The following is a 53,987-nucleotide window of genomic DNA, read 5'->3' as shown; positions in this document are numbered from 1 at the left end:
ACCCTCGAGTCGGGCGTCGACATCTTCAAGTCGAATATTCACCCCTCCGAGGTGAGTATTCACTCCTTCGAGGCCGGTGCCCATCTCCCCGAGTCGTGTGTTCACTCCACCGAGATGGATGTCTACTTCGCCGAGTCTGGTGCCCATGCCGTTGAGTCGGGTATCGACGTCTTCGATTCGGGTGTCTACCCCTGCGAGGTGGGTGTCTACTCCTTCGAGACGGGCGCCTACTTCTCCGAGATGTGTGCCAATTCCCTCGAGTCGGGTGTCGACCTCTCCGAGCCGACCGTTCACCCCATCGAGTCGGGTATCCAATCCGCTGAGCCGTGAGTCGACCCCTTCGAGTCGGGTGCCGAGGCAGTCGAGTCGCGAGTCCATCCCTTCGATCTGGGTGCCGAACCCGTCGAGCCGTGAGTCCATCCCTTCGATCCGGGCACCGACGCCGTCGAGCCGCGAGCCCATCCCTTCGATCCGGGCGTCCATACTGTCGAGCCTGGAGTCCGTACCGTTGAGCCTGGCCGCAAGCTGATCCAGCTGATGCGCATGCTGCCGGTGCGCCGCCAGCAGCAGCCCGAACTGCCGCCCGGACGTCTTCGCCAACCGCCGGAGCCGCATATCGATACTTCTGGACGCACAATCGACCCTGTCGACCTTGCCATCGAGATCACCGACCCGCTCGTCGAGGCCGCCGACCCGCTGGCCGAGTTGGCCGACTTGCTCGCCGAGTCCACCGACCTGCCCGTCGAGTCCACCGACCTGCTCGCCGAGTCCGCCGACTTGTTGGCCGAGTCCGCCTACCTGTTCGCCGAGTTGACCGACCCGCCCGTCGAGTCGACCGACTTGTTGGCCGAGTCCGTCCACCTGTTCGCCGAGTTGGCCGACTAGTTGGCCGAGTCCGCCTACCTGTTCGCCGAGTTGGCCGACTTGTTCGCCGAGCCCGCCGACCTGCTCGTCGAGTCCGCCGACCTGTTCGCCGAGTCGACCGACTTGTTGGCCGAGTCCGCCCACCTGTTCGCCGAGTTCACCGACTTGTTTGTCGAGACGACCGAAGCCTTCGCCGACGTTGCGGCCGAGCTGACGGACCTCTTCACCCAGTTCCTTTACCCGCGCGTTGGTCTCATCCGAAAGTTCGTACAAACCATCGACGTCGCCGCGCAACTGACTCGTGACGCGGTCGTTGTGCTCTGAATTCCCCATGGCCGCAACGGTAATGGCGCCGACGAGCAATATCGACCGGGTTATGCGAATTGTGGATGACTCGCTGACCTGTGGATATCCCGCGTGTCAGATCGATCGTTCACTCGGCGCGGCCGGCATTGGGCGGCGCGATGATCTGCTGCGCCCGCCTGTCGAGCCGCCCCTTGCGCGCCGCCAACCGTTGGTATTCGGTCTCGAGAAATCGGTCTTTGTCATCGAGCCGCGCCAACTCATCGGCCAGCGCACGCATCTGTGGCGCGAACATCGCGGTGCGTCGTCGGGAGGCGCTGGTTCGATCCTGCAGCCGTCTGTATTCGAGCGTGACTTCCGCGCCGCGGCCCAGCAGCTTTTCGATGCGGTAAGCCATCAGATTCAAATGCTCGTCGATCAGTTTCGAGTCGGCTTCGACCGCTGCCGTCAGCAGCTGGAATTGCTCGACCGGGCAGTCGGCTTGCCGCTGTGTGGCGGTGATCGTCGCCAGCCTGCGGCCGATCCGCCGCTGTGGTCCACGAAGCCGCAGTGCCACCATGCCCGCCGCCCGGATTGCCGCGTCGTACTGCGCGCTGACGGTGTCCGCGCGGCCATGCAGCGTGCCGATATCCCCACGCAGGCGTGCGACCGTTAGTTCGAACTCCTGAATTCCCATGCGCGGCAAGGTACTCGACGGTGCGGAACGAAACGCCGAACAAACGCGACACTCGGACGACTCGCCAGCCGTGAGCGGAATCCCGCGTGTCAGACCGCGCGGAGGCGGGTGCGGCTGCGTAGACGTGTTCGGCGATAAGGGTGGCGATGCGGTCGGGGGCCTCCAGCATCGGGATGTGGCCTACGCCGTTGATGAGGATGCGGTCGGCGGAGTCGGGGAGTTCGCGCAGGTAGCGGCGGGCGAAGGCGCGGTTGGGGATGATGCGGTCGAATTCGCACAGCAGCAGGCGGACCGGGGTGGTCAGGGTGGACAGGTCGCCGACGCCTTGGGCGCGGAAACTGCCGAGGATGAACGGCAGCATGGCCGGGCAGTGCATGGTCGCGGTGATCATCGCGGCGACCTCGCGGCGCGGCACGGCTCGGGCGTTCTTGCTCAGCGCGAGCAGGGCGAAACGCTGAGCCAGGTAGTTGTCGGCCACGAAATCGCCGAGCCGCTTGCCGATTTCGATGATCGGCACGAGAGACAGGAACTTCAGGCCGACCCGCAGCTGGTTGATCGACGGGAAGGTCCAGCCGCCCGCGGGCGCGATCATCGTCAGCGTGCGCGCCCGGCCGCGCCTGGCCAATTCGACGCCGATCCAGCCGCCCAGCGAATTCCCCGCGATATGGCAGGTGCGCCAACCCATTTCGTCGAGCTGGTCCTCGATCCGGTCGGCCAGCGTCTCGATGTCGACCGACCACCGGTCCACCGGTTCGCCACCCCAGTGCCCGGCCAGCGCGGGCGCGTACACCTCGCAGTGCGAGGCCAGCCGCAGCGCCGACTGCTCCCAGCAGTGCGGCGAGAGCATGAATCCGTGCAAGAGGAGAAGCGGATCGCCCGATCCCACATGAAGTGCCTTGATGGGTTTCGGCCTGGCGGGAACCCGTTCGGCGGCGGCGGGGGACTTGGACTTCATCGTCTGCACCCTTCCTGGACGGCGATGTCCGGGGCGATTCATCTGACCAGCATTGTACGGTCGTCAGGTGCCGCAAATCATCTCGACAGTGAACGTGAACGGTGTCCGAGCTGCCACGGGCAAGACCGGTAAGGGAATGCTCGAGTGGCTCGCGGTCACCGAGGCCGATGTCATCTGCATTCAGGAGACCCGGGCCACCGACGAGCAAACCCGGACGGCGCTGGCTCCGGCCCTCGACGCGGGCTGGCATCTGGCGCATGCCGAACCGGGGCTGAAGGGCCGGGCCGGCGTCGGGATCCTGTCGAGGCGGGAGCCGCGCGCGATCCGGATCGGTTTCGGCAGTGCCGAATTCGACGGCGCGGCCCGCTATGTCGAGGCCGAATTCGACGATGTCACCGTCGCCAGCGTGTACGTGCACACCGGCGAGGCGGATACCCCGATGCAGGACGAGAAGTACCGGTTCCTGCACCAGCTCGGCGCCCATTTGAAAGCGCAGACGCGGGACTTCGTGATCTGCGGCGACTGGAATGTCGCGCACACCGAACTCGATATCAAGAACTGGAAGGGCAATCTGAAGAACGCCGGATTCCTGCCCGGCGAGCGGGCCTGGGTGGACGACATCCTGGCCGCCGGCTACGTCGACGTGGTGCGCAGGCTGCATCCCGGCGTGGCAGGCCCGTACAGCTGGTGGTCGTATCGCGGCCGCGCGTACGACAACGACGCGGGCTGGCGCATCGATTACCAGCTGGCCCGCGGCGATATCGCGGGCCGGGCCAAGCAGGCGGTGGTGGAGCGGGCGGCGACGTATGCGCTGCGCTGGTCGGACCATGCCCCGGTGACGGTGCAGTACCGATGAGCCCCAAGCTGATTCGGGTGCTCGCGGTGGTGGGCACGGTGGCGGTCGTCGCTCTGCTCGCGGTGCTCGCGCTGCGCGGCAACGGCGGCAGCAACGATCCGGTGGCCGCCTCGCTGACCAAGTCGGCGCGGGCCACCACCACTCAGGCCAGGCCGGTGGAGGCTAGTCCGCCCGCGACGCGCGCGCCGGGCGTTCCCGACCGCGCGTACGCGACCCTGCGCGAGATAGATGCGGGCCGCTGGCCGGATTCGGCGAACGCGCCCGGCACCAAGGGCGGCGATCCGTGGATGAACCGGGCGGGCACACTGCCCGCGAAGGACACCGCGGGCAAGGCGATCACCTACCGGGAGTGGGATGTGAACCCGAAGCAGCGCGGGCAGACCCGCGATGCCGAACGCATCGTCACCGGCAGCGACGGCTCCGCCTGGTATACCGGTGATCACTACCAAACCTTCACGAGGATGCGCTGATGCCGATCTCGCTGTCCCGGTTCCTCGCTCGCTCCGTTGATACGAAAGCTACTGCCGGCGAGCTTAATTCGCCGCCGGTGCTGGGGGCGCTGGTGGTCGGCGCCGCCGAGCTCGGCGCCGTTCGCTTCGGCGTGCCGCAGGACTACCTCGTCCGCGAATTGCGTGCCGCCAAGATGACCACCGTCGCAGGTGTTTTCGACGAGTTCGCCGCCGCCTTCCAATTCCCGTACTACTTCGGCGCCAACAAGGACGCGTTCGACGAATGCCTGCGCGACCTCGACGAATTCGTCGGGACCGCCGCCGGATACGTTGCGGTGGTCCGGGATTCGGCCCGCCTACTTGCCGACGCGCCCGGCGAGCGCGGCTGGTTCGTCGGCGCTATGCGCGACTGCGCCGACTACTGGGCCGCGAAAGGTATCGCGTTTCGCGTTGTGCTGCAGGGTGAATCGCCGCTGGCGGACGTGCGGCTGACCAACTAGGCACGGTGCGGTCCGGGATGCCCGTTCGTCAGGTATTCCACGAAAGCCTGATTGTGCAGCGCCCATTCGGACCGCCGACGGCGCACCAGCTCGATCGCGTCGGCCACCGGATATCCGAGCCGCCCCAGCGCGCCCGCGACGACGAGCCCGGACCGGTTGTAGCCGTATTCGCAGCGGACCAGCACGCGTCGACCGGAATCGACCGCCCCTGCGGTCAATTCGGCGAGACGGAAGACCTCGTCCAGTTGTCCGGGCAGCAGCGGACGGTCCGGGATGTTCAGGTAGTGGTGTTCGACATCGGTCCCCGGACCGTGCCCCTCGCGTTGGAAAAGGCTGACCACCACCTCGAATTCGGCGCGCACCACCACCGGAACGCCGCCGCGGACCCAGTGGCCGCCCATGGACAGCCCCCCGACGATCTCGTTCCATGGTTCGTCCGCCATCGGTGCGGGCCCGATTCTGGTCACCATATGTGCACCCACCTCCGCCGACGAGTCTACGGCGCACCGGGATCGGCTGGCTGGTTCGCGAGATCCGCTGCGCGACTTGCTTTTACTCGCGCCGGATGCGCTCCGCGAGATCCTCGCCGAGCAGCACGAAGACGTCGGTGGTGTGCTCGATCAGCTCGTCACGCGACAGCGGCAGGTCGTTGCGCAGCCATGCGGTGAGGGTGTGCACCAACCCGCCGACCAGGTAGGTGGCGCGAAAGTCGATGACGGGATCGGGTTCCGGATCGGAGATCTCGTAGAAATCGATGCCCTCCGCCGCCACCATCTTGGCGAACATCAGGACCGTCTGATCGGTGCGGGCCCGCAGTTCGGGCGTCGACATCCCGGCGATGAGCGCGACCTTGGCCTTGCGCGGATCGTCGGTGAGCAGGTGGACGGCCGCGGCGATCACCGCATGCGCCTTGGCCCTGGTCTCCGCCGGCGCGTCGCGCAGTGCCGCGATGATGGCGGTCGCGAGTTCCTCGACGATCCGGTCGATGAGCCCGGACAGTACGGCCTCACGGCTGTCGAAGCTCTCGTAGTAGTAGCGCTCGTTGAGTCCGGCCTGCGCGCACAGGCCGGAGACGGTCAGCTTGGCGAGACCCTGTGTGCCAATGATTTCCAGCGCGGCATCCAGTAGTGCACTTCGCCGTTGCGCGCGGCGCTCGGCCGCGGAAACCCCACCGTACGTCCTCTGGCCCGTCACAAGTCGATTCTGGCACGGACACAATTCTGGCAGAGCCTATTGCCAGAATTGCCGAAGTGCGGGACGCTGATACCGGATGGTCTCGACGAGGAGGCGACAATGAGCGATTCCGGGTATTTCGCCGACAACTCCATGGCGCGGCGGGTGATGCGCAAGCGCGCCGTCGGACTCACCTACGGACAGCGAGCGCTGGTGATCGGCGCGGTCAATCCGCTGCTCTACGTCGGGACGGCGGAGAACACCGAGCACCGGACCACGCCGTACACCCGCCTGGCGCTCACCGGCCATCTCTTCGAGGCCGTCTTCCTCGGCACCAAGGAGGAGGCCGACCGGGCGCTCGCCTTCACCCATTCGAAGCACGCCAAGGTGCGCGGCACCCTCCCGGAGGACGCCGGGGCGCACCATCCCGCGGGCACCGCCTACTCCGCGCACGACCCGCACCTCATGTACATGACCATGGCCTTCACCTTCGACTCGGCCGAGGTCATGTACGACCTGCTGGTCCGCAGGCTCACCTCGGGCGAGCGCGAAGGTCTCTACCAGGACTATGTCCGCTGGGCCGAACTGTTCGGCATGCCGCGCACCGCGGCCCCGGCGACCTACCGCGAATTCCGGCGCGATTTCGACGCCTATCTGGCCTCGGACGAGCTCTTCCTCACCGAGGAGGCCCGCCTGGTCGGCTCCTATCTCGCCGGTCAGGTGGTGCCGTACCGCCAGAAGATGCCGGTACATCAGGTCGCTTCGGCCGTTTATCTCTTGGTGCAGGGCAGCCTCCCGTCGCGTATCCGCCGCATGTACGGCATCCGCTGGGGCGCCACCGAACAGCTCGCCTTCAAATCGCTGGCCCAGGGCATCCGCACCGCGCATATCGCGCCGCCGCTGGTGCCTCGGGTATGGCGGGACGCACTGGCCGGGCCGAGTGCGCCGATCTACAAACTGGTGTCGCGCGGCGAACACAAGCTCGTCAAGGCCGGTCGTCCGAGCATGCCCGGCGTCGACCCGCGCAACTGGGTGCAGCGGAATTCCGCTTGAGCCGCCGTGCGAAGATGCGGGTATGTCCAGTCCTGCAGCATCCCCGGGCACCGCTGAACGCAAACAGCGGGTGCTGTCCGGGATCCAGCCCACCGGCGTCTCCTTCCATCTCGGGAATTACCTTGGGGCGCTGCAGTATTGGGTCACCATGCAGGACGAGTACGACGCCCTCTACTTCATCCCGAACCTGCACGCGATCACCGTCCCGCAGGATCCGAAGGATCTGCTCAGGCGGACCAGGGCCGCGGCCGCCCAGCTGCTCGCCATCGGTATCGACCCGAAGAAGTCGACGCTGTTCGTGCAGAGCCAGGTGCCCGAGCACGCCGAGCTGGCCTGGGTGTTGAGCTGCATCACCGGTTTCGGTGAGGCGAGCCGGATGACGCAGTTCAAGGACAAGTCGGTCAAGCAGGGCGCCGAGAACGCGACGGTCGGCCTGTTCACCTACCCGGTGCTGATGGCCGCCGACATCCTGCTGTACCAGGCGCATCAGGTTCCGGTCGGCGAGGATCAGCGTCAGCACCTGGAGCTGACCCGAAATCTGGCCCAGCGCTTCAACACTCGCTTCAAGAAGACCTTCGTCGTTCCGGAGGCGCATATCGTCAAGGGCACCGCGAAGATCTACGACCTACAGGATCCGACCGCCAAGATGAGCAAATCCGCGTCCACCGACGCGGGCCTGATCAACCTGCTCGACGATCCGAAGGTGAGCGCCAAGAAGATTCGCTCCGCCGTCACCGACACCGAGCGCGAGATCCGCTACGACCCGGAGCAGAAGCCGGGCGTCAGCAATCTGCTGGTGATCCTCAGCTCGCTCACCGGTGCCCCGATCGTCACGCTGGAGCAGGATTTCGCGGGCAAGGGTTACGGCGACCTGAAATCCGATGTCGCCGACGCGCTGGTCGAATTTGTCACCCCGCTGCGGGCGAAGGTGGAAGAGTATTTGTCGGATCAGGGCGAACTCGACCGCATCCTCGCCGCCGGGGCCGAGCGGGCGCGCGAGATCGCGGGCAACACCCTCGCACGGGTTTACGAACGGGTCGGTCTACTGACGCGGTAAGCCACCGGGGTCGGCAGGAGGCGAAGCCGACGGGGTGGGTGAGCGTTAGTTGGCCTGGGCCGGTCGGCGCCTGCGAGGCTCTGCAGAGGGGCGAACAGGTGCAGCTGATTGACAATGTCAAGGCCAAGATCGAGCGGTGGATCCAGGCGCATCCGTGGCTGGATCACCTCGTCCGCGCGGGTGGGCGCTATCAGCGTCAGCGCGGGGACTATTACGCGGCGGGAATCACGTATTTCACTGTGCTGTCGCTGTTTCCACTGCTGATGGTGGGTTTCTCGATCGCGGGATTCGTGCTGTCGCACAATCCGGATCTGCTGCGGCAGATGCAGCACAAGGTCATCGACAATATCCCCGGTTCGCTGGGCGGTCAGCTCAACGACCTGATCAATCAGGCCGTCGCGTCGCGCACCAGCGTCGGGGTGATCGGTCTGCTCGGCGGGGTCTACGCCGGGCTCGGTTGGATGGCCAACCTGCGGGCCGCGCTCACCGAGCAGTGGGAACAGAAGACGCCGGAACGCAATTGGTTCCTCGGCAAACTGTCCGACCTCGGCGCGCTGATCGGGCTCGGGCTGGCGTTGACGCTGTCGCTGGGGCTGTCCGCGGTGGCGTCGAGCACCTTGGGTGCGCGCCTGCTGATTTCGGCGGGGCTCTCGCATGCTCCGGGCGCCAGGCTGCTGCTGGTGCTGCTGTCGACTCTGCTTGCGCTGCTGTCGAGTTGGGCGGTGTTCGCCTGGATCATCGCCCGGCTGCCCCGCGAACCGGTCACCCTGGCCAGCGCCGCCAAGGCGGCGTTGATCGCGGCGGTGATCTTCGAGATCTTCAAGCAGATCGCGTCGTTCTATCTGCAGATCGTGCTGCGCAGCCCGGCGGGGGCCGCCTTCGGTTCGATCATCGGGTTGATGGTGTTCAGCTACATCACTTACCGGATCATCCTTTTCGCCACCGCATGGGCCGCCACCGCCGCGGAGAACATACGCGAGGCCGATATCCCGCCGCCGGGCGCGGCGATCATCCGGCCGCGGGTGAGCGTGCGCGATTTGTCGATGGGTGCGGGCGCGGCCTTCTTCGGCGCGGGCGCGCTCGCGACGTTCGTGCTCACGTTTTTCCGGCGGCGGTGAGGTAATCCGTTATCGCCGTTGGCGATTCACCTGACGTGCGCCGAGCAGGAACACCAGCACCAGGACGATGCCGCCGATGATCAGCAGGGTGCGGATGCCGCTGTGGTTGCCGTGTTCGGCCGGTTGCCGGTCGGCCTGGTCGTCGCTTCTCGCCGGCGGGGAGGCAAGCGGCACACCGGTTTCGGCCGCCTGCGCACTGGTGTCGGGAAGTTTGCCGACCGAGGCGTCCTTGGGTAGCGCGAAGCCGTAGTCGAGCAGTCGCGCCGCCTGCTCCCACGGGCGCAGCGGCTGCACATCGGCCTTCAGCAGCGTCACCGCGAGCCTGCGGCCGTTGCGCTGCGCGCCCGCGACGAAGGTCTGGCGCGCGTCGTCGGTGTAGCCGGTTTTGCCGCCGAGCGCGCCGTCGTATTCGTAGAGCAGACGGTTGTCGTTGGCGATGGCGAATCCGGGATGGTCCTTGTCGTCCGGATTCTTCGGATCCTTGGGATATCCGGGAAAGTCGGCCTGCTCGGTGTGGACGATCTGGGCGAACAGCGGGATGGTCATGGCCTCGCGGAACAGCACCGACAGGTCGTACGCCGAGGTGCTCATCCCGGGGCCGTCGAGGCCGGACGGGGTGGCCGCGCGGGTGTCCAACGCGCGCAACGATTTCGCCAGCGCGTTCATCTTCCCGACGGTCGCCGCGTCGCCGCCGAGCTGGGTCGCGATGGCATGTGCGGCGTCATTGCCCGAGCACATGATCAGCGCCTGCATCAGTTGCCGATTGGTGTACCGGCCGCCGGGGCCGATGCCGACCCGGGTGCCGTCGGCGTTCGCGTCCTCCTGGGTGCCGGTGACCACCTTGTCGAGGTCGAGGTTGCGCAGCGCGACCGTGGCGAGCAGCACCTTGATGGTGCTCGCGGGCCGGTAGCGGCCGTGCGGATCCTTGGCGGCGAGCACCTGTCCGGTGTCCAGGTCCGAAACCACCCACGCGGTCGCCGAAATGTCCTGCGGCACCGGCGGTGCGCTCGCCGGTACGACGAGGCCGCATTCGCCCATCCTGGTGCCGCCGATCGGCGGCGACGGGATCGACAGCGGTCTGGGCGCGGACTGCCCGGGCGTCGGGACCTCCGATTCGTCGATCGGTGACGGCGGCGCCGACTTCTGCGGGCAGCTGTCGGTATTCGGGGTGGTGAACGGCGTCGTCGTGGTCGGCGGCGCGGCGAATACCGGCGGTGCGGCGAGCGTCAGCGCGGCGCAGGCGCAGACGGCGGCTAGGAGGCGTGGATCCCGGGTTTTCATCGCGGTCGAGCGTAATCGGCACGGGCGGTTGTGGCCGGTCGACAGACGGTGTCTGCCCAACCCCAGAGCGGTGTTGACACCATCTACCTAATGAGAGAAGCTCTCAAATAGTAGAAACTCTCACTTTAAGGAGAGGTCATGAAATTGGATTCGACTCGCCGCTGGCTGGCGCTGGGCGCGCTGGCGGTGGCCATGCTGACCATCGGACTCGACGTCACGGTCCTGACCGTCGCCCTGCCGACCCTGGCCGCGGACCTGCACGCGGGTACCGGTGCGCTGCAGTGGTTCAGCTCGGCGTACACCCTCGCGCTCGCGGCGCTGATGCTGCCCTTCGGCGCGCTCGGCGACCGCTATGGACGGAAGAAGGTGCTGCTCGCCGCGCTGCTGCTGTTCGGCGTCGCCTCGGCGGCCTGCACCTTCGCCACCTCGCCCGGCCAACTGATCGCGGGGCGCACGGTACTCGGCGTGGCGGCGGCGGCCATGATTCCGCTTTCGCTGGCGGTGTTGCCCGTGCTGTTCCCGGGCCAGGAGGAGCGGCAGCGCGCGGTGACCATCTGGATCACGGCCACCTCGGTGGGAATTCCACTCGGGCCATTGGTCGGTGGCTGGCTGCTGCGGCACTTCTGGTGGGGCTCAGCGTTTTTGATCAACGTGCCGATGGTGATCATCGGTGCGCTCGCGGTCGCCGCGCTCGTCCCCGAGTCGCGCAGCGCGAACCGGCTCCCCATCGACCTGTTCGGCGTGCTGCTGTCCGCACTCGGAATGTTCGGTCTCACATACGGTTTCATTCGCATCGGCGAGCACGGCTGGGGTGACCCGATGTCATGGGTGATCGTCGCGGCGGGCGTCGTCTGCTCGATCATCTTCATCTGGTGGCAGCGCAGGATCGATCATCCCCTCATCGACCTCGGACTGTTCGCCGTCTCCGGATTCCGTTGGGGCACGGTATTTCTCATCGTGATCAACTTCGCGATGTTCGGCATGTTCTTCACGGTGCCGCAGTACTTCCAGGCGGTGCTCGGCGTTGATCCGTTCGGCAGCGGTTTGCGATTGCTGCCGCTGATCGGCGGCCTCCTCGTCGGCAGCCGGTTCGTGAACGGGCTACTGTCCGCGCTGGGGGTGCGGACAGTGGAGATCATCGGCTTCGCACTGCTGGCCGCCGGACTCGGGATCGGCGCGCTCACAACGGTCGACAGCGGCTACGGCTACACGGCGCTGTGGATCACCGTGCTCGGCATCGGCATGGGCTTCGTGATGCCCGCGGCGAACGGCCAGGCGTTGGGTGTGCTCACCGCCGAGCGGTCCGGCAGCGGTTCGGCGCTGCTGCAGGCGTTGCGGCAGGCGGGCGGCACGATCGGCGTCGCGGTGCTCGGCACCGTGCTCGCCAACCAGTACCGCGCCGAACTCGGCCCGCTCGACCGGGAGCCGATCTCCGATGGGGTGACCGCCGGCGTCGCCGTCGCGCGCAAGCTCGGCAATGCCGATGCGCTCCGGCAGGTGCAGTCGGCGTTCCTCGGCGGCATGGGCGCGATGCTGTGGGTTTGCGCGGCCATCTGCGTCATCGCGATTCCGCTCGTCTGGTTCGTGCTGCCCGGGCGATCGGCCGACGCGGCGCATGCGCAAGCCGCCTCGACCGAATCCATTCCGGATGAGCCAGAATCAACACATGTCGGTTGAGCTGTCGGGCGACAGGCCGCCCGTTTCAGGCCTGCGCGAGCGGAAGAAGGAACGGACCCGCCGGACGATTCGCCAGGAGGCGTTCCGGCTGTTCCGTGAGCAGGGCTACGCCGAAACCACCGTCGAGCAGATCGCGGCGGCGGCGGAGGTCTCGCCCAGCACCTTCTTCCGCTATTTCCCGTCCAAACAGGAGCTCGCCCTTGCCGACGACCTCGACCCGGTGATGTTCGCGGCGATCGACAACCAACCGGCGGATCTGCCGGTGCTGGAAATGATCCGGCGCGCGACCATCGAGGCGTTCGACTCGTTGACCCCGGAGGAACTCGCCTTCGAAACCGAGCGGATCAACCTGATCTATTCGGTGCCGGAGCTGCGCGGCGCGATGGCGCAGGAGTTGGAACGCAATATCGAGATAACCGCCGGAATCGCGGCACAGCGCAGCGGCAGGTCCGTCGACGATTTGGAGGTGCGGGTCTTCGCGGGCGCTTTGGTCGGCGCGATGTTCGCGCTGATCCAGAAGGAGCCGTTCAGCCAGGACCAGATCCTGCGGGTCGTCGAATTCCTGTCCGCCGGGCTACCGCTCAGTGGGATCGAAACCCACTGAGCGGTAAGGGGTTTACTGCGCCTTGGTGACCGGGCAGCCGTGCGCGAGCGGGCCGAGCAGCTTGTTGTTGTCGTAGAAGTGCTCCAGCTCGAGGATGCGCAGGTCGTCGCTCACCCTGGCGATGGTGACGCCGAACATCTCGATCTGCTCACCGGTGGGCTGGTGGCCCTTGTACTCGCCCTCGTACCGTCCCCAGTGCCGCCAGCGGAAGGTGACGGCGGGCGGGCCGGACAGCACCTCGAGCACCTCCCAGAAGAATCCGCCGGGGAAGGCGGTGTGGAAGGTGTGGTGCGAGGACTCGAAGGTCTCCTGGGCGACGTCGTAGAACGGGTTGTCGCCGATCAGGATGTTGTAGCTGCCGATGCGGGCGAATTCCTCGGCGTCCTGCCACGGGCCGCCGTTGACCCGGCCGCGGTAGTGCTCGGCCACCAGCGAGACCCAGGTCGCCGGGTCGTGCTTGTGTGAGACCTCCATTTCGAAGACCCGGACCAGGTCCTCGACGATGGCCTCCAGCGAGCCCGCCGCGTGCGAGGTGGTGCGTTCACGCGGCACCACCTCGTTGGTCAGGTGGTAGTCGGGTGCGCCGTTGCGCCAATCCTCGGCCGGGGTGGCCGCGACCACCGCGTCGCGACCCTGCAGCCACAGCGGTGTTTCGTCGGCCGTCTTGGAATCCGTTGCGTCAACTGTCATTTCGGGACTGGTCCCTTCGTCGAGATCGAACCCGACGAACCTAGCAGTCTGTGTCCGGATTGTCTCGGCAAGGTCTCACATGTGAAACGTCAATGAACAATGTTGCGCCGCAATAGACTTCGTACATAACCGAAATGCGCTGGGTAGAAGCCTATTTCACGATCTCGGCGGGTGGTCTGGCGTGAACGGGGCTTTCGGTGCTTCGATCTATCCATGAGCGGCAACACCGAATCCGCGCGCATCGTCAGCACCAGCCGGGAGATCGCGGCCCCGGCCGACCGCATCTTCGAACTGATCGCCGACCCGGCACGCCAGCCCGAATGGGACGGCAACGACAACCTCGACCACGCGGCGCCCGACCAGCGCGTCCACGCGGTGGGCGACGTCTTCGTCATGACACTCACCAAGAAGGACACCGTCCGGGAGAACCACATCGTCGAATTCGAAGAGGGCCGCCGCATCGCCTGGCTGCCATCCGAACCCGGCAAGCAGCCGCCCGGCCACCTCTGGCGCTGGACCCTCGAACCCCTCGACCCGAACACCACCCGGGTCACCCACACCTACGACTGGACCAACCTCACCGACGAAAGTCGTTACCCCCGCGCCCAAGCCACCACCCCCGCCAAACTCCAGTCCTCCCTCGACCGCCTCGCCGCCCTCGCCGAGAAGAGTTGATCGGCTCGGTCCCGCGCGACCGATAACCGCTTGGATGGAACCGTGAGCCGGATCCGTGCGTCAGAGATAGAGATGTACAGGTACGAGTGAGGGGTTAGCCACGGTGAATTCATCCGAATACGACCAGCTGCGTGCGCGTACCGACGCGCTACAGGGGCAGGTCGATACGATGCTCGACGCCTACCAGCGGCAGATTCGCGACATCGCCGACGCGCGGGACAACCTGGCGGTGGTCCGGGTCGACGGCTGGTCGGCCGACAACCTGATTCGGGTGACGGCCAATTCGGCCGGAGTGCCGGTCGAGGTCTGGGTGGATCCCGCGGCGTTCAAACGAACCACTCCGGAGAAGCTGGGCCCATCGATCGCCGAGGCCGCGCAGAACGCGGCGCGGGCCGCGAAGGCTCGGGTCGCCGCCGAACTGGCGCCGATCACCGAGATCGGCGCCCAATTCGAGGGGATCGACGGTGTGGTCGGCCACCTCCCGGACTTCGATGCCGTCGTAGGCGACATCCTGCCGCCGCCCCCGGCCGCCGAACCCCCGGCGCCGGCCGCCGCGAAACCGAAGCCCGTCGACCAAGACGACGACGGTCCGCACTGGAAGGGCTGGTGAGCCGGGATGACCAGCGACAAGTTCCGGCTCGACATCCAGGAGTTCCAGGCTCAGGCACCGAAATTCGCCGAGCTGGCGCAGGACATGGAGTCCGCGCTCAGCGAATTGCGCGGTGCGCTGGAGGGCGACAACGGCAAATGGGGCGGTGACGACCTCGGCAGCGCCTTCGCGCAGAACTACGTGAGCAAGGCCGATGAGGCCATGAAGACGATCGAGAGCGCGGTAAAGCTCTTCGAGCACCTCGGCTCGAGCACGACCAAGGTGACCAAGACGGTTCAGGAGCTCGACTCGAAATTCAAGAGCGCGATCGAAAAAGGGAAGTCCGAACTCGACGGCGGGAAGAAGGCGTAACCGGTGGGGTTGGAAATTCCCGACGCGCTCAAGCCCGTCGCGCAGTTGGTCGCGTGCAAATGGCCGGAGGCGGACGAGACGGCGCTGCTTCGAATGGCCGATCGCTGGGACAGCGCGGGCAACGCCATCACAAAGGTGCACGACAGCGGCGACAAGGTCGCCAACCTCGCCCTCGCACACCTGGAGGGCCGCACCCACGATCAGCTGCAGGAGTTCTGGAAGCAGGCCAGCTCCGATCTGTCCGAGCTGGCCACCTTCTGTCATCGATTGGCGCTGGCGTGCCGAATAATGGCCGCGCTGATTTTGGCCGTCAAGCTCTATATCATTGCGGCGCTTGTGGAATTGGCGGTCCAGATCGCCATCGCGGCCGCGACCGCCATCGAGACGCTCGGCGCGAGCGCGGCCGAGGCGGCTGTCGCCGAGGTCGCCACCCGGGTCGCGATCCGGCAGGCGCTGCAGCAGACCCTGAAGCGGATCGCCAAGGAAACCGCGGTCACCGCGGCAAAGGGTTTCCTGATCGGCTCGGGTAAGGAGCTCGCCTGGGAGGAGGCCGAGACCAAGCTCGGGCTGCGCGACGGTATCGACTGGAACAAGGTGACACAGGCCGGCGAGCACAATGCGGTTTCGAAGGTCACCACCCAGTTGACCACCAAGGCGTTGAAGCTCGGCGGATACGACCCGGCCGACAAGAAGGTGGAAAAGGCGATCAAGCAGACCGCGTCCAAGACCGCGGATTCGCTCACCGGCGGTGTCGACTCCGATGGGAAGCGCGCGATCAAGGACGCGGGCAAGGTCGTGCTCAACGAGGGCAAGGAACTGTTCGGCCACGACAAGTCGCAAACCCACGAGCCGTCGAAGACCGATCCGGATCTGGTCCCGGATGCCCGCCCGCGTCCTAGCAGCCTGGACCTCGACACGCATGCCTATACCGACGCTCCGCGGGAATCGAGCCTCGATCTCCCGTAATCGGCCGGATCGATTGCCGGGCAACGCATTCCGTCGATGCCCGGCAAGCATGGCGGTTACCGTGTGGATTTCTATCGGTGTGGGGTGAACGGTGGGCGAGTGGCATGGCATGTCCGCCAGCGAGATTCGGGAGCGCGTCGTCGCGGGGGAGTGGACTCCGCGCGAGGTCTGCGAGATGGCGTTGGGGGCGGCGGCCGAAATCGGTGGTGCGCTGGGGGCGTTCATCACCATCACGCCGGAGGTCGCATATCGCCATGCCGCCAATGCGTTGCGGCAATTGGAGCGGGGGGATCCCGGTCCGCTGTGCGGGGTGCCGATCGGGGTCAAGGATGTCTTCGACGTCGCGGGCGTGCCTACGACGACGGGGTCGCTGGCGCGCCGCGAATCCGTTGCGGCGCAGGATGCGTCGTGCGTCTCACGGCTGGTGGCGGCCGGTGCGATGGTGATCGGCAAGACGAATCTGCCGGAGTTCGCCATGCTGCCGCGAACCGTGAACCGGCTGGGTGGCGAATGCGTCAATCCCGTTGACGTAACGCGTATTTCCGGTGGCTCCAGCGGCGGGTCGGCGGCGGCGGTCGCGGCCGGTATCGTGCCGATCGCGCTCGGTACCGATGCGGGCGGTTCGACACGGATCCCGGCGGCGCTGTGCGGAACGGTCGGCGTGCATTCGACCCCGGGCGCGATCGACGGCAATGGAACCTACCGCAGCAGTGCGCTTTTGACATCGATCGGCCCGATTGCCCGCACTGTCGGCGATGCCGCGCTGGTGCTGGATCTACTCGGCGAGCAGGCGGATTACCGCTCAGCCGCGCTGCGCGGTCGCTGGGTCGGCCGATCCGGCCTGGACTCGAACGCCGACCCGAGGGTGCTCGCGGCGGTGCGCGGCATCTGTGATCGATTGGGCGACAAGGGCATCGATATCGCCGACAGTGCTGCGAGCCTGTCCGCCGAGCGCTACATCGACTCCTTCCATGTCGTGCTGAACGGTGACCGCTACCGCCAGCTGCATCGGTTCATCGACGACCCGGCCGCGCACGCCCTGCTGACCGGCTACGCCCGCCGCGTTCTGGCCGAGGGCGCCCGCGTCACCGATGCCGAATACGCGACGGCCGTCACCACCCGCCGAGACGCGGCGGCCCACCTCGAAACCCTGCTCGCCGGAACGGATTTCCTGATCACACCGACAGTATCGGTGACCGCCCCGCGCGCCGCGGACCCGCTCGATCACGCGGGTCTCATCGCCTTCACCTATCTGGTGAACTACACCGGATACGCCGCCGTCAGCGTGCCGTGCGGCATCGTCGACGGCCTGCCGATCGGCATTCAGCTCATCGGTCGCCCCGGCGCCGAGCCGACTTTGTTGGACGCGGCCCGCCGGATCGAGTGCGTGAACGCCGAATAGGCGTTGTCGGCGAAGCCGTCTTCGAGCCCCCGCCCGGCCGGGCTTCTAGCATTCGTGCATGGGCGCGTTGAGCATTTGGCACATCCTGATCCTGCTCGTCCCGATCGTGTTGATCGGTGGCGTGGTCGCGATAGTCCTCGTGGTCGCGAAATCCGGGAAGCCTCGTCCGCCCGCGTTCCCGCCGGGTTGGTATCCCGATCTCACCGGCGCGCCGATCCAGCGTTACTGGGACGGCACGAAATGGACCGCGCAGCAACCACTTCCGTAGGTCGGTGTTTCCGGTCACCGGCGATACTGGCCGGGCCCATGATTTTGCGGCGGGTACGACTGACCCTGGCGCGGATACCCGGGTGTGGGAACGGGATTCGATTGCCCCGGCGGGAAAGGCGCTGCGGGCGGATACGGTTGGGCGGCATACGGCTGTTCCTGCGGATACGGTTGCGCGGCATAGTAATTCGCCGCCTGTGCCGCACGCAACGCCAGCACATCCCGCCGCCGCACCACCGTCAGATACCAGAAATCATGGTTGGTGTTCTCGTCGAACACCCAGTCGGTGAACCAATCCCACAACTTTTCGAATACGCCGCCGATCCATCGGCGTGCCAGATTCCCGAACGTCGGCCACGATCCGTCACTGCGACGGATCACGACCAGCCCGAACAGCGCCTTGCCGAGGGTCGCGTGGGCGATCCCCTGGATCACCGTCATGTGGACGAACGTCACCACGACGAAGGTGCCGAGCGCCGCCGCGAACAACGTGATGAACTGCTTCGGCGTGTGGTGCCCGTGCGTGGCCGCGAACAGTAACGCGAACGGCGGTAGAACGTGCACCGCCACATCGACACAGGCCGCCAGGAACTTGCGAAGCTCACGGGGCGAGGGGTATCGCGGATCGCCCTCGCCGCCGTGTGGTCCGTGCGGATACTTCCCCCGGTAATCGCTCACGCCATGCAGCATGGCATAGCGAAGAACTCAGGCGTGCGCGGAATGTGCTGCCCGGTCCGGGGTTTCGTCGTCCATGGTGGCGAAGAAGCCGCCGATCACGTCCTCGATCTCGGAGACCGATTCGGCGCAGTACAGGATCGGCTGGTAATGGGTGATGTCGTAGACGGCGGTACCCATCGCGACCACATCGAGCGGCCGCAACTGCGCGTGCCGGAATTCCTCGATCTCGCCGAAGGAGGAGAGTAGGCCCGCGCCGTAGCAGCGGATATCGTCACCCTCCCGGACCACGCCGAATTCCATCGAGAACCAGAACACATCGGCCAGGAACTTCAGCGCCCGATCGGTTTCCAGCCGGTTGACGGCCTCGCCGACGGCCGCGTAGATCTCGGCGAAGCGCGGGCTGGCGATCTGGTTGGCATGGCCAATGATCTCGTGGATGGCGTCCGGCTCCGGCGTGTACAGCGGCGCGGAGTGGTGCCGGATGTACTGGGTGGAGTGGAAGATCCGGTCGGCGAACGATCCGAAGAACTGACGCAGCGGCACCAGTCCGGCGGCGGGGACGTAGCGGAAGCCGGTGAGCGGCGCGAGCAGGGCGGAGACCTCGTCCAGCTGTGGAATGTGGTCGGTGGGCAGGCCCAGCAGCGCCGCCGCGTCCCGCACTTCCGAGCAGGCGTATCTCTCGTGTTTACGCCGCAGTTCGGCGGAGACGATGCGCCATACCTGCTGCTCCTCGTCTGTGTAGTCGATGCGCGGTTGCGGCTGGCCGGGTCGGTACTCCAGTGCCATCGCGGCGATCGCGTTGCGGCGCGCCCGGTAAGCCGGGTCGTGCACGCCAGGGTGCTCGTCGCTCAGGTGCACCGTCACGTCGCCGTCGCCGGTTCGGGTCACGGGCGAATACAGCTGTGCCTCGGTGAACATACTTCGATGCAAGCACCACCGGGTCTGGTCGACAACAAAAGCCCGACGAACTACGCAAATTGCCTATCTGGCCCAGTTATTTGGTGTCACTGCTAGCCGTGCATGGGCGGGTCGGTCCAACGATGGAGTGAATGAATCTTGCATTATTCGGCTACGGCGTTGCGGGCCGTGACGCAAGATGACGGAGTAAGTAAGGAGGGCGCATGAAAAACGAAGTCCCCGTCAGCGGCGCCGTACGGATCGAACCCGATCGGCGGCTGCTCGCCGCGGCCGCGGCCATCATGGGCACCGCGACCAGCGCCGCGACCGTCAACGAGGCGCTGCGCCGCATCGTGGTACACGAGCGCCAGCTGCGTCACCTGGAAAGGCTTGCGGCAGGGGTACTTTCGAACGCATTCGGCCCGGACCCGCTCGCCGTGGAACGCTAGGCCCTCAGTGCTCGGCCGCCCGCGCCGGGCAGTTGGTATCGGGTGGCGGCGTCAGATCGGTCAGATATTTGATCACCGGCTCGTCGACGCATGGACCGCTGGTGAATGCCGCGCCGTGCTGGACGCCGTCGAAGGTGATCAGCGCGGCATTGAACGCCTGGGCCATGTGTAGCGCGCCCTGGTACGGCGTTGCCGGATCGATCTTCGCCGCGACGACGACGAACTTCGGCAGGCCCGGCGCCTTCGGTTGGTGCGGTTGGGCATTCGTCGGGATCGGCCAGAAGGCGCAGGTGTCGAGGGCCGACAGCTTGCTGCGCAGCCCGTCGTCGAAGGCCGGGCCCGCGGCCCTGGCGCGACGGTCGATCTCGGCGGCCGTCACTCGATCGGTCACCCGGACGTCCTCCAGGCAGCGCACCGCCTGGTTCAGGCCCTGATCGGCCGCCTCCTGATACGAGGTGGCCTCCTGCTGCATGCCGTCGCCGTGGCCGTGCGCGAGTTCGGTCAGGCCCTTGGTGAGCGCGGGCCACAGTTTCGGGCTGTACATGGCGGAGATGGTCGCGGTGACGGCGTCGGTGTAGTCGAGCCCGCGCTTGTCGGCCGTCGGCGCCGGCTGCTCCATGAGCGGCAGCACCAGCTTGCGGTAGGCATCGGTCGTCTGTTTGGGATCGGTGCCGAGCGGGCAGTCGGGTGATTTGGCGCAGTCCGCGGCATACGCGTCGAAGGCGGCCTGGAAACCGGCTGCCGAGACAACCGGATCGACGATGTCGGTGGTCGGGTCGACGGGTGCGTCGAGCACCATCGCCCTGACCCGGTCCGGGAACATCTCGGCATAGGTCGAACCGATCCTGGTGCCGTACGACGCGCCGAAATAGGTGAGCTTCGCATCGCCGAGCACCGCCCGGATCACATCGAAATCCCGTGCCACGTCGATGGTTCCGACGTGGGCGAGCAGTGCCGCTCCGGTGCGTCGCAGACAGGAATTGGCGTAGTTCTCGTGCTCCTCCTCGGCCTCGTCGATCTCCACCACCTGGCCGGTGTTCAGCACGCGCAGATCGGTCATCCGCTCCTTGGTGGTCTGGCACTGGACCAGCGGGGTGGACGCGCCGAGCCCGCGCACGTCGATGCCGATGATGTCGAAGTGCTCGGACAGCGGGGTTTTGCCGAGGAAAATCGGCAGGTCCAGGCCGGGCCCGCCCGGACCGCCCGGATTGGTGAGCAGCGAGGCGGTCTTCGAACCCTTGGCGCGCAGCCGGGAGATGGCGATTCGCGCGGTCTCCCCGTTGGGGTCGGCGTAGTCGACCGGCACCATGATCCGCGCGCAGTCGAGGCCGGCCTCGGTCAGGCCGCGCCAGCCCGGGTAGCCGTCGCAGGAGCCCCACGAGACGGTCTGGTGGTAGAAGCGGTCGAGCGTCGGCGCGGGCGGTGGCGCGGGCCTTTCGGTGGTGCAGGCCGTCACGAGCAGCACGGCGGCCGCGATCATGGTGGGCGGCAGGAGGATTCGCTGGGATTTCGCGGTTCCCTTGCGCCGATTGAGCATTCGTTTGTCCCCGAGTACGTCCAGTGGTCCCCTCAGTCTGCCGTACCGGCGCGGATCCGCAATCGGGATACCCGCCGCGGCCGCCCGCACCCGACATGTCGGTGGGTGCTGGCATGATCCGAATCCACCACCGCACCCGAGGGGGACCGATGTCGATACCGATTGCCAATCTGCCCTCCGCCGCGCGCCCGCGCGAGCGGCTGCTCGCCCTCGGCCCACACGCGCTCAGCGACGGCGAACTGCTCGCGCTGCTGCTGCGCCAGGGCCGCCGCGGTACGAGCGCGCTGGACATGGCCACCGAACTGCTCGCCGAACACGGCGGACTCACCGGGCTTTCCGGCGCCCGCCCCGAGGAACTGTCCCGGCGCACCGGCGTCGGCGCGGCGAAGGCCGCCGCGATCGTCGCGGCATTCCACCTTGGTTCGCGGGCCCGCGGTCGCACCGATACCGCGCCGCGGCTGACCGGCACCGCCGAGGTGGCCGCGGTGGCGCTGCCGATGTTCGCGGGCGTCCGCGTCGAACGGCTGCTGGTGCTGGTATGCGATGCGCAGAATCGCCTGCGGCACAAGATGTTCGTGGCGGAGGGCGCGCTAGACCAGGTCATCGTCCCGGTGCGCGAGGTGCTGAATACGGTGCTGCGGCACGACGGCCGCGCTTTCGCCATCGTGCACAACCACCCGTCCGGCGACCCGAATCCGAGTATGGACGACCGCCGCACCACCGCCCGGCTCATCGCCGCCGCCGATACGGTCGGCCTGCGCTTCCTCGACCATGTGGTGATCGCGGGCGAGCGCTGGTCGACCGTGCCGCCGCTGTTCCAGGTCGAATGAGCGGGCGTGCCCGGCGCATCGCCCGGGTCGCCGATCACCGGGCGGCGAGCCAGGATTCGGTATAGCTGTCGATATCGCCGATCAGCGCGGCCTTCGCGGCGTCGTCGAGAAATGAGGCGGTCACGGCATTTCTCGCGAGGTTCGCCAGGCCGCGCTCGTCGAGGTTCAGCAGGTCGGCCGCCACCGCGTACTCGGTATTGAGGTCGGTGCCGAACATCGGCGGATCGTCGGAATTGATCGTGACCAGCACGCCGGCCTCGATCATCCGCGCGATCGGATGATCGGCGAGCGAGGGCACGGCGCGGGTCGCGACATTCGAGGTCGGGCACACCTCGAGCGGGATGCGCAGCTCGGCCAGGTGCCGCAGCAGCCGCGCATCCCGCACGGCGCTGGTGCCGTGGCCGATCCGTTCGGCGCGCAGCTCGGTGAGCGCATCCCAGATCGTGCCGGGGCCGGTCGTCTCGCCGGCGTGCGGCACGCTGTGCAATCCGGCGGCGATCGCGCGGTCGAAAACCGGTTTGAATTGCGGTCGTGGCACACCGGTTTCCGGACCGCCGAGACCGAACGAGACCAGTCCATCGGGACGCAGGCGGTCGGCGGTGGCGAGCCGGACGGTCTCCTCGGCGGCCGCCAGCCCCTGCTCCCCGGGGATGTCGAAGCACCAGCGCAGCCGGATGCCGAAATCGGCCTCGGCCGTGATTCTGGCGTCCTCGATCGCATCCAGGAAACCGCGCGGATCGATGCCGCGGATCATCGAACTGTATGGCGTCACAGTGAGTTCGGCGTATCGGATGTGCTGCCCGGCCATATCGCGGGCGATCTCGTAGGTCAGCAGCCGGACGTCCTCCGGTGTGCGGATCAGGTCCACCACCGACAGATAGACCTGGATGAAATGCGCGAAGTCGGTGAATCTGAAGTAATCGGCAAGTGCCTCAGCGTTTTTCGGAACCGGTGAATCCCGGTGGCGGGACGCCAATTCCGCGACGATGCGGGGTGAGACGGAGCCGACGTGATGGACATGTAGTTCGGCTTTGGGCAGTTCGGCGATGAACGCGGACAGGGTGGTCAAGCTGTCACCTCCGGCGGAGATCGGGCCTGGGGTCAGCGTAAGCGATTGCCGCGCACCGGAACTCGGATCGAGTGCGTTCGGGTGGGTAGATCGTGACCCAGATCTCGAGCGGGATCCCTTTACCTCGAGTGGGGTTCAGGTCCAAGAATCGTCCCATGACTTCTACGGAACCCGCCGCCGGGTGGCGTGACCTGGTCACGGATGGCCGAATCGGTGCTGCCATCGTGCTGGCCGGTGGCACCGCACTGTACGCGATCAGCAGCTATGTGACCGCGAGCCTACTGCCCACCGCCATTCAGGATATCGGCGGTGCGCGTTACCTCGCCTGGGCCACAACGGTTTTCGTAGTGGCATCGATCCTGTCGTCCACCTTGGTCGGCAAAATGCTCGCGGTGCGCGGGCCGATCGGCGCGTATCTCACCGGCTTCGGTCTGTTCTCGGTCGGCACCGTGATCTGCGCGGCGAGTCCGGTGATGGCGGTCTTGCTGGTCGGGCGCACCGTGCAGGGGTTCGGCGGCGGCCTGCTGATGGGGCTGGGCTATTCGGTGATCCACATCGCGTATCCGCAGCGGTTGCGGGCCAGGGCGGCGGCGTTGGTGTCGGCGATGTGGGGCGTCGGCACCTTCGTCGGTCCGGCGCTCGGCGGCGTCTTCGCCCAATTGGGCGTGTGGCGTTTGGCTTTCGTGGCGCTGGCGGTGCTGTGCGTCGCGATCGGGTCCGTCGTCCCGTTCGCGTTGCGCGGCAGCGAACCCAGCGGACACGCGCACCGGATTCCGGTCGCCTCCCTGGCGCTGTTGACCGCCGCCGCGGCTCTGCTCAGCATCGGCAGTGTGTTGCGTGGCGGATGGACGGAGCTTGCCATCGCGGGCGCACTGGCCGTGATCGCCGGATTCCTCGCACACGAGCGCCGGGCGGCGGTCTCGGTGCTGCCGCGACTGACCTTCGACCGTGAATCGCCGCTGCGCTGGATCTATCTGACGATGATCGGCGTCGCGATCGGGATCAGCCTGGAGAACTTCATTCCGCTGTTCGCGCAGGAACTCGGCGGGATGGCACCGCTGGTCGCGGGCTTCATCGGCGCCGCGGCCTCGCTGGGCTGGACGGTGGCGCAGATCTTCAGCGTCAACGCGACCGGGCACCGCGCCACCGAACGGCTGCGGATCATCGGCCCCGTTGTCCTGTCCACCGGGCTCTTCCTCACCGCGATCTTCCAGATCCGCAGTGGCGGCATCGCGATGATCATCGTTTGGATCGTCTGCATGATGGTCGCGGGGGCCGGAATCGGTTTGGCCTGGCCGCATTTGGCCACTGCGGTAATGGGCGCCAGCCCGGACCCGGCCGAGGGACAGCAGGCGGCCGCGGCCATCGGCACTGTCCAACTCATCGCCAACACCTTCGGCGCCGCGATCTCCGGCGTGCTGGTGAACCTCGGCGATCCGTCCCCGCTGCGTTCGGCGCGCTTCCTGGAAACCGGGCTCGCGGTCATCGCCGCACTCGGCGTCCTGAGCGCGCTGGCCGCCCGGCGGCCCGCGAGCCGGGCCGTGCCCGCCACCGCGCTTGCCGAGACCATCGCCTGACGCGTCGGGGTACATGCCGCGCCCGTGTCGACCTGCCCTACCGCAACTGTATTCGGCGACAATCGATGTCGTGACGCAGGCCGGGGTGCGGATGACCAGGGGAGCCCGACTCGGCAGTGCCGGATGACGATACCCGCTACGACGCCGCGTGCCGGTCCGGTTGTGGCGGTCATCGTCCTCGGCACGATTCTCAACCCGCTCGACGCCACCATGGTCGCCGTCGCGCTGGCTCCGATGCACACCTACTTCGGTGTTTCCGTCGCCGAGGTCTCGCTGCTGGTCACTAGCTTCTTCGTGGCGGGCGCCGTCGGGCAGACGCTCATGGGCAAGCTCGCGGAGGTCTTCGGTGCGCGGCGGGTCTTGCGCTCGGGTCTGCTGGCGGTCGCGATCAGCTGCGCCCTCGCCCCGTTCGCGCCGTCGCTGGGCTGGCTGATCGTCCTGCGGGTCGGGCAAGCGCTGGGCAGTTCGGTGGCATTCCCCACCGGAATGACGATCATCCGCAGGCAGCTGACCCGAGCTCCCGCACAGGCGATGGGCGCGGTCACGACCGCCAATACGCTCTCGGCCGCCGTCGGACCCTACGTCGGCGGACTGCTCGTGTCCTGGATGGGTTGGCAGGCAATCTTTTTCGCCAATATTCCGGTCGCGCTGCTCGCGGTGGCGCTCGCCGGGCGACTGCTGCCCCCGGATCCGCCGCATTCGCGGGAGATCGCGCGGGTGGATGTCCCGGGCGCGGGGCTCTACACCGCCACTCTGGTGGCGATGCTGGTATTCCTGCTCGGCCTCGGCAGCCCGGCGTCCTGGATCGCGCTGGCCGCGGCCGTCCCACTTATGGCGGGTTTCCTGTTGTGGGAGAGGCGAACTCGCGAACCGTTCCTGGATATCAGGCTCATGGTCCGCCAACTGGTGCTCCTCGGTGTGTTCGCACAGTATGCGCTGGCCAACGTCGCGTACTACGGCATGCTGTTCGCGGTGCCGACCTGGTTGCAGGTCGCGCGCGGCACCGATCCCGCCACCACTGGGCTGGTCCTGGTGCCGATGGCGGTCTGCAGTGCGGCGCTGACACCGTTGGCCGCGTACTGGATTCATCGCCGCGGTCCCGCCGCGACCCTGTGCACGGCCTCGGTCGTACTCGCCGTCGGTGGTGCGCTGCTGTTCACTGTCCAAACCGGGACGTCGCTGGTGCTGGTGGCGATCTACAGCGTGCTGGCAGGCATCCACAACAATCCCAACACTCTCGGACTACAAGCCGTGCTGTACCAGCACACCGCCACCGAGCAAACCGGCACGGTCAGTGGGGTGTTCCAGAGTTTTCGCTATATAGGCTCGATCCTGTCCACCGCGCTACTGGGATTGGCCTTCGGACACCAGGCGAGTGACGGTGCCATACGCCTGTTCGCCGCAACCCTCTTCGCCGTCGGCGTGCTGATCACCATCATGAATGTCGGCCGCCGGGCAAAAAGTCGTGGTCGCGAGGTGGATTCGCCGAGCACGGCACGGTGAGCGCCCGCGTTCGAGATATGGGCACGGTGCAGTTGGCAGCCGATGTCTTCTGTGCCGCGATCTCCGGCGTGCTGGTGAACCTGGGCGATACTGCTGCATTCGGGTCGCTACCTGGAGATCGGATGGATATCCATGAGCCGCGGCCGCCGTGTTCCTGATAAGTCGCCGATAAACGGTTGATGCATCATCTAGTTATTGCGTGCCCCAAAATATATTGGCATTCCGGTAAGGCGAACATATTCAGCAGGGCGCTCAATTGCTGAATTGACTGTTCGCGCTGATGTATTGACTATTCGCGCACGGCGATGTGCTCGGGCTTTCCGGCGGTGCGCGGCTGATGTAGTCTTTGCGAACGGCGGCCTACTCGCGGTGTGGCAGTGGCTGGCGTGAACGTTGGAGTGGCGTTCGAAAACGGGGAGAGTCTTGTTCAATTGTATTCGGGGCGGGTGCGTCTTGTGCGCTAATTCATCGCTCGATGTGCGGGGGTCCTCGGGGCAATCGGGCGATGATATGTATGTGACTGGTCGATGGGGGTAGCTTATGGTCACCGAAAATTCGGACCCGCAGCCGGATGTCAACCCGTGGCCGGTATTGAAAGAAAAGGCCTCGCGGCGTCAGCTCGAGTTTCGCCCTGATGTCGCCTATGGAATAGCCGATGCCGCCGCCGCGACCATTGGACATGTGCGTTCGCTGCAATTGGATGCGAGAGCGCTGGCCAAGAAGAAGCCGCTGTCCAATTTGCCTTCGGGGACCGAACTGAGCAATGTCTTCACAGACCGGGCCGCCGCACTCGACGACATTATGGACACGCATCTCGGGATACTGCAGGACCTGGTCGACACGATGATCGCGGCAGGTAAGGCGTACGACCGCGTCGATCTGGACAATGCCGGCTCGGTATCCGCCGCCGGGCTCACAGGCACGGACTATCAGGGCAAACTCGACGAGATCACGGTGCCGCAGGCGCCGATCCGGGTCCGGCCGTACGACGATGTCATACCGGACCATTCCGAACCGAACGGATGCGCTCCCTCGGAAATGTCCAAGGAACTGCGGGTGCTCGCGGATCGCGAAACCGTTCCGATTCATCCGGAACCGCCGGCCCAGTCCTGGCGAACTCTGCACGAATTGCGCGTGCACATCGAATACAACATGGTCGTGGCGGGGATGGCGGACTGGGCGTACCGCTGTAATCGCCTCGGCGAAGACCTGGATATGGCGTTCGCCGATCTCGGCGACAAGGCGATCACACACGCCGCGGACTGGGAGGGCGATGCGAAAGAGGTTGCCGCCTCGGCCATCCAGAAATATGTCACGAGTACGAAGCCGCTGCGTGCGGCCATGAATCTGATGGCCGAGAACGCGGATCTGACGAGACAGTATCTGGCGTGGACGCATGCGGGCATGCCGGTGGAGCCGGAGAATCCGCATGATCAAAGCGTATTGGAGGATTACGACGGGGCAAGCGGTAATACGGTCGCGGATAAACTTCCCGAATATCAGCAGAGGTTCGCGGAGCGGTATCTCGCCAATCTGGCGATGACCGCCGAATATGTTCCGGTCTTTCCCCGTCCGGAAGCCTCCTTCAGTGGGCTGCCCGCCCAAGAGATCAAGGGGCGGCTCGGTGATGTCGGCGGCAGGAACTCCATCATCCGGGACGGGCTGCGCTCGGGTCTGGACGATCTGTTGTCGCGCGGCCCACTCGACCTTTCCGGGGATATCACCTTGCCGCAGCCGGAAACCGATCAGCCACAGCATGATTCGGAGGACGAGCCGGACCAGGACCAGCCGCAGGGGCAGGGCGAGGACGATCCGCAACCTGACGATCCGCAGCCCGACGATCCGCGGCATTCGGGCCAGTCCGGACTCGACGGTATGTCGTCGGTATCGCAGGGTTTGCCGCAGCTGTTCTCGGCCGCGCAACAGGCGGCGGCGCAGCGCTCGCTGGAGCCCGCGATGAGCTCGACACCGCCTTCGGAGGTCGACAAGGAGAAGCCGCCCATGCCGACGAACAAATCGGCCGGGCTGCCCAAATCAGGGTTGCCCAAACTCGGCGGCAGCCCGTTCGGCCCGGCGTTGCCGAAGGAATTGACCCAGCCGCAGGCGAGCAAGATGTTTCCGCGCGCGGGTCTACCGACGGGCCGCGACGGTTCCCCGGCCCGCGCCACCGCGCCTGCGCCGGTGGCAGGCGCGCCGGGTGCACCGGGTATGTCGGGTGCGCCCGCGCGCGGCGCGCAAAGCGACGAGAAACACCAGACCTCGCCGGCCTTGAAATCGCGCGAGAACCTGGATGACGCGATAGGGGATCCGATGATCGTCGGAAGGCCGGTGCTGGATATATGAATCAGCGCTGGAGTTTCACCGATCTGGAATTCGTCGCGGTGTGGGCGCCGCTGCGGGAGGATATCTTGCCGCAGCCGTTCACCCACGTCACCGATATTCCGAGCGGTGCGCGGTACGAGTACGAATTGCGCTCGGCGCGTGCGCGATTGGATTCCATCGCGGATGGTGCGCGCGAGCTGATGCTGCAGGATATCGCGCGTCCGGACCTCACCGTACTCGTGCGTGCACTGGACGGCCGTGATCGGCGTGATCCCGAGGGCAGCATTCGGATGCTGGCCGCGCGACGCGGGGATCGGGGGTATCTGGTAACTCAGTTACCGGGGCGAACCGTCGATCACAGCGGTGGATTCCTGGTGACCGGATGCCACGCGCTCGATCTGGCCGCGACGGTGGTCGGTGCATTGCCGAATGTGCCGCCCGGCCGACAGGGCTGGGTCACTTTGCCAGGAGGCGACGACGGCATGGATCACTCCTTCGAAGTGTCGCGCTGGCGCGACACATTCGACGATACCGAGGAACGTAGTCGGAATTTTCTGCGCGTACCGGCCTCGACCATCGGTCGAATCGAGATCCGTCAGGATATTTCGCGTTTCGGCCCCCGCGGCCGGACGATTCGAGTGCTCTTCTGGCGGGATCTGCTCGACGACGGGCGTTATGCGATCGTCCCGGCGAATCCGCCGGCCGCGCAGCCGGTCGATGCCCGAGCACTCACCAACATGATCAATACCGAGATAGCGACGATTGTTCGCGCGATCGAGGACGAGCAGGCATTTCAGGAGGCATGATTTCGGCCGGTATGAGAGCGGATGACGATTGAAAGATGGGGAACATGGTTCATGACAATAAAAAATTCGGCGCCGATCTCTACGCGCTGGAGATTGTGGCGAAGACAGATTTTCCGACAGTGATGGGTTTATATGTCGACGCTATCATCAAGTGCGATAGTGTCCGTGCCGATGTGCCGGGGGCGATGTGGCGTCCGATGGAAATCAGTGGTGATACGTATGGTCCGGTACACGACGCCTACCTCGGCCTGCACGATACGGTGGTGGATTTCCTGAGAACGACCGTGGATAATCTGAGTGCGACGGCCAAGGCGCTGGACAAGGCGGTGCAGTATTTCGCGGCTACCGACCAAGAAGCGGCCGACGAGATGAATCGCCATATGCGCGAAGGATCGATACCCGGCGGTGGGCGATGAGTTTCGACCAGCTCATGCAACATGCGAAGGAAATCAGAGAGAAGGGTGCGCAGCTGGCGGCGCGCGAGGACCGGGAAAATCAGGCGAAGAACGGCGCGGTGTACGTCCCGCCTCCCTTCGACGTATTCCGGCGGATGTTCGATTTCGTCGACCCATTGCTGGAACCGTACTCCAGATTGCCGAATCCGGCGATGTACGATTTGCCGATAAATGATCTCAAGGAAGCCATGAAGAAGGTGATGATCCAGTCCGCCCACATCACCAAACTCAGCGATGACGTCGACTTCGTGGACACAAAGCTGAACCATATGACAACCGATGCCGGTTATCTGGATGGCTGGACCGGCCATGCTGCGATGGCTTTCAAGCGCGAATTTCTCGACACCTTCCAGACGATAGCTGGGAACCAATTCACGGCCCTGTCCATTCTGCGCGGCGTCCTCCAGGCACATCGGGCGATGTGGGAGGAAGCACGAAAAAATATCGATGCTATCGCGGAAAACACGATTCATATATTGGACAACGCCAATGACTGCTGGAGCTCGAACAGGGCGGGGTTCACGTTCACCGTGCTGTCCGCGGTCGGCACGGTCGGTTCGGCAGGCATTACCATCGCGACCGCGGGCGCTACCGGGCCGGCTGCCGCGATCGGAGCGGCCGCGACCGTGGGTAATGCCATCAAGGCAGCTAAGGACGCAGATATATCCGGAGCCTCGGTCGCCGCCATAGTCAGCTCGTTGAAGCAGGCGGTCAAGGATCTCGACGACCACATCAAGGAGGTCGAGAATGACATTGTCGAGCACGTGCGGAAGCTGAGTGAGGCCCTGCACGGAAACGCCGACAAACTTGTCTCCGCCCGCCCCGCACTGGCCGATATGAGCGATAGCGACCTTATCGGTGACCGTGGCATGGGTACCAAGGACTAGAGACGGGGGCAGGGCTGTGGCGGGTTTGGCCGAAAAGCTCGACGATATCCGGATACGTGTATGTGCGCCGGAGTGGGATCTCGAAGCGGAATTGAGTCATCGTACAGATATCACGCTGTTGTTCGGGGAGGGTGCTCACGCGTTCGCCGATGAAAACAGATTGGAGTGGGCGCTGGCCGATATTGCGCGGCTGTTATGGATCGAGTGGCAGCGGCGGTATCGAAGGGTGGTCGAGGAGGAGACGGATCTGATCATCGATGCGGTAGATTCGCGGGATTTCAACTTCTTCGCCGACCGGGCCGAAGTCGAGGTCAGCGGTGCATCCCGCGACGGGCGGATCAGGATCTCCTCGACAGGTATGGCGGATTTCTCGGTTCGCGTCGAGCCCGGCACCATGCGTGAAATATCCGGAGGTCAGCTGAGTGCGAATTTCTCCGAAGCGGCCACGGAACTGCTCCGGGATCTCCGAGCCAAGGTGGGAGAACTCAAGCGGCGGTACTACGGCTGATGAAACCCGCCTTCGCTTTTCAGCGAAGGCGGCCTTCTCGTTCCGCCCTATTGGGCGGCCAGCTGGGCCAGCCGCAGATTATTACCGGACGGGTCGCGGAACGAGCAGTCGATACCGTACGGCCGCTGCTCCGGCTTTTCGACGAACTCGACGCCGCGCGCCGACATCGCCTCGTAATCGGCCTGCACGTCGTCGGTGGTCAGAAACACCGTTCCGGCAAAGCCTTTCGACATGAGGTTGCGCACCTCGGCCTGAGTCCCGGCATCCATGACCGGCTCACCGGGGATGGCCATCAACACGATCTCCACGTCGGGTTGACCGGCGGGACCCACCGAGAGCCACCGGAAGCCGCCCATCTCCGGCATGCTGATATCGCTGCGCAGTTCCAAGCCGACCTGCTCGGTGTAGAACGCGCGCGCCGCGTCCTGATCGTGCACCCACAGTTGCACGCTGCTGATCTTCATGGTGTCCTCCTCGCTCTTATGTTCGGGGGAACACTAACCTTCGGTAGCCGTCGAGTCTTCTCGAAACGTGCTGCGTTGCGGTCTGCCGAAGAACCGCACCATGCAAGCCGGGATACGCGCGTAATCCGCCGCCGGGGGAAATGCCGCCCGGTACGCCGTCGGTGAGCGCCCGTAGGTTCTGGTGAAGCTGGTGGTGAAGGATCCGACGCTCTGCCAGCCCACCAGGAAACAGATTTCGGCCACCGAACGGTCGGTGGTCCGCAGCAGCGCGGCGGCTCGTTCGAGCCTGCGGGTCAACAGGTAGCCGTGTGGCGACTCTCCGAACGCCCGCCGGAACTCGCGGCTGAAATGCGCCCGCGACAGTCCGGCGGCGCGCGCCATATCCGCCACACCCAGCGGCTCGGCATATCGCGCGTCGGCGAGATCCTTGGCCTTCAACAGATGCCGGGCGAGCGGGACCGAAACCACGTGGTCAGTATGCCCGCATCGCGACCGCGGATCCGGCCTGGGCGGACAAATTCGGACGGGAATCGATCGAATCGTCTTCGCCGGTAAGCGAAATGTCCACACAGGCCGGGTGACTCCGCACCAGCGTTCAATATCCGGACCCGCCCCGGGGCAATGATCGACCCATGAGCAAGACCAAGATTGCCGTTGTGCTCCGGGACGATCTCGCCACCTGGCAGCGACTCAACGTGACCGCGTTCCTGGCGAGCGGCATCGCGGTGGGCTGCCCATCCACCGGCGAGGCGTACCAGGACGGCTCCGGCGTGAAGTATCTGCCGATGTTCACCGACCCCGTACTGGTCTACGCCGCCGACCCAGCGAACATCGACGCCGCCTACCAGCGCGCACTGAGCCGAGAACTCCCGATGTCGATCTACCCCGAGGACCTCTTCGGCACCTTCAACGACGAGGACAACCGCACCGCCGTACGCGCCCTCACCCCCGACGACCTCCGCCTCGCCGGCTTCGCCCTACACGGCCCACGCAACGCCATCGACAAAGTAGTCAAAGGCCTACCACTACACCCGTGACCCCAGGGTCGGCCTCGAAAGACGAAGGCCGCCTTCGTCTTTCGACGCAGGCGGCCTTCGGGTGGGTGGGGTCAGCGGGCGAAGAGGAGGGCGCGCTTGACTTCTTGGATGGCCTTCGTTACCTCGATGCCGCGGGGGCAGGCGTCGGTGCAGTTGAAGGTGGTGCGGCAGCGCCAGACGCCTTCGACGTCGTTGAGGATGTCGAGGCGTTCGCGGGCGCCCTCGTCGCGGCTGTCGAAGATGAAGCGGTGCGCGTTGACGATGGCGGCGGGGCCGAAGTAGCTGCCGTCGCTCCAGTACACGGGGCAGGAGGTGGTGCAGCAGGCACACAGGATGCACTTGGTGGTGTCATCGAAGCGGTGCCGGTCGGCCTGGCTCTGGATGCGTTCGCGGGTCGGCTCGTTGCCCGAGGTGATCAGGTACGGCTTCACCGCGCGGAACGCGTCGAAGAACGGCTCCATATTCACCACGAGATCCTTCTCCACGGGCAGGCCGCGGATCGGCTCGACGGTGACGGTCAGCGACTTACCGTCCTTGGGCAGCATGTCCTTCATCAGCACCTTGCAGGCCAACCGGTTCACACCGTTGATCCGCATGGCATCCGAACCGCACACGCCGTGCGCGCACGACCGGCGGAAGGTGAGCGTGCCGTCCAGGTAGGACTTGATGTAGATGAGCACGTTCAGGAAGCGGTCGGTCGGCAGGACCGGCACCTGGAACGACTCCCAGTGCGCGCCCTTGTCGTCCTCCGGATTGAACCGGGCCACCTTCACGGTGATCATCACCGAGCCCTCGGGGACCGGTGCGGGAGCCTGCGTCGTCGGTTCGGCTACGGCAGTCATCAGTACTTACGCTCCATCGGCTCGTAGCGGGTCTGCACCACCGGTTTGAAGTCGAGGCGGATATCGGCGATCAGATCCGCACCCTGCTTGTATGCCATGGTGTGCCGCATGAAGTTGACGTCGTCGCGGTCCGGGTAATCCTCGCGGGCGTGGCCGCCGCGCGACTCCTTGCGGTTGAGCGCACCGACAACGGTGACCTCGGCCAGCTCGAGCAGGAAGCCGAGCTCGACCGCCTCCAGCAGATCGCTGTTGTATCGCTTGCCCTTGTCCTGCACCGTGATTCGGGCGTAGCGCTCCTTGAGCGCGTGGATGTCGGTGAGCGCCTGCTTGAGGGTGTCCTCGGTGCGGAACACGGCGGCGTTCATATCCATCGTGTACTGCAGTTCGGTGCGGATATCGGCGACCCGCTCGTTGCCGTGATCGCTCAGCAGCTGCGCCAGCCAGGCCTGCACCATCGCGGCCGGGTTCTCCGGCATGTCGACGAATTCGGTGCGCTGGGCATATTCGGCGGCGGCGATGCCGGAGCGACGACCGAACACGTTGATGTCGAGCAGCGAGTTGGTGCCGAGGCGGTTCGAGCCGTGCACCGAGACGCATGCGCATTCGCCCGCCGCGTACAGGCCGGGCACCACATCGGTGTTGTTGCGCAGCACCTCGCCGCGGATCCTGGTCGGGATGCCGCCCATCACGTAGTGACAGGTCGGCATGACCGGAACCAGTTCCTTCACCGGGTCGACACCCAGGTAGGTGCGGGCGAATTCGGTGATGTCGGGCAGTTTCTCCTCGAGCACGTCCTCGCCGAGGTGGGTGACGTCGATGTAGACGTAATCCTTGTTCGGCCCGGCGCCGCGACCCTCCAGCACCTCGAGCACCATCGAGCGGGCGACGATATCGCGCGGCGCGAGGTCCTTGATGGTGGGGGCGTAGCGCTCCATGAAGCGCTCACCGCTGGCGTTGCGCAGGATGCCGCCCTCACCGCGGACGGCCTCCGAGATGAGGATGCCGAGCCCGGCCAGACCTGTCGGATGGAACTGGTGGAATTCCATGTCCTCCAACGGAAGTCCCTTGCGGAACACGATCGCCATACCGTCGCCGGTCAGCGTGTGCGCGTTGGAGGTGGTCTTGTACATCCGGCCGGAACCGCCGGTGGCGAAGACGATCGACTTCGCGTGGAAGACGTGGATATCGCCGGTGGCCAGCTCGTAGGCGACGACGCCGGTCGCGACCTGGCCGCGGTCGGTATCGGTCATGACCAGGTCGAGCACGTAGAACTCGTTGAAGAACTCCACGTCGTGCTTGACGCAGTTCTGGTACAGCGTCTGCAGGATCATGTGGCCGGTGCGGTCGGCGGCATAACATGCGCGGCGCACGGGGGCCTTGCCGTGGTCGCGGGTGTGGCCGCCGAAGCGGCGCTGGTCGATCTTGCCCTCGGGGGTCCGGTTGAACGGCAGACCCATCTTCTCGAGGTCCATCACCGCGTCGATGGCCTCCTTGGCCATGATCTCCGCGGCGTCCTGGTCGACCAGGTAGTCACCACCCTTGACGGTGTCGAAGGTGTGCCACTCCCAGTTGTCCTCTTCGACATTGGCCAGTGCGGCGCACATACCACCCTGCGCCGCGCCGGTGTGGCTGCGGGTCGGGTACAGCTTGGTCAGGACCGCCGTCCGGACACGCGGACCAGCTTCGATCGCCGCGCGCATGCCCGCGCCACCGGCGCCGACGATCACGACGTCGTAGCGATGCTGCTGAACGGGTCGGGATTCACTCATGCGAGGTGGCCTGTTCCTAACTGATGTTGGGGTCGAAGGTGAAGATGACGTAGGTGCCGACGGCCATGATCAGGATCATCGAGACGGCCAGCAGGGTGTTCAGCCAGAACCGGGTCGAGTCCTTGCGCGAGTAGTCCGCGATCACGGTGCGTAGACCGTTGCCGCCGTGCAACTGGGCCAGCCACAGCATGGTGAGGTCCCAGAGCTGCCAGAACGGGCTGGCCCAGCGGCCCGCGACGAAGCCGAAGTTGAGCCGCTTCACGCCGCCGTCGAGCATCAGCATGATCGTCATATGGCCGAAGACCAGCACGATCAGCAGCAGGCCGGAGAAGCGCATGAACAGCCAGGCGTACTTCTCGAAGTTGTTGTTGGCGCGGGCCCGCGGCGCGCGGGGCAGGTCCAGGCTCGCGGGGCGGTCGTAGGACTTACCGAGGACGGGTGCGGTCATATCAGTGCTCCGTGAACAGGTAGAAGAACTGGCGTCCGACGCCCGCGGCGGCGACAACGAACCAGATGGCGAGCACGATCCACAGCATTTGGCGCTGGTAGCGCGGCCCCTTCGACCAGAAGTCGACCAGGATCACGCGAACGCCGTTGAGCGCGTGGAACAGTACGCAGACGACCAGGCCCATCTCCATCAGCGCGACGATCGGGTTCTTGTAGGTCTCGATCGCCCGGTTGTAGGTATCGGGATGGACGCGAACCAGCGCGGTGTCCAAGACGTGCACGAAGAGGAAGAAGAAGATGGTGACACCGGTGATCCGGTGCAGCGCCCAGGACCACATTCCGGGGTCGCCTCGGTACAGCGTCTTCCGCTTCGGCTGAGCGGGAGCCGGAGCTTCTAGCGTGGTCATAGAGTGCGGTGCCTCCAACGTCGTTGATGGACCCGGTTGTTGGTCCCATTCCGGCTGAGTGGAGGGGCGAATGCCCAGGTGGCTACGCTCCGGCCCACCGCCGGGAACCTGAACCGATCTGTTCTGGACTCTAATCCTCTGCCAATCCCGGAACTAATTCGGCGTGCCGTGCGTTTGGCTACATTCGGCGGAGTTAGGTTTGCCTTTCTTTATGCGAAATGGCGCGCCCGGTAGTCGGCCAACCGGTAGGTTGGTCTGCGTACACGGGAGGTGTCCGATGTCGGAAATCGACTGGAATTTGTTGCGCGACAATGCTATTCAAGTTATGCGCAATGCCTATGCGCCGTACTCGCGGTTTCCGGTCGGCGCCGCGGCGCTCGGTGTGGATGGCTGCATCGTGCTCGGGTGCAATGTGGAGAATGTCTCATATGGTTTGGGCATCTGCGCCGAAACCGTACTCGTCGGTAACTTGATTTCCGGCGGCGGAGGGCGTCTGCGCGCCATCGCGGTCACCGATTCCCGCGGCGAAATTCTGTTGCCCTGTGGACGCTGCCGACAGGTCCTCTACGAACACGGCGGCCCCGAACTCCTCGTCGACCACGCGACCGGACCCGTTGCGCTCGGTGCGCTGCTGCCGGATGCCTTCGGCCCGGAGCACCTTGCCGCCGGGCAGGTTTGATGGCGATTCGGCTGTGGCGGCAGCCGAATCGGTCGGGTTTACCGCTCGATCGCCGAGATCGCGTCGACCTCCGCGTCGGTTGGCATCGTGACGACAGGGAGGTCGATCGGCTTCAGGCCCATCCGTTCCATTATCAGTGCCATGCCGTGGCCCACGTGGTTCAGGCCGTCGGCGATGCGCCCGTGCATGCGCCTGAGTTCGCGCGTTTCGCGAACCAATGCGCACAGCGACTCGTCGGTGAGATCCTCGATATCGGTGACACGAGTTTCGAGGCTGCCGAAGCGGCGCTCCATCGGTGTGGATGTCATCGGCGACACCTCAGCAATCCGCTTCGAGCAAGGCGTCGGTCTCTGCGTCGCTCGGCATCTCGAGCTCGTAGACATCAATGGGCGGAATGCCCATTCGCTCCATCATCAGCGCGACGCCCTGACCGATGGTGGTCTGCTGGTCCGCAACTCGCTCCACGAAGATCGAGACCTTGCGCAGGTCTCGTTCGATTCTGAGCCGCGCCGCCCCGGAGCGCTCTTCGATATCCGCGACCCGAATTTCCAACATACCGAGGCGGTCTTCGATCGGTGTGCGCGTCATCGGCGGCACCTCAGTCTTCCGCTTCGATCGCCGCGTCGATCTCGGCCTCGGTAGCCATCGAGACTTCGGATGTCGGCGTATGTGGAATGCCGAAATGTTCCATCATCGCGATCTGGTTCCTGCTCACGGTATGTAACAGATCGGTAGCTCGGCCCGCCCAGATCTCCAGCCCGATGACCCTTCGCCGCAGCTTGAGCTGAGCCTCACCGAAAGTTTCCTCGATATCCACAACCCGAGTCTCCAGGTTCGTGACCCGTCGTTCCAGATTCGCAATTGTCATGCCAAACCCCCAAACCCCTAGATCGAACGAACTGATGCGGGGAGGCTATCGGAGCCCACCGACAACTACCAAGGTCTTTACGCGAGTCCGTGCCAGACTTGCCGTGTGACGGCATTGGACGCGGTTTCGATCATCACGGCGAAGCGGGACGGCGGTGAGCTGTCGGACGCCCAGATCGATTGGGTTATCGACGGTTTCACCAATGGCCGGGTCGCCGACGAGCAGATGGCGGCGCTGGCGATGGCCATCGTGCTGCGCGGTATGACGCGGCGCGAGACCGCGCGCTGGACCGCCGCGATGATCGGCTCGGGCCGCCGAATGGATTTCACCGACCTGCCGCGGCCGACCGTCGACAAACATTCGACCGGCGGGGTCGGCGACAAGATAACGCTGCCGCTCGCACCGCTGGTCGCAGCGTGCGGCGCTGCGGTGCCGCAGCTGTCCGGACGCGGATTGGGCCACACCGGCGGCACTTTGGACAAACTGGAGTCGATTCCCGGTTGGCGGGCCGATGTTTCGGTATCACGGATGCGAGAAATATTGGCGGATCCCGGAATCGGCGGCGTGATCTGTGCGGCCGGTGCGGATCTGGCACCCGCGGACAAGCGGCTGTACGCGCTGCGCGATGTCACCGGAACCGTGGAATCCATTCCGCTGATCGCCAGTTCGATCATGAGCAAGAAGATCGCGGAGGGCACGGCGGCGCTGGTGCTCGACGTGAAGGTGGGCTCGGGCGCCTTCCTCAAGACCTTCGACGGCGCACGCGAATTGGCAAGGGCCATGGTCGAATTGGGCACCGACGCCGGTGTTCGCACGGTCGCGCTGCTGACGGCGATGGATACCCCGCTCGGCCGCACCGCGGGCAATGCGCTGGAGGTCGCCGAGTCGGTGGAGGTGCTGGCGGGCGGCGGCCCGGCCGACGTCGTCGAGCTGACCCTGGCGCTGGCCCGCGAGATGGTCGCGCTGGCCGGGCTCGACGTGGATCCCGCCAAGGCGCTGGCCGACGGGCGCGCGATGGATCATTGGCGCGCAATGGTTCGCGCGCAGGGCGGTGACCCGGACGCGCCGCTGCCGCGCGCCAGGCATACCGAAATCGTTCGGGCGGAACAGGATGGCGTGCTGACCCGGCTCGACGCCATGCCGGTTGGCATCGCGGCCTGGCGGCTCGGTGCGGGCCGGGCGCGGCAGGGCGACCCGGTGCAGGCCGGTGCCGGTGTCGAAATACATGTCAGGCCAGGCGATTCCATCGTTGCCGGGCAGCCGCTGTTCACGCTGCACACCGATACTCCGGAGGCCTTTCCCGGCGCATCGGATGCGCTGCGGTCGGCCGCCGTACTCGAGCCGGACGCGACGGTGCCGCCCGCTGCGCTCATCTTGGACCGCGTCGAGGCCTGAAACCGGATAGGGTTCACCGGTAATTCGGCCCTGTCGCGTAAATATTCAAGCGGTGGAACGCATTTCGTTTCTCGAGCTCGGCCGAGCGCGCCGACCGGCCGAGCGTCGTCACATCGGGCGGTGATCAGCGGCCCCGATCACACCGGCTGGGCGCGACCGGTGTCACTGACCAGGGACTTTCGTATCGGGTTGTGAGCGCGGCCGTGTCCACAGGGCGAAGAGATCGTTGCCACGTCGCAACTGCGCTGTCTGTGGGCCGCGCGGCGGCTAACGTGTGTACATGACAGGACCGATGCCACTTACCCTTGCCTCGATCCGCCAAGCTCCCAAGGCCCTGCTGCACGACCACCTCGACGGTGGTCTGCGGCCCGCGACCGTACTGGAGCTCGCCGCCGATTGCGGTTACGACCAGCTACCCGCCACCGACGAGGCCGCCCTGGCCGCATGGTTCCGGGACGCGGCCGACAGCGGATCGCTCGAACTCTATCTGGAAACCTTCGCGCACACCGTCGCGGTGATGCAGACACCCGAGGGTCTGCGCCGGGTCGCCCGCGAATGCGCCGAGGACCTGGCCGCGGACGGTGTGGTGTACGCCGAGGTGCGTTTCGCGCCGGAGCAGCACCTCGAGCGCGGTCTCACGCTGGACGAGGTGGTCGAGCATACGCTGGCCGGTTTCCGCGAAGGCACGGCCGCCGCGGCCGAGGCGGGTCGTCCGATCGTGATCACCTGCCTGCTCACGGCGATGCGGCATGCCGCCCGTTCGCGCGAAATCGCCGAATTGGCGGTGCGTTTCCGCGATGCGGGCGTCGGCGGATTCGATATCGCGGGTGCGGAGGCCGGATTCCCGCCCACCCGCCACCTGGACGCCTTCGAATACATGCGGGCCAACCACGCGCACTTCACGATTCACGCCGGTGAGGCGTTCGGCCTGCCGTCCATCCACGAGGCGCTGGCCTACTGCGGCTGCGACCGGCTCGGCCACGGCGTCCGCATCACCGACGATATCAACGTGCCGGGTGCGATCGAGGACGCACAGCTCGGCCTGGTCGCGAATTACGTGCGGGACATGCGAATTCCGCTCGAGCTGTGTCCGTCGTCGAATGTGCAGACCGGTGCGGTGCCCTCGCTGGACAAGCACCCGTTCGACCTGCTGGCCCGCCTGCGCTTCCGCGTCACCGTCAACACCGACAACCGCCTGATGAGCGACACCAGCATGAGCCGCGAAATGCTGAAGCTGGTCGAGACTTTCGGCTACGGCTGGAGTGATCTGGAGCGGTTCACCATCAACGCGATGAAGTCGGCGTTCATTCCGTTCCCGGAGCGACTGCGCATCATCGACGACATCATCAAGCCGGGTTACGCCGTACTGCTCGGCTGAAATACCCTGCCGCGCGGCTGATTTCTGATGATGGGGGCAGCGGGTCGTAATCCGTTGCCCCCGTTGGCGGATGGGCGCCGTGCGGGTTCGCCGAGTTCGTGTGCGAGGCACTCGCGTACCTCGTGCCAGACCGGTTCGCCCGCCCGCTAGCGTGTTCGACATGACGACTATCCAGATACCACGCCGGTTCAACGGCCCGCCCGACTCCGGGCAGGGCGGCTACGTGTCCGGACTGGTCGCGGGACTGCGGGAAGAACCCGTGGTGACGGTGGTGCTGCGCAGTCCGCCGCCGCTCGACAAGCCGCTGCAGGTGCGTGCCGGAAATCTCTATGACGGACCCACGCTGCTGGCCGAATCGCGCACGGGTGGATTCGAACGCGATGTGCCACAGGTGGTCTCGCACGCCGACGCGATGGCCGCGAGCAAGGCGTATCAGACGAACGAGGTGTTCTCCCGGTGCTTCGCCTGCGGCACCGCGCGTCCGGACGGGTTGCGGCTCGAACCCGGCCCGATCCGCGCCGGTTTGGTGGCGACCCCGTGGACGCCGGACGATTCGCTGACCATCGATAACCCGCTGCTCTGGGCCGCCCTGGATTGCCCGGGCGGTTGGGCGCTGTCCGACATGCAGGTGCGCCCCGCGCTGCTCGGCTCGATGACGGCCACCGTGTACGACCTGCCCGCGGTCGGCGAACCCTGCGTGGTGGTGGGGGAGGAGCACGGCGACCAGGGCCGTAAGAGCTACGCGTCGAGCGCCGTATACGGCTCCGACGACCGGCTGCTCGGCCGCGCCGAACAGATCTGGATCCGGATGTCCCCCGCCTGATGAGTTACCAAGTGCCGCAGCGTCATCGGTGCACGCACCGGTAACTCGCCGTGCCCGATGGGTGCTGCCGGGCCCAGCGCTCCTTACTTGTGCTCGAGCCTGCTTTCGAACGCGTGCTCCAGCTCCCGCCACGCCTGCGCCTCGGCGGCGAACGGCGGATTCGGCGCGAGCCGGTTCGGGTCCGGGTTCAGCAGGTAGGAGACATACCAGCCGAGCGGGGTGGACTGGGCCAGCGCCTGCTCGACGCTGTCGTCGTCCGCGTAATCGGCCGCGTCGGTGAACAATTCGACGGCGAGGTCGAGCTGTTCGATATCCACCGCCTCCGGGCCCTCGGCCAGATCGTCGGCCAAACCCGGTATGACATAGACGTTTTCGTCCGTCACCTCGACCTCGAGCGATCCGTCGACCGCCGCGGTCTGCACATCGGAGTAGGTGCTCACCCGGGCCAGATCGTGGTCGTGATCGTCGGCCAGGTAGCGGGCCAGCGCGCGCTCGGAATCGAAAACGGTGATCAAACCCTTGCGGCCCAGGAAGATCGGCTCGTCGTCGAGGTAACAGCGCAGCGTGAAGTAGCTGCCGTCGGCGGTGACGATCTTCACCGGGTCGATGCCGACCTCGTGCCAGAACGACTCGTCCTCGTCCTCGTCGCCGTCCTCATCGTCTTCGTCGTCCTCATCCAGGTCGACGGGCTCGAACTCCTCCTCGTCGGCTTCCGCGGCGTCGTCGGCGTCGACCACGTTCTCCTCGGCGGCCAGCAGCTCGGCCTCGGCCACCGCGACCGCCTCGGCATCCACCTCGGGGGTCCGCACCACCGAGTCGATGGCGTCGAGCACGGCGTCCCAGTCCTTGGCGATGGCGGCGCCGATCTGATCCCAGAGCTCCTCGCCATCCCGGCCGACGAATGCGCTCACCCCGCCGGGCAGCGCGCCGAGCACCGGATGCGATCCGAAGAACTTGGTGACCGTCTCCAGCTCGCAGACCTCACCGATATTGCGCACCATGCCGAGGGTGTCCTCCAGCTCGGCGATGGTGTCGACGTCCGGATCGCCGGCCGCCAGCTCCGGAACGGCGACCAGGTCGAAGGTGAAGTTCTCCTCCGGCTCCAGTTCCACCGCGGACAGCCCGGCCACCACCTGCCAGGCCGGATGGTCGACGAGGTCGTTGTCGGAGTTGGTTCGAATGAAGGCGGCCAGCTCGGCCACCGACTCGAAACCGTAGAGGGCGTCCTCGTGTCCGAGGAACGCTTCCCATTCGTCGTCACCGTCCCGCCAACGCGGAGCCCACAGGGTGACGAGATCGCCGTCGGTCAGGCCGAGCTCGATCGGGACGATGTCTCCAGAAGCCATGAGCGGAAGCCTATCGAGCTTCGGCCTCAGGCACTATCCGGCCCGCCCCCAACCCTGCCCGGCGCGTCCTGTCCGGTGGGTACGAACGACTCGTTCAGTGTCGCAACGACCTTCGAGCGTTGGGCGCCGGCGTCCTCGGATGCCTGACGACAGGCCCACACGATGAGTTGGCCGACCTCCGCCGGTGGCACCGAGGTGACCGCCTCCGAGAGGGTGAGCGCGACCAGCGCGCCGTCGCTGTCCACCTCGGCGCTGACCATGCCGTCCTCGGTGGTGAACCGGCCGCGCACCTGCTTGAGGCCGTACAGCGCGGCCTCGAGCGCCTCCAGCTTCGCGGTCGCATTGGCGACCAGCGCGTCCATTTCAGCGCTCATAATTCCACCTCGCCGACGCTCGCCGGGGCGGCTGTGCCGATGATTCGTTCGCTCATGTGTTAAACCGGCCTCATCCAGCTCGTCGGTCCCGTATCCGCGTCGTCCAGGCGGTCCAGTTCGTCGACCGCGGCCTGCCGGGTGGGCAGGCCGAGTTTGTCGAGAATGTCGTCCGGCAGGCCCGCCTCGGCGAGCACCTCGCGGCGGCGCGCCTTGGCGACGAGGGTGGAACGCTTGGTGAGTCGGAGGATCTCGTTGGCCAGAGACTGTGCGCCGTAACGGTATTCGCTGCGCTCGAATTTGATTTCCACCGGCATGCCCTGGTCGGTGGCGCGCACCGAGATGGTGCCGGAGCGGTTGGTGCTGCCCGCCACCGTGACGTTCGGGACGCTGGGTACCTGTGAATTGGTCATGCCGTCGGCCTGTAGAAGCCGTTGAACTGCATACCGATGTTCTCCGTTCGAATCGCGGTGATCGAGACCGGATCGCCCGCCTCGATCATCTTTCCGTTGCCGACGACCATCGCGACGTGCCCGTCCCAGACCGCTAGATCGCCGGGCATGAGATCGCCGGGGGAGACCCGGCTGCCGACAGCTTGCTGGTCGGCCAGCCGGGGCAGCTCGATGCCCGCCGCCTCGTACGAGCTCTTGGTGAGACCGCTGCAGTCGAGGCCGACGCCCGGGGTGTTGCCGCCCCAGACGTAGGGCGTGCCGACCGCCTTCAGCGCCGTGCGCACCGCGGTGGCCGCCTTCTCGTTGGGCGCGGTGACCTCGCTGCCGTCGGGCAGTTTGATCTTGACGCCCTGGCCGGTATCGGTCTGGGTGGTCGGGCTGTCGGTTTTGGTTGGCGTGCCCGCCGACGTGGTCGAGGCGGGCACCGTCGAGGTGGATGCCGTCTTCATCAGCCCGCTGAGCGCGGATGTCCCGGTGCCGAGCAGACCCGTCCCGGTCGAAACCAGCTGCTGCAGACCGGAACTGGAGACGCTGCTCGCGGCGGACTGAACGCCGGAGGCCACCGTGCTCGCCAGCGAGGTGGACGGCGGCGGGGTGAGCTCGCTCATCGCGGTGGTATGCGTGCTGAGCTCGCTCTGCACCTTGTCGACCACCTTGACGCCCTGCTGGATGTGGTCGATCGCGGAGCCGACGAGCAGCGAAAGACCCGCGGGCGTCGTGAGCGTCGGCGCCAGCTTCGTCGCGTCGTCGACGAAGGACTGCACGATGGTGGACAGCTCCTTCTTGCCCGCCTCGATCTCGGTCGCGGCCTGGCCGACGATGGTTGCCATATCGTTGCCGCGGTCGGAGATGGTGGCGGCGGAGGTCTGCACCCGCAGCGCCTTCGAGGTGGCGGCGTCGGCGGCGACGCCGTCCCATGCCGAGCTCATGTTGTTGATGCTGTCGCGGCCCGCGGCGTGCACCTGGTCGACGGCGCTTGACGTGGCGCGCAGCGAGTCGGCGGGGCCGCTGGCGGTCAGCACACCGGTGCCGAAGCTGGCCAGCAGATCGGTCAGCGGTTTGACGAGCAGGCTGATATCGATAACGGCTGTCACGCACCCAGCTCCTTGCTGGCGGACTGGAAGCCCTCGGCGCGGCTGTGGTCACCCTCGGTGAGCACGGTGGCCGCCGTGGTCGCCGCGCCGCCGATGCTGCCGAGCACCGCGGACAGCTGGCCGATCGCGGCGACGTGACCCGCGTGCGTCGCGGCGTACGCCGCCAGGAAATCGCCGCCGATCAGCCCGAAGACCGGAGCGAGCAGCAGGGGATCCGAGCCCGCGGCATTCGCGGCGATCGCGGCCATATCCCCGGACATCGTCGCCGCGCTCGCGGCGTAGGCGGCGATGCCATCGGTATCCGCCGACATCTTTCGCATCAGAACTTCCCCCATCTGTTGTTTCCCAGGCAGAGTACGTCATTCACTGAGTTCGACGCGTCCCGTTCCGGATCGGTTCCCGCCCGTACGAAAAAAGATCGGTGAGGTTCGGCGGCCGACCTGAACCGACCTTATCGTTCCCTCATGCGCACCGACACCGTGGCTCATCCGCTCGCCGCCGCCCTGCTCACCACCATGCGGGACGCCCGCACCGACAACCCGGCTTTCCGCGCCGCGCTGCGCGATCTCACCGGGATCCTGGTCTACGAGGCGCTGCGCGAGGCGCCGGTGACCCGCTTCGAGGTGACGACGCCGGTGGCCGTCACCGAGGGGGTGCGGCTGGCCGCACCGCCGCTGCTGGTTCCGGTGCTGCGGGCGGGGCTCGGCATGGTGGACGCGGCGGCGGAGCTCATCCCGGACGCCAGGGTCGGATTCGTCGGCATCGCCCGCGACGAGCGGACCCACCAGCCGGTGCCGTATATGGAATCGCTGCCCGACGACCTGACCGGCCTGCCGGTCTTCGTCCTCGACCCGATGCTCGCCACCGGCGGTTCGATGCGGCACACCCTGGAACTGCTCGCCGCCCGCGGCGCCACCGACATCACCGCCGTCTGCGTCGTCGCCGCGCCGGAAGGCATTGCCGCGCTGGAGAAGTCGGGACTTCCGTTGCGCCTGGTCACCGCGACGGTAGACGCCGGGCTGAACGAGAACGCCTATATCGTCCCAGGTCTCGGCGATGCGGGCGATCGCCAATTCGGGCCGCGCTGAGGGCAATTCGCAGGCTCAGGAGCCTGCTGAACCGGTGCCCGATCCGGTGCGGTTGGCGTTCTCGGTGCGCCAGACGCCGCAGCCGGTGCTGGAGAAGGCGCCGTCACCGGCCGCGATGCGAATGCGCTGGGTGCCGGATCCGCCGTTGCCGCTCTCCAGCACGTCGCCGTAGGAGGTGAGCCGCGCCCAGACGCAGGATCCGGTGGCCGAATAGGTGACGTAGTCGCCCGGCGTGATGTCGGTGCCGACGACGTAGGTGCCGTCATGGTCCATGATGGCCGGCGCGGCCGCGGCGGGGCCCGCGGAGGCGAGGACGGCGGCTACGCCGAATCCGGTGAGCCACAGTGACTTACGCATGGGGGCCTTCTCTCGGTCGACGCGTTCGCAGCCAGTCTAGGAAGCCGCGATGCGTGCGCAAGCCCCGAGTGTTCCCGCTACCGGTGCGCTAATCCCGCCGCGCCGATCCGTCGGCGAGCGTGGCGCAGAACTCCCGCAGCCGGGAAAGGTTTTGCGCGGCAGCGGCTTCGGCCTGCGGCAGGGCCGCACGTTCGGCGACGGGTTCGACCACCTCCAGGTAGCACTTGAGTTTCGGCTCGGTGCCGGACGGCCGGATGACGATGCGGGTGTTGGCGCCGTCGAAAATCAGTGCGTCGGTGCGCATTCGGCCCCTGGCCTGGGCGAGGTCGGTGTATTTGACCGGCTCACCGGCGATTTCGCCGGGCGCGGCGGCGCGCAACTGGGCGACGACCGCGGCCGCGGCGGCCGGATCGGCGAGCCGCAGCGCCACCTGGTCGGTGGCGTGCAGACCGAATTCGACCGCATAGTCCGCTAATTCGTCGATCAGGGTGCGGCCTTCGGACTTCAGCCGGGCCACCAGGTCGGCGGCGAGCACCGCGGCGGAGATGCCGTCCTTGTCGCGCACCCGGGACGGGTCGACGCAGTGGCCGAGCGCCTCCTCGTACGCGTAGACCAGGCCGTCGCCCGCGCGGGCCAGCCATTTGAAGCCGGTCAGGGTTTCGGCGTAGCGGGCGCCGCGCGCCGGCGCGAGCTTCGAAAGCAGGCGGGAGGAGACGATCGTGGTGGCCACCAACGCGTTCGGGGTCGCGGTGCGCAGCACACAGTCGGCCAGCAGCACGCCGGTTTCGTCGCCGCGCAGCACCCGCCAGCCGTCCGGACCTGGCACGCCGACGGCGCACCGGTCGGCGTCCGGATCGAGTGCGATCGCGATATCGGCATCGATCCGTTCGGCGAGGGCGAGCAGCAGATCGGTGGCGCCCGGCTCCTCCGGATTCGGGAATGCGACGGTGGGGAAGTCCGGATCGGGCGCGAATTGCTCGCGAACGACGTGAACATCCGAAAAACCTGCAGCGGCAAGGGCTTCCAGCGCCACCTCACCGCCGACGCCATGCATGGGGGTCAAGGCGATCCGGATGGGGGCGCGGGCGCCGGGCCCGCCGATGAGCACGGGCAGCTCGCCGACGCGGGCCAGATACTGTTGCGGCAGTGCGTCATCGGACGGCTCGACCGGCGTGCGGGCAAACGGCTCGCGCACCGCGTCGATGCAGCGCTCGATCTCGGTATCCGCGGGCGCGATCAGCTGGGATCCGCCGTCGAGGTACACCTTGTAGCCGTTGTCGGTGGCCGGATTGTGCGATGCGGTGATCTGCACCCCGGCCACCGCGCCCAGCTCGCGCACCGCGTACGCGACCACCGGAGTGGGCAGCGGGCGGGGCAGCAGCGTCACCGGAAAGCCCGCCGCGGCAAAGATTTCCGCGGTAACCGTGGCGAATTCGGCCGAGCCGTGGCGTGCGTCCCTGCCGACGACGACCCGGCCGCCGCCGAGGCAGCGTCCGCGCAGCCAGTCGACAAGTCCGGCGGTCGCCCGGCCGACGGTGTCGGTATTCATTCCGTCGGGGCCGTCCTGAAGCGGGCCGCGCAGCCCCGCGGTGCCGAAGCGCAGCATCTAGATCCGTTCCACCACGCCGCGCAGCAGTTTGCCCAAACGCGGTGCGGCGGCATGGCCTTCGGCGAGCACCTCGGCATGCGAGAGATGCGCCCCGGTGACACCCGCGGCCAGGTTGGTGACCAGCGAGATGCCGAGCACCCGTGCGCCGAGCGCGCGGGCGGCGATCGCCTCCAGCACCGTCGACATGCCGACCAGATCCGCGCCCATGGTGCGCAGCATCCGGATCTCGGCGGGCGTCTCGTACTGCGGGCCGGTCAGTCCCGCGTAGACGCCCTCGGTCAGCGCCGGTTCGATTTCCCTTGCCAGCGCGCGTAATTCGGGATCCCAGGCGTCGACCAGGTCGACGAAGGTCGCGCCGGTGAGCGGGGTGCGCGCGGTGAGGTTGATGTGGTCGCTGATCAGCACCGGCTCACCGACCGAAAGGCCGTCCCGGATACCGCCCGCCGCATTGGTGAGCACCACGATCTCGGCGCCCGCCGCGATCGCCGCCGACACCGGGTGCACCACCTCCGCGGGCTGGTAGCCCTCGTAGAGGTGCTGGCGCCCCATCAGCAGCAACACCGGCGTTTCGCCGACGGATACCGAGTGCACCATCCCGACGTGACCCTGTGCGCTCGGGGTGCCGAATCCGGGTAGGTCCGGCATCGGCACCGAGGCGGTCGGCGTGCCGATTTCCGCGGCCGCCTCCTGCCAGCCCGATCCCAGCACCACCGCGACCCTGTGACGCGGCACTCCCGTACGTTCGGCGATAGCCTCAGCGGCCTGCTCTGCAAGCATGCGCTGAGTCTATGTGGTGTATTCGATCTCCGGCGCCGCGAATGTCGCTCGCAGGACTCGCCCCCGTCTTGGTTGCGCCGGTCTCGGATTCCGCCCGGCGACGCGGTCCGCACGCCTGGCTACCCGTGAGTAGGCATGCGGGGACGTACCGGCTACGCTGCACGCATGCCGTATCTGGAGCGTGATGGGGATGTGTTCGTCGTCTACCTCGGCAGCGAGGGACAGACCGACAGCGAGAACCGCTTCCACCCCGACTGGATCGACGAATTCCACGGTCTGCTGGACAAGGTGGAGGCGTCGGAGGGGCCTGCCGCGCTGGTGACCACCGCGACCGGCAAGTTCTACAGCAACGGTCTCGACACCGACTGGCTGTTCGGCAATCTCGGCGAGATGCACGGCTACCTGGATCGCGTGCATTCGCTCTACACCCGCCTGCTGCAATTCCCGCTGCCGACGGTCGCCGCGATCAACGGGCACGCCTTCGGTGCGGGCGCGATGCTGGCCACCTCGCACGATTTCCGGGTGATGCGGGCGGACCGCGGTTTCTGGTGCCTGCCCGAGGTGCACCTCGGCATGCCGTTCACGATCGGGATGAACGCGCTGCTCACCGAGCGGCTGAGCAATCAGGTCTGCGTGCAGGCGATGACCACCGGCCACCGCTACCCGGCCGATGAGGCGATCGCCGCGGGCATCGTCGACGACAAGGCCGATGCCGAGGCGTTGCTGTCCGCCGCGGTGGCGCGCGCCGCGGCACTGGTCGGCAACCGCAAGCCGAATCTGCCGGTGATCAAGCGCGCCCTGCATGCGAAGGCGCTGGCGGGCCTCGCGGTCGCGACGACGCCGGAGAATCTGGCCTTCGCCGCCGGGTGACGTCCGGGCTGTGCTGACTGTTCGCCGGCTGCGATTACCGACTGGTCCGCGGTCGACCGGGTGCGCCCGATTCGCGAGGTAGTGCCAGACTGTGTGCCATGCCACCAGCGCGCAGCGGCACCGATGACGAACCCGGCGGGGCGATCACTGCTGCGTCCGAACAGATCTCGGATCGGGCCATCGCCGCGGCCGCGGCGCGACTGATCGACCTCTCCCATTCGATACATGCCGAGCCGGAATTGGCGTTCGAGGAGACCCGCAGCGTCGCGAAGACCATTGCGCCCCTTGCCGAACGCGGCTTCGAGATCGAGACCGGCGTGGCCGACCTGCCGACCGCGTTCCGCGCCAGCTACGGCAGCGGCCCGCTCACCGTCGGCATCTGCGCCGAGTACGACGCGCTGCCCGAGATCGGACATGCCTGCGGGCACAACATTATTGCCGCGTCCTCGGTCGGCGCGGCGCTCGGCCTCGCCGAGGTCGCCGACGCGCTCGGACTGACGGTGCTGGTGCTCGGCACGCCCGCCGAGGAGAGCGGCGGCGGCAAGGTGCTGATGTTGGAGCGCGGCGTCTTCGACGATGTCGCGATGGCGATGATGGTGCATCCCGGCCCGTTCGACATCGTCGGCGCGCATTCGTTGGCCATGGCCGATCTGTCCATCGTGTTCCACGGCCGCGAGGCGCATGCCAGCGCCGCGCCCGAGGAGGGCCGCAACGCCGGGGACGCCGTCACCATCGCTCAGGTTGCTCTGGGATTGCTGCGTCAACATCTTCAGCCTGGACAGCAACTTCACGGTATAGTCGGCCACGGTGGCGTAGCCCCCAACATCGTGCCCGGACGTGCGGAACTGCTGTATTACCTACGGGCAGTCGACTCCGCATCCCTCGACGATCTGATGCGACGAGCGTTCGATTGTTTCGCGGCGGGTGCCCTGGCGACCGGCTGCACTCACGAAATCCGCACCGTTGCGCCGACATATACCGAGCTCACGCCGGATCCGGCACTACTGTGTGCCTATCGCGAGCACATCGTCGACCTCGGCCGGGTGCCGATCGCACCCGAGTTGGAGCGGCAGCGTCCGCTTGGCAGCACGGATATGGGCAATGTCACCAACGTGATTCCGGGCATACATCCGGTTATCGGCATTGATGCCGGCGGAGCGGTTACTCATCAACCGGGCTTCGCCGAGGCATGTGTCAACGCCTCGGCGGATCGCGCGGTCACCGACGGTGCGTTCGCGCTCGCGCGTACCGCTATCACCGTCGCCCGCGATGAAGTTCATAGGGACAGGTTGTTGCAACGGCTCGTTCAACGACAGGAGGACATTCGGTGAGCACTACCGGCCGATCGGTGGCGGCAGCGGAGCCGAGCCACGGGGGGATCCGGGTGCGCCGAGAATCGGGCACCATGGGTTCGGCGGGGACAGGGGAACAGGATCGCAACGGGATCCGGATCGAATCCGGTCCGGAGGTGGTCGACCGATGGCTGGCCGAGCACACCGAGGATCTCGTGCACTGGCGCAGGCACATTCACGCCAACCCGGAGCTCTCGCGCACCGAGTTCGGCACCACCGAATTGGTCTCGGCCTGGCTCACCAAGGCCGGGCTCACGCCGCAGATCCTGCCGGGCGGCACCGGCCTCATCTGTGATATCGGGCCGGACGGTCCGCGGATCGGGCTGCGCGCCGATATGGACGCGCTGCCGCTACAGGAGTTCACCGGCCTGAGCTTCGCCTCCACCGTCCCCGGCGTTTCGCACGCGTGCGGGCACGATGCGCACACCGCCATCCTGCTCGGCACCGCGCTCGCGCTGAGCGAGGTCGACGAGCTGCCGATCGGCGTGCGGCTGGTGTTCCAGCCCGCCGAGGAGGTGATGCCGGGCGGCGCCATCGATGTGGTGGCCACCGGCGCGATGGAGGGTGTCGAGCGCATCTTCGCGCTGCACTGCGACCCTCGGCTGGAGGTCGGCCGCATCGGCGTCCGGGTCGGGCCGATCACCTCCGCGGCGGATACCGTTGAGCTGGTGCTGGATTCGCCGGGCGGGCACACCTCCCGCCCGCACCTGACCAGCGATCTGGTCTATGCGATCGGCACCGTGATCACCGGGCTGCCCGGGCTGCTGAGCCGCCGGATCGATCCGCGCACCAGCACCGTGATGGTGTGGGGCGCGGTGTCGGCGGGCAAGGCGCCCAACGCGATTCCGCAGACCGGCATGCTCACCGGCACCGTCCGCACCGGCGATCACGCCACCTGGTCGCTGCTGGAGCCGATGGTGCGCGAGATCGTCGACGGGCTGCTGGCCCCGACGGGCGTGCGCTACCAGTTGAACTACAAGCGCGGCGTGCCACCGGTGGTGAACGACGAGGAGGCGGTCCGCATGTTCGAGGACGCGATTCGCCGGCTCGGCCCGGATGCGCTGGCCGACACCATGCAGTCCAGCGGTGGTGAGGACTTCTCCTGGTATCTGGAGGAAGTGCCGGGCGCGATGGCGCGGCTGGGCGTCTGGTCCGGTCACGGCGAGCAGCTTGATCTGCATCAGCCGACCTTCGATATCGACGAGCGGGCCCTCGCGGTCGGCGTCCGGGTGCTGAGCAATATCGTGCTCAACGCCTGATCGCGGCGAAAAGTGAAGTGGCCGATCCGGATTCGGGTCGGCCACTTTCATATCTGTTGTTCAGCCGGGGAAGTTGCCCGGGCCGACATTGCGGCTGTTCCTGGTGCGCAGCGCGTGCACGTAATCCTCCGGTGCGCCCGCCTTTTCGGCGGCGTCGGCGATGACGCCGATGTACCTGGCAGACGGCAGGCCGCCCTCGTAAGCGTCGAGCACGTACAGCCACGCGAGCGTGGGCTCCGGGTCGGCGCCGGGGTTGCGGGTGACGCGTAGCCGAATCTTCTTGTGAATACCGAAATCCGAGCCCTCCCAGCGGTCGAGCCGCTGCTCGTCCTCGGGGGATACGTCGTAGAGCACCACGAAGACCCGCGAGCCCGGATCCTCGACGACGGTGGCCAGCGGCCCCTCCCACCCGATGTCGTCGCCGGCAAAGGTCAGCCGCCAACCCTCGAGCCACCCCGTTCCGGCCAGTGGCGAATGCGGGCAGCGCTCGAGCATTTGCGACGAGTCCATGTTGGACCCATAGGCGGCGTAGATCGGCACTAGGAAAGGTTAGCCAATAAAGCTGTAGGAGCGCCGATATCCGCCGGTGTTTGCGTTCCCGATATCCATAGTCCGCCGTGGAGTGATGTGCGGGTATCGAACTGACCGACGAGTAGCACGTCAGGCGAATGCGGGGCACATCACACAAGTACGGTTAGCACTGCACCGGAGATCCCGGTTCATCTGCTCGGAGCGGAGGTATCCATGACCCGCATTGCGATCATCGGTGGCGGACCGGCCGGTTACGAGGCGGCGCTGGTGGCATCCCAGCACGGCGCCTCGGTGACATTGATCGACTGCGACGGCATCGGCGGCGCGTGCGTGTTGTGGGACTGCGTCCCGTCCAAGACGTTCATCGCCTCGACCGGCGTGCGCACCGATCTGCGCCGCGCCCGCGGCCTCGGCATCAACCTCGATCCCAGCAATGCCGAGATCCAGCTGGGCGAGGTGAATGCGCGCGTCAAGGAGTTGGCGCTGGCGCAGTCCTCCGATATCCGCTCCAAACTGCAGGCGGCTGGCGTGCAGATCCTGCAGGGCCGCGGCGAATTGATCGATCCGGCCATGGGTTTGGCGGCGCATCGGGTGCTGGCCAAGCTGGCCACCGGCGTCGAGCAGACGCTGGAGGCCGAGGTGGTGCTGATCGCGACCGGCGCGAGCCCGCGGGTGCTGCCCGGCGCGGAACCGGATGGCGAGCGCATTCTGAACTGGCGCCAGCTCTACGACCTGAAGGAGCTGCCGGAGACGCTCGTGGTGGTCGGTTCCGGTGTCACCGGCGCCGAATTCGTCTCCGCGTACACCGAAATGGGTGTGCAGGTGAAGTTGGTGGCCAGCCGTGATCGCGTGCTGCCCGGCGAGGACGCCGACGCCGCCCTGGTGCTGGAGGACGCGCTCGCCGAGCGCGGTGTCGAGCTGGTGAAGCACGGCCGGGCCGACGCGGTGGAACGCACCGCCGACGGCATCGTGGTGAAGCTCTCCGACGGCCGCACGGTGACCGGTTCGCACGCGCTGATGACGGTCGGTTCCACCCCGAATACCGAAAACCTCGGACTGGAGCGGGTCGGCATCGAGCTGGATCGCGGGGGTTACCTGCGGGTGGACCGGGTTTCGCGCACCTCGGTGCCCGGCATCTACGCGGCGGGCGACTGTACCGGTCTGCTGCCGCTGGCGTCGGTCGGCGCGATGCAGGGCCGGATCGCGATGTATCACGCGCTGGGCGAGGGTGTGAGCCCGATCCGGTTGAAGACGGTGGCCTCCGCGGTGTTCACCCGTCCGGAGATCGCGACGGTCGGTGTCAGCCAGACCGCGATCGATAACGGTGAGGTGCCCGCGCGCACGGTGATGCTGCCGCTGAACACCAACCCGCGCGCCAAGATGTCGGGCCTGCGAAGGGGTTTCGTCAAGATCTTCTGCCGCCCCGCGACGGGTGTGGTGATCGGCGGTGTCGTGGTGGCCCCGATCGCCTCGGAATTGATCTTGCCGATCGCGATGGCGGTGCAGAACAACCTGACCGTGAACGATCTCGCGCAGACCTTCTCGGTGTACCCGTCGCTGACCGGTTCGGTGACCGAAGCCGCACGTCAGCTCATGCGTCACGACGACCTCGACTGAGATCGAATGGGGCGCTGCGTTCGATTTGCCGCTTCGCGGCTGTTCGCGGCCCCGGGGAGTCTCGCGTCTCAGCGGTCGAGACTCGCGCCTGCGGCGCATGCGCTTCGACC

Annotated in this window: 63 protein-coding genes and 1 pseudogene (1 of these 64 running past the window's edge); 35 read left to right on the top strand and 29 right to left on the bottom strand. The window is 66.6% G+C overall.

Annotated elements, in window-relative coordinates; genetic code table 11:
* Positions 1-483: the 5' portion of a hypothetical protein gene (locus LGY53_RS36510; RefSeq protein WP_225731266.1), read on the bottom strand. It extends 138 nt beyond the left edge of the window; only the first 483 of its 621 coding nucleotides appear in the window; it begins with the start codon at positions 481-483; its stop codon lies beyond the left edge, outside the window.
* A 54-nt stretch (positions 484-537) separates the two neighbouring features.
* Between LGY53_RS36510 and LGY53_RS36505 the strand changes: the two genes are divergently transcribed.
* Positions 538-885, top strand: coding sequence for a hypothetical protein (locus LGY53_RS36505; RefSeq protein ID WP_225731265.1), 348 nt, complete (start codon positions 538-540; stop codon positions 883-885).
* The gene (locus LGY53_RS36500) at positions 886-1,188 is read left to right on the top strand and encodes a hypothetical protein (protein ID WP_225731264.1); all 303 of its coding nucleotides are present in this window, start codon (positions 886-888) and stop codon (positions 1,186-1,188) included.
* 109 nt (positions 1,189-1,297) lie between these two features.
* Here LGY53_RS36500 and LGY53_RS36495 read toward each other — a convergent pair whose 3' ends face one another.
* Positions 1,298-1,843 carry a hypothetical protein gene (locus LGY53_RS36495; RefSeq protein WP_225731325.1) on the bottom strand — a complete coding sequence of 182 codons (546 nt, stop codon included), beginning with the start codon at positions 1,841-1,843 and terminating at the stop codon, positions 1,298-1,300.
* A gap of 202 nt (positions 1,844-2,045) precedes the next feature.
* A pseudogene (locus LGY53_RS36490) lies at positions 2,046-2,690 on the bottom strand (alpha/beta fold hydrolase); the annotation flags it as partial.
* A gap of 175 nt (positions 2,691-2,865) precedes the next feature.
* Here LGY53_RS36490 and LGY53_RS36485 point away from each other — a divergent pair.
* Genes LGY53_RS36485 through LGY53_RS36475 form a run of 3 tightly spaced genes read left to right on the top strand, consistent with a single transcriptional unit; the run spans position 2,866 to position 4,603 of the window.
* Complete coding sequence (locus LGY53_RS36485) at positions 2,866-3,654, top strand: exodeoxyribonuclease III (RefSeq protein WP_225731263.1); 789 nt, start codon at positions 2,866-2,868, stop codon at positions 3,652-3,654.
* On the top strand, positions 3,651-4,124 hold the full coding sequence (locus LGY53_RS36480) for a ribonuclease domain-containing protein (RefSeq protein WP_225731262.1): 474 nt from the start codon (positions 3,651-3,653) through the stop codon (positions 4,122-4,124). Before LGY53_RS36485 ends, LGY53_RS36480 begins: the two co-directional genes overlap by 4 nt.
* Entirely contained in the window at positions 4,124-4,603 is a 480-nt protein-coding gene (locus LGY53_RS36475) for a barstar family protein (RefSeq protein WP_225731261.1), read from the top strand. The genes LGY53_RS36480 and LGY53_RS36475 overlap by 1 nt, the downstream gene beginning before the upstream one ends.
* On the opposite strand, the gene LGY53_RS36470 is transcribed toward LGY53_RS36475, so the two are convergent.
* Complete coding sequence (locus LGY53_RS36470) at positions 4,600-5,073, bottom strand: hypothetical protein (protein ID WP_225731260.1); 474 nt, start codon at positions 5,071-5,073, stop codon at positions 4,600-4,602. The two genes, LGY53_RS36475 and LGY53_RS36470, sit on opposite strands and share 4 nt — an antisense overlap.
* Before the next feature lie 82 nt (positions 5,074-5,155).
* Positions 5,156-5,797: a TetR/AcrR family transcriptional regulator gene (locus tag LGY53_RS36465; RefSeq protein ID WP_225731259.1), complete on the bottom strand. Its 642-nt coding sequence runs from the start codon at positions 5,795-5,797 to the stop codon at positions 5,156-5,158.
* 99 nt (positions 5,798-5,896) lie between these two features.
* On the opposite strand from LGY53_RS36465, the gene LGY53_RS36460 reads away from it, so the two are divergent.
* From LGY53_RS36460 to yhjD, 3 genes are all read left to right on the top strand, one after another.
* Positions 5,897-6,829, top strand: coding sequence for an oxygenase MpaB family protein (locus LGY53_RS36460; protein WP_225731258.1), 933 nt, complete (start codon positions 5,897-5,899; stop codon positions 6,827-6,829).
* A gap of 22 nt (positions 6,830-6,851) precedes the next feature.
* Positions 6,852-7,886 (top strand): tryptophan--tRNA ligase, encoded by a 1,035-nt coding sequence (trpS, locus tag LGY53_RS36455; protein WP_225731257.1) that lies wholly within the window; start codon positions 6,852-6,854, stop codon positions 7,884-7,886.
* A 98-nt stretch (positions 7,887-7,984) separates the two neighbouring features.
* A complete protein-coding gene (yhjD, locus tag LGY53_RS36450; RefSeq protein ID WP_225731256.1) occupies positions 7,985-9,004 on the top strand; it encodes an inner membrane protein YhjD in 1,020 nt (339 codons plus the stop codon).
* Positions 9,005-9,013: 9 nt separating this feature from the next.
* Here yhjD and LGY53_RS36445 read toward each other — a convergent pair whose 3' ends face one another.
* Entirely contained in the window at positions 9,014-10,285 is a 1,272-nt protein-coding gene (locus LGY53_RS36445; protein ID WP_225731255.1) for a D-alanyl-D-alanine carboxypeptidase family protein, read from the bottom strand.
* 138 nt (positions 10,286-10,423) lie between these two features.
* On the opposite strand from LGY53_RS36445, the gene LGY53_RS36440 reads away from it, so the two are divergent.
* The gene (locus LGY53_RS36440; protein ID WP_225731254.1) at positions 10,424-11,962 is read left to right on the top strand and encodes an MFS transporter; all 1,539 of its coding nucleotides are present in this window, start codon (positions 10,424-10,426) and stop codon (positions 11,960-11,962) included.
* Entirely contained in the window at positions 11,952-12,566 is a 615-nt protein-coding gene (locus LGY53_RS36435; protein WP_225731253.1) for a TetR family transcriptional regulator, read from the top strand. Before LGY53_RS36440 ends, LGY53_RS36435 begins: the two co-directional genes overlap by 11 nt.
* A 12-nt stretch (positions 12,567-12,578) precedes the next feature.
* On the opposite strand, the gene LGY53_RS36430 is transcribed toward LGY53_RS36435, so the two are convergent.
* A complete protein-coding gene (locus LGY53_RS36430) occupies positions 12,579-13,256 on the bottom strand; it encodes an ester cyclase (protein WP_225731252.1) in 678 nt (225 codons plus the stop codon).
* A gap of 213 nt (positions 13,257-13,469) precedes the next feature.
* Between LGY53_RS36430 and LGY53_RS36425 the strand changes: the two genes are divergently transcribed.
* The 6 genes from LGY53_RS36425 to LGY53_RS36400 all read left to right on the top strand — a co-directional run bounded on the left by LGY53_RS36425 (position 13,470) and on the right by LGY53_RS36400 (position 17,528).
* The gene (locus LGY53_RS36425; protein WP_225731251.1) at positions 13,470-13,931 is read left to right on the top strand and encodes an SRPBCC family protein; all 462 of its coding nucleotides are present in this window, start codon (positions 13,470-13,472) and stop codon (positions 13,929-13,931) included.
* 103 nt (positions 13,932-14,034) lie between these two features.
* Positions 14,035-14,541: a YbaB/EbfC family nucleoid-associated protein gene (locus tag LGY53_RS36420; RefSeq protein WP_225731250.1), complete on the top strand. Its 507-nt coding sequence runs from the start codon at positions 14,035-14,037 to the stop codon at positions 14,539-14,541.
* 6 nt (positions 14,542-14,547) lie between these two features.
* Positions 14,548-14,892, top strand: coding sequence for a hypothetical protein (locus LGY53_RS36415; RefSeq protein ID WP_225731249.1), 345 nt, complete (start codon positions 14,548-14,550; stop codon positions 14,890-14,892).
* A gap of 3 nt (positions 14,893-14,895) precedes the next feature.
* Positions 14,896-15,858: a hypothetical protein gene (locus LGY53_RS36410; protein WP_225731248.1), complete on the top strand. Its 963-nt coding sequence runs from the start codon at positions 14,896-14,898 to the stop codon at positions 15,856-15,858.
* Between the two features lie 91 nt (positions 15,859-15,949).
* Entirely contained in the window at positions 15,950-17,260 is a 1,311-nt protein-coding gene (locus LGY53_RS36405; protein WP_225731247.1) for an amidase, read from the top strand.
* A 58-nt stretch (positions 17,261-17,318) separates the two neighbouring features.
* Complete coding sequence (locus LGY53_RS36400; RefSeq protein ID WP_225731246.1) at positions 17,319-17,528, top strand: DUF2510 domain-containing protein; 210 nt, start codon at positions 17,319-17,321, stop codon at positions 17,526-17,528.
* Between the two features lie 14 nt (positions 17,529-17,542).
* On the opposite strand, the gene LGY53_RS36395 is transcribed toward LGY53_RS36400, so the two are convergent.
* On the bottom strand, positions 17,543-18,205 hold the full coding sequence (locus LGY53_RS36395) for an RDD family protein (protein ID WP_225731245.1): 663 nt from the start codon (positions 18,203-18,205) through the stop codon (positions 17,543-17,545).
* A 27-nt stretch (positions 18,206-18,232) separates the two neighbouring features.
* Positions 18,233-19,123, bottom strand: coding sequence for a phenylalanine 4-monooxygenase (locus tag LGY53_RS36390; RefSeq protein ID WP_167472316.1), 891 nt, complete (start codon positions 19,121-19,123; stop codon positions 18,233-18,235).
* A 203-nt stretch (positions 19,124-19,326) separates the two neighbouring features.
* On the opposite strand from LGY53_RS36390, the gene LGY53_RS36385 reads away from it, so the two are divergent.
* The gene (locus tag LGY53_RS36385) at positions 19,327-19,551 is read left to right on the top strand and encodes a type II toxin-antitoxin system VapB family antitoxin (protein WP_225731244.1); all 225 of its coding nucleotides are present in this window, start codon (positions 19,327-19,329) and stop codon (positions 19,549-19,551) included.
* A 4-nt stretch (positions 19,552-19,555) separates the two neighbouring features.
* On the opposite strand, the gene LGY53_RS36380 is transcribed toward LGY53_RS36385, so the two are convergent.
* Positions 19,556-21,088, bottom strand: coding sequence for an alpha/beta hydrolase (locus tag LGY53_RS36380; RefSeq protein ID WP_225731243.1), 1,533 nt, complete (start codon positions 21,086-21,088; stop codon positions 19,556-19,558).
* Between the two features lie 149 nt (positions 21,089-21,237).
* Between LGY53_RS36380 and LGY53_RS36375 the strand changes: the two genes are divergently transcribed.
* The gene (locus tag LGY53_RS36375; protein WP_225731242.1) at positions 21,238-21,918 is read left to right on the top strand and encodes a RadC family protein; all 681 of its coding nucleotides are present in this window, start codon (positions 21,238-21,240) and stop codon (positions 21,916-21,918) included.
* Between the two features lie 34 nt (positions 21,919-21,952).
* Here the strand turns inward: LGY53_RS36375 and LGY53_RS36370 are convergent, their stop codons facing one another.
* Positions 21,953-22,987 carry an adenosine deaminase gene (locus tag LGY53_RS36370; protein ID WP_225731241.1) on the bottom strand — a complete coding sequence of 345 codons (1,035 nt, stop codon included), beginning with the start codon at positions 22,985-22,987 and terminating at the stop codon, positions 21,953-21,955.
* A 155-nt stretch (positions 22,988-23,142) separates the two neighbouring features.
* Between LGY53_RS36370 and LGY53_RS36365 the strand changes: the two genes are divergently transcribed.
* The 7 genes from LGY53_RS36365 to LGY53_RS36335 all read left to right on the top strand — a co-directional run bounded on the left by LGY53_RS36365 (position 23,143) and on the right by LGY53_RS36335 (position 31,045).
* On the top strand, positions 23,143-24,564 hold the full coding sequence (locus LGY53_RS36365) for an MFS transporter (protein WP_225731240.1): 1,422 nt from the start codon (positions 23,143-23,145) through the stop codon (positions 24,562-24,564).
* Positions 24,565-24,687: 123 nt separating this feature from the next.
* Positions 24,688-26,067: an MFS transporter gene (locus tag LGY53_RS36360; RefSeq protein WP_225731239.1), complete on the top strand. Its 1,380-nt coding sequence runs from the start codon at positions 24,688-24,690 to the stop codon at positions 26,065-26,067.
* Positions 26,068-26,607: 540 nt separating this feature from the next.
* Entirely contained in the window at positions 26,608-28,410 is a 1,803-nt protein-coding gene (locus LGY53_RS36355; protein WP_225731238.1) for a hypothetical protein, read from the top strand.
* A complete protein-coding gene (locus tag LGY53_RS36350) occupies positions 28,407-29,195 on the top strand; it encodes an ESX secretion-associated protein EspG (RefSeq protein WP_225731237.1) in 789 nt (262 codons plus the stop codon). The genes LGY53_RS36355 and LGY53_RS36350 overlap by 4 nt, the downstream gene beginning before the upstream one ends.
* A 35-nt stretch (positions 29,196-29,230) precedes the next feature.
* Positions 29,231-29,611 (top strand): hypothetical protein, encoded by a 381-nt coding sequence (locus LGY53_RS36345; protein WP_225731236.1) that lies wholly within the window; start codon positions 29,231-29,233, stop codon positions 29,609-29,611.
* Positions 29,608-30,537 (top strand): hypothetical protein, encoded by a 930-nt coding sequence (locus LGY53_RS36340; protein ID WP_225731235.1) that lies wholly within the window; start codon positions 29,608-29,610, stop codon positions 30,535-30,537. Before LGY53_RS36345 ends, LGY53_RS36340 begins: the two co-directional genes overlap by 4 nt.
* A gap of 91 nt (positions 30,538-30,628) precedes the next feature.
* Complete coding sequence (locus LGY53_RS36335) at positions 30,629-31,045, top strand: hypothetical protein (protein ID WP_225731234.1); 417 nt, start codon at positions 30,629-30,631, stop codon at positions 31,043-31,045.
* 47 nt (positions 31,046-31,092) lie between these two features.
* Here LGY53_RS36335 and LGY53_RS36330 read toward each other — a convergent pair whose 3' ends face one another.
* Both LGY53_RS36330 and LGY53_RS36325 read right to left on the bottom strand, forming a co-directional pair.
* The gene (locus LGY53_RS36330) at positions 31,093-31,509 is read right to left on the bottom strand and encodes a VOC family protein (RefSeq protein WP_225731233.1); all 417 of its coding nucleotides are present in this window, start codon (positions 31,507-31,509) and stop codon (positions 31,093-31,095) included.
* 33 nt (positions 31,510-31,542) lie between these two features.
* Positions 31,543-31,977, bottom strand: coding sequence for a helix-turn-helix domain-containing protein (locus LGY53_RS36325; protein ID WP_225731232.1), 435 nt, complete (start codon positions 31,975-31,977; stop codon positions 31,543-31,545).
* A 164-nt stretch (positions 31,978-32,141) separates the two neighbouring features.
* Between LGY53_RS36325 and LGY53_RS36320 the strand changes: the two genes are divergently transcribed.
* The gene (locus LGY53_RS36320) at positions 32,142-32,546 is read left to right on the top strand and encodes a DUF2000 domain-containing protein (protein WP_225731231.1); all 405 of its coding nucleotides are present in this window, start codon (positions 32,142-32,144) and stop codon (positions 32,544-32,546) included.
* 71 nt (positions 32,547-32,617) lie between these two features.
* Here LGY53_RS36320 and LGY53_RS36315 read toward each other — a convergent pair whose 3' ends face one another.
* Genes LGY53_RS36315 through sdhC form a run of 4 tightly spaced genes read right to left on the bottom strand, consistent with a single transcriptional unit; the run spans position 32,618 to position 36,011 of the window.
* Positions 32,618-33,388: a succinate dehydrogenase iron-sulfur subunit gene (locus tag LGY53_RS36315; protein WP_167472337.1), complete on the bottom strand. Its 771-nt coding sequence runs from the start codon at positions 33,386-33,388 to the stop codon at positions 32,618-32,620.
* Positions 33,388-35,157, bottom strand: coding sequence for a succinate dehydrogenase flavoprotein subunit (gene sdhA / locus LGY53_RS36310; RefSeq protein WP_225731230.1), 1,770 nt, complete (start codon positions 35,155-35,157; stop codon positions 33,388-33,390). The genes LGY53_RS36315 and sdhA overlap by 1 nt, the downstream gene beginning before the upstream one ends.
* 16 nt (positions 35,158-35,173) lie before the next feature.
* Complete coding sequence (locus tag LGY53_RS36305) at positions 35,174-35,605, bottom strand: succinate dehydrogenase hydrophobic membrane anchor subunit (protein ID WP_225731229.1); 432 nt, start codon at positions 35,603-35,605, stop codon at positions 35,174-35,176.
* Position 35,606: 1 nt separating this feature from the next.
* Positions 35,607-36,011: a succinate dehydrogenase, cytochrome b556 subunit gene (sdhC, locus tag LGY53_RS36300; protein ID WP_167472340.1), complete on the bottom strand. Its 405-nt coding sequence runs from the start codon at positions 36,009-36,011 to the stop codon at positions 35,607-35,609.
* A 277-nt stretch (positions 36,012-36,288) separates the two neighbouring features.
* Here sdhC and LGY53_RS36295 point away from each other — a divergent pair, with 277 nt between their 5' ends.
* A complete protein-coding gene (locus LGY53_RS36295; protein WP_225731228.1) occupies positions 36,289-36,690 on the top strand; it encodes a cytidine deaminase in 402 nt (133 codons plus the stop codon).
* Between the two features lie 38 nt (positions 36,691-36,728).
* Here the strand turns inward: LGY53_RS36295 and LGY53_RS36290 are convergent, their stop codons facing one another.
* The 3 genes from LGY53_RS36290 to LGY53_RS36280 are packed head-to-tail and all read right to left on the bottom strand — an operon-like array spanning position 36,729 to position 37,507.
* Positions 36,729-36,983 (bottom strand): hypothetical protein, encoded by a 255-nt coding sequence (locus tag LGY53_RS36290; RefSeq protein ID WP_225731227.1) that lies wholly within the window; start codon positions 36,981-36,983, stop codon positions 36,729-36,731.
* Positions 36,984-37,008: 25 nt separating this feature from the next.
* On the bottom strand, positions 37,009-37,278 hold the full coding sequence (locus LGY53_RS36285) for a hypothetical protein (protein ID WP_225731226.1): 270 nt from the start codon (positions 37,276-37,278) through the stop codon (positions 37,009-37,011).
* A 10-nt stretch (positions 37,279-37,288) separates the two neighbouring features.
* On the bottom strand, positions 37,289-37,507 hold the full coding sequence (locus LGY53_RS36280) for a hypothetical protein (protein ID WP_225731225.1): 219 nt from the start codon (positions 37,505-37,507) through the stop codon (positions 37,289-37,291).
* A 156-nt stretch (positions 37,508-37,663) separates the two neighbouring features.
* Here LGY53_RS36280 and LGY53_RS36275 point away from each other — a divergent pair, with 156 nt between their 5' ends.
* The 3 genes from LGY53_RS36275 (at position 37,664) to LGY53_RS36265 (ending at position 41,154) form a co-directional block, all read left to right on the top strand.
* A complete protein-coding gene (locus tag LGY53_RS36275; protein ID WP_225731224.1) occupies positions 37,664-38,953 on the top strand; it encodes a thymidine phosphorylase in 1,290 nt (429 codons plus the stop codon).
* Between the two features lie 280 nt (positions 38,954-39,233).
* Positions 39,234-40,331, top strand: coding sequence for an adenosine deaminase (locus LGY53_RS36270; protein WP_167472345.1), 1,098 nt, complete (start codon positions 39,234-39,236; stop codon positions 40,329-40,331).
* 160 nt (positions 40,332-40,491) lie between these two features.
* A complete protein-coding gene (locus LGY53_RS36265; protein ID WP_225731223.1) occupies positions 40,492-41,154 on the top strand; it encodes a hypothetical protein in 663 nt (220 codons plus the stop codon).
* 83 nt (positions 41,155-41,237) lie between these two features.
* On the opposite strand, the gene LGY53_RS36260 is transcribed toward LGY53_RS36265, so the two are convergent.
* From LGY53_RS36260 to LGY53_RS36240, 5 genes are read right to left on the bottom strand one after another with little or no spacing between them, the layout of a single operon-like run.
* Positions 41,238-42,500, bottom strand: coding sequence for a primosomal protein (locus LGY53_RS36260; RefSeq protein ID WP_225731222.1), 1,263 nt, complete (start codon positions 42,498-42,500; stop codon positions 41,238-41,240).
* Between the two features lie 26 nt (positions 42,501-42,526).
* Positions 42,527-42,874, bottom strand: coding sequence for a YbaB/EbfC family nucleoid-associated protein (locus LGY53_RS36255; protein WP_225731221.1), 348 nt, complete (start codon positions 42,872-42,874; stop codon positions 42,527-42,529).
* A gap of 59 nt (positions 42,875-42,933) precedes the next feature.
* Positions 42,934-43,284: a hypothetical protein gene (locus LGY53_RS36250; protein WP_167472349.1), complete on the bottom strand. Its 351-nt coding sequence runs from the start codon at positions 43,282-43,284 to the stop codon at positions 42,934-42,936.
* The gene (locus LGY53_RS36245; RefSeq protein ID WP_225731220.1) at positions 43,281-44,417 is read right to left on the bottom strand and encodes an NlpC/P60 family protein; all 1,137 of its coding nucleotides are present in this window, start codon (positions 44,415-44,417) and stop codon (positions 43,281-43,283) included. Before LGY53_RS36245 ends, LGY53_RS36250 begins: the two co-directional genes overlap by 4 nt.
* Positions 44,414-44,752 carry a hypothetical protein gene (locus LGY53_RS36240; protein ID WP_225731219.1) on the bottom strand — a complete coding sequence of 113 codons (339 nt, stop codon included), beginning with the start codon at positions 44,750-44,752 and terminating at the stop codon, positions 44,414-44,416. The genes LGY53_RS36245 and LGY53_RS36240 overlap by 4 nt, the downstream gene beginning before the upstream one ends.
* A gap of 129 nt (positions 44,753-44,881) precedes the next feature.
* Between LGY53_RS36240 and upp the strand changes: the two genes are divergently transcribed.
* Entirely contained in the window at positions 44,882-45,505 is a 624-nt protein-coding gene (gene upp, locus LGY53_RS36235; RefSeq protein WP_225731218.1) for a uracil phosphoribosyltransferase, read from the top strand.
* Positions 45,506-45,520: 15 nt separating this feature from the next.
* Here upp and LGY53_RS36230 read toward each other — a convergent pair whose 3' ends face one another.
* The 3 genes from LGY53_RS36230 to LGY53_RS36220 all read right to left on the bottom strand — a co-directional run bounded on the left by LGY53_RS36230 (position 45,521) and on the right by LGY53_RS36220 (position 48,248).
* Positions 45,521-45,862: a hypothetical protein gene (locus LGY53_RS36230; protein WP_225731217.1), complete on the bottom strand. Its 342-nt coding sequence runs from the start codon at positions 45,860-45,862 to the stop codon at positions 45,521-45,523.
* 88 nt (positions 45,863-45,950) lie between these two features.
* On the bottom strand, positions 45,951-47,468 hold the full coding sequence (locus tag LGY53_RS36225; protein ID WP_225731216.1) for a phospho-sugar mutase: 1,518 nt from the start codon (positions 47,466-47,468) through the stop codon (positions 45,951-45,953).
* Positions 47,469-48,248 (bottom strand): purine-nucleoside phosphorylase, encoded by a 780-nt coding sequence (locus LGY53_RS36220; protein WP_225731215.1) that lies wholly within the window; start codon positions 48,246-48,248, stop codon positions 47,469-47,471.
* 165 nt (positions 48,249-48,413) lie between these two features.
* Between LGY53_RS36220 and LGY53_RS36215 the strand changes: the two genes are divergently transcribed.
* From LGY53_RS36215 to LGY53_RS36205, 3 genes are all read left to right on the top strand, one after another.
* Positions 48,414-49,118 carry an enoyl-CoA hydratase-related protein gene (locus tag LGY53_RS36215; RefSeq protein WP_225731214.1) on the top strand — a complete coding sequence of 235 codons (705 nt, stop codon included), beginning with the start codon at positions 48,414-48,416 and terminating at the stop codon, positions 49,116-49,118.
* Between the two features lie 98 nt (positions 49,119-49,216).
* On the top strand, positions 49,217-50,449 hold the full coding sequence (locus LGY53_RS36210; RefSeq protein ID WP_225731213.1) for a M20 family metallopeptidase: 1,233 nt from the start codon (positions 49,217-49,219) through the stop codon (positions 50,447-50,449).
* Between the two features lie 74 nt (positions 50,450-50,523).
* Positions 50,524-51,729, top strand: coding sequence for a M20 family metallopeptidase (locus LGY53_RS36205; protein ID WP_225731322.1), 1,206 nt, complete (start codon positions 50,524-50,526; stop codon positions 51,727-51,729).
* A gap of 60 nt (positions 51,730-51,789) precedes the next feature.
* Here the strand turns inward: LGY53_RS36205 and LGY53_RS36200 are convergent, their stop codons facing one another.
* Positions 51,790-52,269 carry a gamma-glutamylcyclotransferase gene (locus LGY53_RS36200; RefSeq protein WP_167472356.1) on the bottom strand — a complete coding sequence of 160 codons (480 nt, stop codon included), beginning with the start codon at positions 52,267-52,269 and terminating at the stop codon, positions 51,790-51,792.
* 204 nt (positions 52,270-52,473) lie between these two features.
* Between LGY53_RS36200 and LGY53_RS36195 the strand changes: the two genes are divergently transcribed.
* Entirely contained in the window at positions 52,474-53,877 is a 1,404-nt protein-coding gene (locus tag LGY53_RS36195; protein ID WP_225731212.1) for an NAD(P)H-quinone dehydrogenase, read from the top strand.
* Positions 53,878-53,987: the final 110 nt, after the last annotated feature.

The organism is Nocardia sp. JCM 34519.1, assembly GCF_020361265.1.
GTDB lineage: Bacteria > Actinomycetota > Actinomycetes > Mycobacteriales > Mycobacteriaceae > Nocardia > Nocardia arthritidis_A.
This window is presented reverse-complemented; position numbering and strand designations above follow the sequence as displayed.

Coding starts and splice junctions, on each gene's coding strand:
- LGY53_RS36505 (WP_225731265.1), top strand. CDS start 538: ATGCGCATGCTGCCGGTGCGCCGCCAGCAGCAGCCCGAACTGCCGCCC.
- LGY53_RS36495 (WP_225731325.1), bottom strand. CDS start 1,843: ATGGGAATTCAGGAGTTCGAACTAACGGTCGCACGCCTGCGTGGGGAT.
- LGY53_RS36480 (WP_225731262.1), top strand. CDS start 3,651: ATGAGCCCCAAGCTGATTCGGGTGCTCGCGGTGGTGGGCACGGTGGCG.
- LGY53_RS36475 (WP_225731261.1), top strand. CDS start 4,124: ATGCCGATCTCGCTGTCCCGGTTCCTCGCTCGCTCCGTTGATACGAAA.
- LGY53_RS36470 (WP_225731260.1), bottom strand. CDS start 5,073: ATGGTGACCAGAATCGGGCCCGCACCGATGGCGGACGAACCATGGAAC.
- LGY53_RS36460 (WP_225731258.1), top strand. CDS start 5,897: ATGAGCGATTCCGGGTATTTCGCCGACAACTCCATGGCGCGGCGGGTG.
- trpS (WP_225731257.1), top strand. CDS start 6,852: ATGTCCAGTCCTGCAGCATCCCCGGGCACCGCTGAACGCAAACAGCGG.
- LGY53_RS36445 (WP_225731255.1), bottom strand. CDS start 10,285: ATGAAAACCCGGGATCCACGCCTCCTAGCCGCCGTCTGCGCCTGCGCC.
- LGY53_RS36440 (WP_225731254.1), top strand. CDS start 10,424: ATGAAATTGGATTCGACTCGCCGCTGGCTGGCGCTGGGCGCGCTGGCG.
- LGY53_RS36435 (WP_225731253.1), top strand. CDS start 11,952: ATGTCGGTTGAGCTGTCGGGCGACAGGCCGCCCGTTTCAGGCCTGCGC.
- LGY53_RS36430 (WP_225731252.1), bottom strand. CDS start 13,256: ATGACAGTTGACGCAACGGATTCCAAGACGGCCGACGAAACACCGCTG.
- LGY53_RS36425 (WP_225731251.1), top strand. CDS start 13,470: ATGAGCGGCAACACCGAATCCGCGCGCATCGTCAGCACCAGCCGGGAG.
- LGY53_RS36415 (WP_225731249.1), top strand. CDS start 14,548: ATGACCAGCGACAAGTTCCGGCTCGACATCCAGGAGTTCCAGGCTCAG.
- LGY53_RS36400 (WP_225731246.1), top strand. CDS start 17,319: ATGGGCGCGTTGAGCATTTGGCACATCCTGATCCTGCTCGTCCCGATC.
- LGY53_RS36390 (WP_167472316.1), bottom strand. CDS start 19,123: ATGTTCACCGAGGCACAGCTGTATTCGCCCGTGACCCGAACCGGCGAC.
- LGY53_RS36385 (WP_225731244.1), top strand. CDS start 19,327: ATGAAAAACGAAGTCCCCGTCAGCGGCGCCGTACGGATCGAACCCGAT.
- LGY53_RS36380 (WP_225731243.1), bottom strand. CDS start 21,088: ATGCTCAATCGGCGCAAGGGAACCGCGAAATCCCAGCGAATCCTCCTG.
- LGY53_RS36375 (WP_225731242.1), top strand. CDS start 21,238: ATGTCGATACCGATTGCCAATCTGCCCTCCGCCGCGCGCCCGCGCGAG.
- LGY53_RS36365 (WP_225731240.1), top strand. CDS start 23,143: ATGACTTCTACGGAACCCGCCGCCGGGTGGCGTGACCTGGTCACGGAT.
- LGY53_RS36360 (WP_225731239.1), top strand. CDS start 24,688: ATGACGATACCCGCTACGACGCCGCGTGCCGGTCCGGTTGTGGCGGTC.
- LGY53_RS36355 (WP_225731238.1), top strand. CDS start 26,608: ATGGTCACCGAAAATTCGGACCCGCAGCCGGATGTCAACCCGTGGCCG.
- LGY53_RS36350 (WP_225731237.1), top strand. CDS start 28,407: ATGAATCAGCGCTGGAGTTTCACCGATCTGGAATTCGTCGCGGTGTGG.
- LGY53_RS36345 (WP_225731236.1), top strand. CDS start 29,231: ATGGGGAACATGGTTCATGACAATAAAAAATTCGGCGCCGATCTCTAC.
- LGY53_RS36340 (WP_225731235.1), top strand. CDS start 29,608: ATGAGTTTCGACCAGCTCATGCAACATGCGAAGGAAATCAGAGAGAAG.
- LGY53_RS36330 (WP_225731233.1), bottom strand. CDS start 31,509: ATGAAGATCAGCAGCGTGCAACTGTGGGTGCACGATCAGGACGCGGCG.
- LGY53_RS36320 (WP_225731231.1), top strand. CDS start 32,142: ATGAGCAAGACCAAGATTGCCGTTGTGCTCCGGGACGATCTCGCCACC.
- LGY53_RS36315 (WP_167472337.1), bottom strand. CDS start 33,388: ATGACTGCCGTAGCCGAACCGACGACGCAGGCTCCCGCACCGGTCCCC.
- sdhA (WP_225731230.1), bottom strand. CDS start 35,157: ATGAGTGAATCCCGACCCGTTCAGCAGCATCGCTACGACGTCGTGATC.
- LGY53_RS36305 (WP_225731229.1), bottom strand. CDS start 35,605: ATGACCGCACCCGTCCTCGGTAAGTCCTACGACCGCCCCGCGAGCCTG.
- sdhC (WP_167472340.1), bottom strand. CDS start 36,011: ATGACCACGCTAGAAGCTCCGGCTCCCGCTCAGCCGAAGCGGAAGACG.
- LGY53_RS36295 (WP_225731228.1), top strand. CDS start 36,289: ATGTCGGAAATCGACTGGAATTTGTTGCGCGACAATGCTATTCAAGTT.
- LGY53_RS36290 (WP_225731227.1), bottom strand. CDS start 36,983: ATGGAGCGCCGCTTCGGCAGCCTCGAAACTCGTGTCACCGATATCGAG.
- LGY53_RS36285 (WP_225731226.1), bottom strand. CDS start 37,278: ATGACGCGCACACCGATCGAAGACCGCCTCGGTATGTTGGAAATTCGG.
- LGY53_RS36270 (WP_167472345.1), top strand. CDS start 39,234: ATGACAGGACCGATGCCACTTACCCTTGCCTCGATCCGCCAAGCTCCC.
- LGY53_RS36265 (WP_225731223.1), top strand. CDS start 40,492: ATGACGACTATCCAGATACCACGCCGGTTCAACGGCCCGCCCGACTCC.
- LGY53_RS36260 (WP_225731222.1), bottom strand. CDS start 42,500: ATGGCTTCTGGAGACATCGTCCCGATCGAGCTCGGCCTGACCGACGGC.
- LGY53_RS36255 (WP_225731221.1), bottom strand. CDS start 42,874: ATGAGCGCTGAAATGGACGCGCTGGTCGCCAATGCGACCGCGAAGCTG.
- LGY53_RS36250 (WP_167472349.1), bottom strand. CDS start 43,284: ATGACCAATTCACAGGTACCCAGCGTCCCGAACGTCACGGTGGCGGGC.
- LGY53_RS36240 (WP_225731219.1), bottom strand. CDS start 44,752: ATGGGGGAAGTTCTGATGCGAAAGATGTCGGCGGATACCGATGGCATC.
- upp (WP_225731218.1), top strand. CDS start 44,882: ATGCGCACCGACACCGTGGCTCATCCGCTCGCCGCCGCCCTGCTCACC.
- LGY53_RS36230 (WP_225731217.1), bottom strand. CDS start 45,862: ATGCGTAAGTCACTGTGGCTCACCGGATTCGGCGTAGCCGCCGTCCTC.
- LGY53_RS36225 (WP_225731216.1), bottom strand. CDS start 47,468: ATGCTGCGCTTCGGCACCGCGGGGCTGCGCGGCCCGCTTCAGGACGGC.
- LGY53_RS36220 (WP_225731215.1), bottom strand. CDS start 48,248: ATGCTTGCAGAGCAGGCCGCTGAGGCTATCGCCGAACGTACGGGAGTG.
- LGY53_RS36215 (WP_225731214.1), top strand. CDS start 48,414: ATGCCGTATCTGGAGCGTGATGGGGATGTGTTCGTCGTCTACCTCGGC.
- LGY53_RS36210 (WP_225731213.1), top strand. CDS start 49,217: ATGCCACCAGCGCGCAGCGGCACCGATGACGAACCCGGCGGGGCGATC.
- LGY53_RS36205 (WP_225731322.1), top strand. CDS start 50,524: ATGGGTTCGGCGGGGACAGGGGAACAGGATCGCAACGGGATCCGGATC.
- LGY53_RS36195 (WP_225731212.1), top strand. CDS start 52,474: ATGACCCGCATTGCGATCATCGGTGGCGGACCGGCCGGTTACGAGGCG.